The 57,671-nt window shown below is 51.0% G+C and carries 51 protein-coding genes (1 of these 51 running past the window's edge); 26 read left to right on the forward strand and 25 right to left on the reverse strand.

Annotation, left to right across the window (positions count from 1 at the left end; genetic code table 11):
• A partial coding sequence (locus tag CSQ88_RS05390; protein ID WP_143449393.1) for an IS3 family transposase occupies positions 1-91 on the forward strand: 91 nt, incomplete at its 5' end.
• Positions 92-161: 70 nt separating this feature from the next.
• On the opposite strand, the gene CSQ88_RS05395 is transcribed toward CSQ88_RS05390, so the two are convergent.
• The 4 genes from CSQ88_RS05395 to purM form a co-directional block, all read right to left on the reverse strand.
• Positions 162-1,430: an RsmB/NOP family class I SAM-dependent RNA methyltransferase gene (locus CSQ88_RS05395; protein ID WP_099397084.1), complete on the reverse strand. Its 1,269-nt coding sequence runs from the start codon at positions 1,428-1,430 to the stop codon at positions 162-164.
• 5 nt (positions 1,431-1,435) lie between these two features.
• On the reverse strand, positions 1,436-2,590 hold the full coding sequence (locus CSQ88_RS05400; RefSeq protein ID WP_099397085.1) for a DUF3108 domain-containing protein: 1,155 nt from the start codon (positions 2,588-2,590) through the stop codon (positions 1,436-1,438).
• Positions 2,590-3,225, reverse strand: coding sequence for a phosphoribosylglycinamide formyltransferase (gene purN / locus CSQ88_RS05405; RefSeq protein ID WP_099397086.1), 636 nt, complete (start codon positions 3,223-3,225; stop codon positions 2,590-2,592). Before purN ends, CSQ88_RS05400 begins: the two co-directional genes overlap by 1 nt.
• Before the next feature lie 82 nt (positions 3,226-3,307).
• Positions 3,308-4,345 (reverse strand): phosphoribosylformylglycinamidine cyclo-ligase, encoded by a 1,038-nt coding sequence (gene purM, locus CSQ88_RS05410; protein WP_099397087.1) that lies wholly within the window; start codon positions 4,343-4,345, stop codon positions 3,308-3,310.
• A 184-nt stretch (positions 4,346-4,529) separates the two neighbouring features.
• Between purM and hda the strand changes: the two genes are divergently transcribed.
• Positions 4,530-5,207, forward strand: coding sequence for a DnaA regulatory inactivator Hda (gene hda, locus CSQ88_RS05415; RefSeq protein WP_099397088.1), 678 nt, complete (start codon positions 4,530-4,532; stop codon positions 5,205-5,207).
• Positions 5,208-5,255: 48 nt separating this feature from the next.
• Here hda and CSQ88_RS05420 read toward each other — a convergent pair whose 3' ends face one another.
• Both CSQ88_RS05420 and CSQ88_RS05425 read right to left on the reverse strand, forming a co-directional pair.
• Positions 5,256-5,900 (reverse strand): type II secretion system protein, encoded by a 645-nt coding sequence (locus CSQ88_RS05420; protein ID WP_099397089.1) that lies wholly within the window; start codon positions 5,898-5,900, stop codon positions 5,256-5,258.
• A gap of 92 nt (positions 5,901-5,992) precedes the next feature.
• Positions 5,993-6,433, reverse strand: a complete 441-nt coding sequence (locus CSQ88_RS05425; protein ID WP_099397090.1) for a DciA family protein — start codon at positions 6,431-6,433, stop codon at positions 5,993-5,995.
• Positions 6,434-6,460: 27 nt separating this feature from the next.
• Here CSQ88_RS05425 and CSQ88_RS05430 point away from each other — a divergent pair, with 27 nt between their 5' ends.
• Together CSQ88_RS05430 and secA are read left to right on the forward strand one after the other, a co-directional pair.
• Entirely contained in the window at positions 6,461-7,351 is an 891-nt protein-coding gene (locus tag CSQ88_RS05430; RefSeq protein ID WP_180273538.1) for a M23 family metallopeptidase, read from the forward strand.
• 99 nt (positions 7,352-7,450) lie between these two features.
• A complete protein-coding gene (gene secA / locus CSQ88_RS05435) occupies positions 7,451-10,189 on the forward strand; it encodes a preprotein translocase subunit SecA (protein WP_099397092.1) in 2,739 nt (912 codons plus the stop codon).
• Between the two features lie 474 nt (positions 10,190-10,663).
• On the opposite strand, the gene CSQ88_RS05440 is transcribed toward secA, so the two are convergent.
• From CSQ88_RS05440 to CSQ88_RS05495, 11 genes are all read right to left on the reverse strand, one after another.
• Positions 10,664-11,416 carry a type II secretion system protein gene (locus tag CSQ88_RS05440; RefSeq protein ID WP_099397093.1) on the reverse strand — a complete coding sequence of 251 codons (753 nt, stop codon included), beginning with the start codon at positions 11,414-11,416 and terminating at the stop codon, positions 10,664-10,666.
• A 103-nt stretch (positions 11,417-11,519) separates the two neighbouring features.
• Positions 11,520-12,989: a hypothetical protein gene (locus CSQ88_RS05445; protein ID WP_099397094.1), complete on the reverse strand. Its 1,470-nt coding sequence runs from the start codon at positions 12,987-12,989 to the stop codon at positions 11,520-11,522.
• Complete coding sequence (locus CSQ88_RS05450; RefSeq protein WP_099397095.1) at positions 12,967-13,263, reverse strand: hypothetical protein; 297 nt, start codon at positions 13,261-13,263, stop codon at positions 12,967-12,969. The genes CSQ88_RS05445 and CSQ88_RS05450 overlap by 23 nt, the downstream gene beginning before the upstream one ends.
• Complete coding sequence (locus CSQ88_RS05455) at positions 13,260-13,847, reverse strand: hypothetical protein (protein ID WP_099397096.1); 588 nt, start codon at positions 13,845-13,847, stop codon at positions 13,260-13,262. Before CSQ88_RS05455 ends, CSQ88_RS05450 begins: the two co-directional genes overlap by 4 nt.
• Positions 13,837-15,393: a hypothetical protein gene (locus tag CSQ88_RS05460; protein WP_099397097.1), complete on the reverse strand. Its 1,557-nt coding sequence runs from the start codon at positions 15,391-15,393 to the stop codon at positions 13,837-13,839. The genes CSQ88_RS05455 and CSQ88_RS05460 overlap by 11 nt, the downstream gene beginning before the upstream one ends.
• Positions 15,390-16,586 carry a type II secretion system F family protein gene (locus tag CSQ88_RS05465; RefSeq protein WP_099397098.1) on the reverse strand — a complete coding sequence of 399 codons (1,197 nt, stop codon included), beginning with the start codon at positions 16,584-16,586 and terminating at the stop codon, positions 15,390-15,392. The genes CSQ88_RS05460 and CSQ88_RS05465 overlap by 4 nt, the downstream gene beginning before the upstream one ends.
• 42 nt (positions 16,587-16,628) lie before the next feature.
• Positions 16,629-17,123, reverse strand: coding sequence for a hypothetical protein (locus CSQ88_RS05470; RefSeq protein ID WP_099397099.1), 495 nt, complete (start codon positions 17,121-17,123; stop codon positions 16,629-16,631).
• A gap of 26 nt (positions 17,124-17,149) precedes the next feature.
• On the reverse strand, positions 17,150-18,856 hold the full coding sequence (locus CSQ88_RS05475) for a GspE/PulE family protein (RefSeq protein ID WP_099397100.1): 1,707 nt from the start codon (positions 18,854-18,856) through the stop codon (positions 17,150-17,152).
• A gap of 91 nt (positions 18,857-18,947) precedes the next feature.
• Positions 18,948-20,420, reverse strand: coding sequence for a tetratricopeptide repeat protein (locus tag CSQ88_RS22925; protein WP_180273539.1), 1,473 nt, complete (start codon positions 20,418-20,420; stop codon positions 18,948-18,950).
• Entirely contained in the window at positions 20,417-22,246 is a 1,830-nt protein-coding gene (mshL, locus tag CSQ88_RS05490; protein WP_180273540.1) for a pilus (MSHA type) biogenesis protein MshL, read from the reverse strand. The genes CSQ88_RS22925 and mshL overlap by 4 nt, the downstream gene beginning before the upstream one ends.
• A gap of 149 nt (positions 22,247-22,395) precedes the next feature.
• Positions 22,396-23,706 (reverse strand): ExeA family protein, encoded by a 1,311-nt coding sequence (locus CSQ88_RS05495; protein ID WP_099397104.1) that lies wholly within the window; start codon positions 23,704-23,706, stop codon positions 22,396-22,398.
• A gap of 428 nt (positions 23,707-24,134) precedes the next feature.
• Between CSQ88_RS05495 and CSQ88_RS05500 the strand changes: the two genes are divergently transcribed.
• The 16 genes from CSQ88_RS05500 (at position 24,135) to CSQ88_RS05580 (ending at position 38,071) form a co-directional block, all read left to right on the forward strand.
• A complete protein-coding gene (locus CSQ88_RS05500) occupies positions 24,135-24,944 on the forward strand; it encodes an ABC transporter ATP-binding protein (protein WP_218963004.1) in 810 nt (269 codons plus the stop codon).
• Positions 24,907-25,731: a lipid asymmetry maintenance ABC transporter permease subunit MlaE gene (gene mlaE, locus CSQ88_RS05505; protein ID WP_099397106.1), complete on the forward strand. Its 825-nt coding sequence runs from the start codon at positions 24,907-24,909 to the stop codon at positions 25,729-25,731. The genes CSQ88_RS05500 and mlaE overlap by 38 nt, the downstream gene beginning before the upstream one ends.
• Before the next feature lie 64 nt (positions 25,732-25,795).
• A complete protein-coding gene (gene mlaD, locus CSQ88_RS05510; RefSeq protein WP_099397107.1) occupies positions 25,796-26,263 on the forward strand; it encodes an outer membrane lipid asymmetry maintenance protein MlaD in 468 nt (155 codons plus the stop codon).
• 29 nt (positions 26,264-26,292) lie between these two features.
• Positions 26,293-26,895, forward strand: coding sequence for a phospholipid-binding protein MlaC (locus tag CSQ88_RS05515; protein ID WP_099397108.1), 603 nt, complete (start codon positions 26,293-26,295; stop codon positions 26,893-26,895).
• Entirely contained in the window at positions 26,892-27,167 is a 276-nt protein-coding gene (locus CSQ88_RS05520) for a lipid asymmetry maintenance protein MlaB (protein WP_099397109.1), read from the forward strand. The genes CSQ88_RS05515 and CSQ88_RS05520 overlap by 4 nt, the downstream gene beginning before the upstream one ends.
• A gap of 98 nt (positions 27,168-27,265) precedes the next feature.
• Positions 27,266-28,072 (forward strand): VacJ family lipoprotein, encoded by an 807-nt coding sequence (locus CSQ88_RS05525; RefSeq protein WP_099397110.1) that lies wholly within the window; start codon positions 27,266-27,268, stop codon positions 28,070-28,072.
• Positions 28,069-28,965: an ABC transporter ATP-binding protein gene (locus CSQ88_RS05530; protein ID WP_099397111.1), complete on the forward strand. Its 897-nt coding sequence runs from the start codon at positions 28,069-28,071 to the stop codon at positions 28,963-28,965. Before CSQ88_RS05525 ends, CSQ88_RS05530 begins: the two co-directional genes overlap by 4 nt.
• A 51-nt stretch (positions 28,966-29,016) precedes the next feature.
• The gene (locus CSQ88_RS05535) at positions 29,017-29,772 is read left to right on the forward strand and encodes an ABC transporter permease (RefSeq protein WP_099397112.1); all 756 of its coding nucleotides are present in this window, start codon (positions 29,017-29,019) and stop codon (positions 29,770-29,772) included.
• Positions 29,773-29,776: 4 nt separating this feature from the next.
• Positions 29,777-30,022 (forward strand): BolA family protein, encoded by a 246-nt coding sequence (locus CSQ88_RS05540; protein ID WP_099397113.1) that lies wholly within the window; start codon positions 29,777-29,779, stop codon positions 30,020-30,022.
• Positions 30,019-30,198, forward strand: coding sequence for a hypothetical protein (locus CSQ88_RS05545; protein ID WP_099397114.1), 180 nt, complete (start codon positions 30,019-30,021; stop codon positions 30,196-30,198). Before CSQ88_RS05540 ends, CSQ88_RS05545 begins: the two co-directional genes overlap by 4 nt.
• A gap of 17 nt (positions 30,199-30,215) precedes the next feature.
• Positions 30,216-31,466 carry a UDP-N-acetylglucosamine 1-carboxyvinyltransferase gene (murA, locus tag CSQ88_RS05550; RefSeq protein ID WP_099397115.1) on the forward strand — a complete coding sequence of 417 codons (1,251 nt, stop codon included), beginning with the start codon at positions 30,216-30,218 and terminating at the stop codon, positions 31,464-31,466.
• A 162-nt stretch (positions 31,467-31,628) separates the two neighbouring features.
• Entirely contained in the window at positions 31,629-32,033 is a 405-nt protein-coding gene (locus CSQ88_RS05555; protein ID WP_099397116.1) for a DUF4870 domain-containing protein, read from the forward strand.
• A 166-nt stretch (positions 32,034-32,199) separates the two neighbouring features.
• Positions 32,200-32,850, forward strand: coding sequence for an ATP phosphoribosyltransferase (hisG, locus tag CSQ88_RS05560; RefSeq protein WP_099397164.1), 651 nt, complete (start codon positions 32,200-32,202; stop codon positions 32,848-32,850).
• 904 nt (positions 32,851-33,754) lie between these two features.
• Positions 33,755-34,090, forward strand: coding sequence for a hypothetical protein (locus CSQ88_RS05565; RefSeq protein ID WP_099397117.1), 336 nt, complete (start codon positions 33,755-33,757; stop codon positions 34,088-34,090).
• 317 nt (positions 34,091-34,407) lie between these two features.
• The gene (mgtA, locus tag CSQ88_RS05575; protein WP_099397119.1) at positions 34,408-37,074 is read left to right on the forward strand and encodes a magnesium-translocating P-type ATPase; all 2,667 of its coding nucleotides are present in this window, start codon (positions 34,408-34,410) and stop codon (positions 37,072-37,074) included.
• Positions 37,075-37,465: 391 nt separating this feature from the next.
• Entirely contained in the window at positions 37,466-38,071 is a 606-nt protein-coding gene (locus CSQ88_RS05580) for a PEP-CTERM sorting domain-containing protein (protein WP_099397120.1), read from the forward strand.
• Positions 38,072-38,136: 65 nt separating this feature from the next.
• Here the strand turns inward: CSQ88_RS05580 and CSQ88_RS05585 are convergent, their stop codons facing one another.
• Positions 38,137-38,730: a response regulator transcription factor gene (locus CSQ88_RS05585; RefSeq protein WP_099397121.1), complete on the reverse strand. Its 594-nt coding sequence runs from the start codon at positions 38,728-38,730 to the stop codon at positions 38,137-38,139.
• Entirely contained in the window at positions 38,727-40,619 is a 1,893-nt protein-coding gene (locus CSQ88_RS05590) for an ATP-binding protein (RefSeq protein ID WP_180273541.1), read from the reverse strand. The genes CSQ88_RS05585 and CSQ88_RS05590 overlap by 4 nt, the downstream gene beginning before the upstream one ends.
• Before the next feature lie 132 nt (positions 40,620-40,751).
• Here CSQ88_RS05590 and CSQ88_RS05595 point away from each other — a divergent pair, with 132 nt between their 5' ends.
• From CSQ88_RS05595 to CSQ88_RS05625, 5 genes are all read left to right on the forward strand, one after another.
• The gene (locus CSQ88_RS05595; RefSeq protein ID WP_180273542.1) at positions 40,752-41,747 is read left to right on the forward strand and encodes a TRAP transporter substrate-binding protein; all 996 of its coding nucleotides are present in this window, start codon (positions 40,752-40,754) and stop codon (positions 41,745-41,747) included.
• An 879-nt stretch (positions 41,748-42,626) separates the two neighbouring features.
• Entirely contained in the window at positions 42,627-43,229 is a 603-nt protein-coding gene (locus tag CSQ88_RS05610; RefSeq protein ID WP_099397125.1) for a TRAP transporter small permease, read from the forward strand.
• Complete coding sequence (locus tag CSQ88_RS05615; RefSeq protein ID WP_099397126.1) at positions 43,226-44,599, forward strand: TRAP transporter large permease; 1,374 nt, start codon at positions 43,226-43,228, stop codon at positions 44,597-44,599. Before CSQ88_RS05610 ends, CSQ88_RS05615 begins: the two co-directional genes overlap by 4 nt.
• Positions 44,600-44,797: 198 nt before the next feature.
• A complete protein-coding gene (hisD, locus tag CSQ88_RS05620; RefSeq protein WP_180273543.1) occupies positions 44,798-46,093 on the forward strand; it encodes a histidinol dehydrogenase in 1,296 nt (431 codons plus the stop codon).
• Between the two features lie 576 nt (positions 46,094-46,669).
• The gene (locus tag CSQ88_RS05625; protein WP_099397127.1) at positions 46,670-47,452 is read left to right on the forward strand and encodes a LuxR C-terminal-related transcriptional regulator; all 783 of its coding nucleotides are present in this window, start codon (positions 46,670-46,672) and stop codon (positions 47,450-47,452) included.
• 96 nt (positions 47,453-47,548) lie between these two features.
• Here CSQ88_RS05625 and CSQ88_RS05630 read toward each other — a convergent pair whose 3' ends face one another.
• The 6 genes from CSQ88_RS05630 to CSQ88_RS05655 form a co-directional block, all read right to left on the reverse strand.
• Positions 47,549-49,759 (reverse strand): carbohydrate-binding protein, encoded by a 2,211-nt coding sequence (locus CSQ88_RS05630; RefSeq protein ID WP_099397128.1) that lies wholly within the window; start codon positions 49,757-49,759, stop codon positions 47,549-47,551.
• Between the two features lie 236 nt (positions 49,760-49,995).
• Positions 49,996-51,609, reverse strand: a complete 1,614-nt coding sequence (locus CSQ88_RS05635; RefSeq protein ID WP_099397129.1) for a glycoside hydrolase family 3 protein — start codon at positions 51,607-51,609, stop codon at positions 49,996-49,998.
• A 231-nt stretch (positions 51,610-51,840) separates the two neighbouring features.
• Positions 51,841-52,821, reverse strand: a complete 981-nt coding sequence (locus tag CSQ88_RS05640) for an ABC transporter permease (protein ID WP_099397130.1) — start codon at positions 52,819-52,821, stop codon at positions 51,841-51,843.
• 126 nt (positions 52,822-52,947) lie between these two features.
• Positions 52,948-54,429, reverse strand: a complete 1,482-nt coding sequence (locus CSQ88_RS05645; protein WP_099397131.1) for a sugar ABC transporter ATP-binding protein — start codon at positions 54,427-54,429, stop codon at positions 52,948-52,950.
• A 152-nt stretch (positions 54,430-54,581) separates the two neighbouring features.
• A complete protein-coding gene (locus CSQ88_RS05650) occupies positions 54,582-55,643 on the reverse strand; it encodes a substrate-binding domain-containing protein (RefSeq protein WP_099397132.1) in 1,062 nt (353 codons plus the stop codon).
• Between the two features lie 281 nt (positions 55,644-55,924).
• Positions 55,925-57,199, reverse strand: a complete 1,275-nt coding sequence (locus CSQ88_RS05655) for an ABC transporter substrate-binding protein (RefSeq protein WP_180273544.1) — start codon at positions 57,197-57,199, stop codon at positions 55,925-55,927.
• Between the two features lie 378 nt (positions 57,200-57,577).
• Between CSQ88_RS05655 and CSQ88_RS05660 the strand changes: the two genes are divergently transcribed.
• Positions 57,578-57,671 carry the start of a TfoX/Sxy family protein gene (locus tag CSQ88_RS05660; protein WP_099397134.1) on the forward strand. The gene runs 239 nt beyond the window's last position, so the window shows 94 of its 333 coding nt (coding positions 1-94); the start codon lies at positions 57,578-57,580; the stop codon falls past the right edge of the window.

Here is a 57,671-nt window from a genome sequence, read left to right on the forward strand (position 1 = left end):
TTACATCCATTACTATAACCACGACCGAATCAAACTGAAGTTAAAAGGGCTGAGTCCTGTGCAATACAGAACCCAGCCCTTGAGCGCCTAGCTTTTATACTGTCCAACTAATTGGGGTCAGTTCACAACGTGATGGGCTTTTTTTCTTAACGCGGAAGCAATTAATCTCTTTGCATTACCGCTGCAAAGAAAGCATCAGCCTGATGCAGATGCGGAGATAATTTGAAGTAAGGGCCGGTCAGCGGGATTTCTACCTGCTCGGCTTTCAGCAGCTCTGCCGCATCCAGCAGTTTGAAATCAGGATTAGCTGCAAGGAAAGCTTCAACAATGGCTTCGTTTTCAGATGGCAAGAAGCTGCAAGTGGCGTAAACCAGGCGGCCTGCGGATTTTACCAGGCGTGAGGCGGAGGCGAGAATGCTGGCTTGCATGGTGTTCAATTCGGCCACGCTTTGCGGGTTCTGACGGAATTTCAGATCCGGATTGCGGCGTACGGTGCCCATGCCGGAGCAGGGCGCATCGACCAGAACAGCGTCGATTTTGCCGACCAGACGCTTCACTTTCTGATCATTTTCGCTGGAAATCAGCTGTGCATTCACGTTGGAAAGGCCGGAGCGGGCCAGACGAGGCTTGAAGTTATTCAGGCGCTTTTCTGACACATCAAAGGCGTACAAACGGCCACTGGAATTCATCATTGCACCCAAGAGCAGGGTTTTACCGCCCGCACCCGCGCAGAAATCCACCACCATCTGGCCGCGCTTTGCGCCGGTAAGCAGGCCCAGAAGCTGGCTGCCTTCGTCTTGTACTTCCACACGGCCTTCGGTAAAGGCGCGGTATTTATTAATGGCTGGCTTGCCAGTTACGCGCAGGCCCCATGGGGAGTAAGGCGTTGGGATGGTGTCGATTCCGCCCACGTCTTTCAGCTCGGCAGCTACCTGCTCACGCTTGGCTTTTAAGCTGTTTACACGCAGATCCAGTGCGGCAGCGCCTTGCAGGCCAGCGCCCAGCGCAAGAATATCGGCGTCTATCATGCCGCCAGCGATCAGATCATTCACGACCCATTCCGGCAGATCGGCACGCACATATACCGGGGCTTCGGCGAGTTTTTTGCTTTTACAGAGGGCAAAATTGTCTTTTTCTGTATCCGGGAACCAGTCGCCACATTCACGCAGATTGCGGCGCTCTACCACTACCAGGTAAGCAGTAAGCAGGCTGCGCGCATTGGCCGGGCCACCTAAAACCCATTCCAGGCGAATTTTATTGCGCAAAATGCCATACACGCATTCAGCAATCATATGGCGATCCTGCCCGCCCAGATTGGGATTGCTGCGAAAGAAACGCGACATGGTGGCATCAGACGGGGCGGCAAACACCAGCATTTCGGACAGAACAGAAATAGCGGCGTGGTAACGGGTATTATTTAAAGCAATCATGTCTTTTATCTTCGCATCATGCGGTTGGAGTTGGAGTTATGGCTATTGCTTGGAGGCTCCAGCACCATTTCCCCATTAATTTTTATATCATTAGCCCAGATATCGAAGCTGCCTTCGCTACCCAGTGATAAGGTCATTCGTACTGGCATATTGTGCCACTGTGGTGCCAGCCAAAAATCAAAAGTACGGTCTTCAAAACGACCCCGCAGCAAAATGGCTTCGATTTGCCTGTCACCTAATCGCAGGCTGGCCTGGCCGCTGATTTCAAACGGTACGTCTTTATAAATCTTACGGCCGCTGGCTACGGTAAAAGTAAAATCTTTCATCCGCGAGCCCTGTAAGGCAAGTTGAAACGCAGCAGAGAAAATATCCTGATCACCCGCTTTTAAAGCTTCAACCTTGCTGCTGCCACCATCTTTAATGGTGACTTGCATATCATCCCAGTTAAACAGCGCCTCATTAATCAGCTTTTCGTCACGATAATCTGCAAAGCGATGCGGGATTACCCCTTTTTGCCCTACTTCACCATCACTGATAAAAGTGCGTGATTTGCTAAATAATGCGCCACGAAGCTTTAGCGAATAATGGCCATTTTCTGCCTTCCAGCTCATACGGATAGGGAAGATCCCATAAGCATAGGTAATTTCTACCGCTGCGGGATAAGTTTGCTCCGCCACTAAAGGGCTTTCTTTGAGCGGAGGCAATTCTTCTTCAACCACTGCCGAGGCAATCACCACCACAGGTTTAACACTGCTTGCGGCCGAAGCCTGCGGCACTTCTTTTACAACTTCGCTGGCTGCCACTGCCACGCTGCTTGCAATTCGCTCTGCAGCAGCAGGGCTGCTTGCAACCATCCTGACCGGAGATTTTTTGGCCGCCAGCACCACAGGTTTCTCTGCGGTTTTTTTATGCAGCACAGGCCCATGGTGTAAATAGACGACTTGATGATCCGCAGGTTTTACCCCTTTCAAACCAGCAGGGCGGGCATCGTCTGCCTGCGCGATATCGCTCAGTTTTTGCGTGACTTTTTTCAGTTCACTTTCGGTGTAAGGTTGCTGCGTTAGCCAGGCATAAATTTGCTCATTAAATATAGAGCCCAGATGCAACAGCAGGGACAGCAGAGCCGCAATCCCCAGCAGCAAGCCCGGCCAGCGCAACATTAAAGCACCGGTGGCGCGATCAAAACGGCCGCAGGTGCGGGGCTATCCACGTGCACCCTGCCATTGATCAGCTTCAGGCAGTCTTCTACAAACCAGCGTACTGCCTGCGGGTAAATCAAATGCTCTTGCTCAAGCATTCTTGAGGATAAACTGGCTACTGTATCGTCATCCAGCACGGCCAGCGCGGCCTGCAAAATAATAGGGCCATGATCCAGCTCGGCTGTCACAAAATGTACAGTGCAACCCGCAATTTTTACGCCATCAGCCAAAGCCCGTTCATGTGTATGCAGGCCAGTGTAAGCAGGCAGCAGGGACGGATGAATATTGATCAGGCGGCCAGCATAGTGATTGACAAAGCCCGCCGTCAGAATACGCATAAAGCCCGCCAGCACGATTAAATCTGGTGCATAGCCATCAATTAGCGCCGTCAGTGCGGCATCAAAGGCCTCGCGGCCAGCATACAGCTTATGATCAAGCACGGCGGTGGCAATGCCACGCTCTGCAGCCCAGGCAAGGCCTGCAGCATCGGGGCGGTTTGCAATCACGGCGCAGATATTTGCGCCCGCAATTTGCGCGTCCACAATGGCCTGCATATTGCTGCCACGGCCGGAAATCAGGATAACGATATTTTTCATAAGTCTCAAAAGAGAAAGGGCGAGGTAAGTGCCCCTCGCCCAGTATCTGCTCAGGCAGGCACGAGTGCCGGCCCTGCAACCATTACATGACCTGAGTCTGGTGCTCATCACCCACACGGGCACGGATCGCGCCCAGGGTGTAAACGGTTTCACCTTCTGCCTGCAGCAGGGCAATCGCTGCATCGGCCTGATCTGCCGCCACAATCAACACCATACCCACGCCACAGTTAAAGGTGCGGTACATTTCCTGCGCGTCCACATTGCCTTCTTTTTGCAGCCACTGGAATAACTTAGGCATGGTCCAGGATTTTGCATCGATGGCCGCAACGACGTTAGCTGGCAATACACGCGGCACGTTTTCGCTGATGCCGCCGCCGGTAATATGCGCCATACCCTTGACCGGCAAAGCTTGCATAAGTTTCAACAATGGCTTCACGTAGATGCGTGTTGCAGCCATCACTACATCAGCCAGGCTCTTGCCGCCGTCAAACTCTGCAGCGTAATCAGCTTCTGCGCGGTGCATAATTTTACGAATTAAGCTGTAGCCATTGGAGTGAGCACCGTTAGATGCCAGACCAAGCACCACATCACCCGGCGCAATATCGTCGCCGGTAATGATTTTGCTTTTTTCGACCACGCCGACTGCAAAGCCAGCCAGATCGTATTCACCCACCGGGTACATGCCTGGCATTTCTGCAGTTTCACCACCGATCAGCGCGCAGCCTGCCTGCTCGCAGCCATTGGCAATGCCGCGGATTACTTCAGTTGCATTTGGCACATCGAGCTTGCCACAAGCGAAGTAATCGAGGAAGAATAATGGCTCGGCACCTTGCACCAAGATATCATTCACACTCATCGCAACCAGATCAATCCCCACGGTATCGTGACGATTCAGCTCAAAAGCGAGCTTCAGTTTAGTGCCCACACCATCGGTACCGGACACTAAAACAGGCTCTTGGTATTTTTTACTGATTTCGACTAAACCGCCGAAACCGCCAATACCACTCAGCACCTCCGGGCGCATGGTACGCTTAGCGTAGGGCTTAATATTTTCAACCAACTGATCGCCGGCATCGATATCGACACCCGCATCGCGGTAGCTCAAGCTTTGATTGGTCATGCAAGGCCTCGTGAAACTGGCAGCGCCACTAGGGGCTTCTGCGCTAGAATGGCGAACATTCGTTATATTAGTGCAGGTGAATGCCCCTTTTAGGAACCGCACCTGCCGCAAAGCCAGACATTTTATCGCATCTTGTGAAAAAACACCCGCACGCTTGTCATCGACCTCTTGGAGCCCCTCCCGCATGAAGCAACTCGTGCTGGATCTGCAACTGCCAGCCCTGCCCTCTTTTGAGGATTTTATCCGTGGCGAAAACGCCGAGCTGCTTTATCAGCTTGGTTGTTGGAGCCTTGGTGAGGGAGACGTGCGCTTTCTCTATTTTTGGGGAGAACGCGGCAGTGGCAAGAGCCACTTACTCGCCGCCGCGCGCGCCATGCTGCCCGCCGGCACTCAAATATTTTTTACCGATGCCGCCCACGATGCCCTGCCCGCATCGCTGCCCAAAGAGGCAGCACTGATCGTAGACAACGTTGATGCACTTAGCCGCGACGAGCAGATTCGCCTGTTTGATCACTTTAATACGCTCAAAGATGGCGGAGGCCTGCTGCTGGCTGCCGGCCCTAAGCCACCGATGCTGCTGCTGCTCAGGCCAGACTTAAGCACGCGCCTTGGCTGGGGACTTGTGTATCAGCTCAAACCGCTATCTGACACCGACAAAGCCGCTGCCCTGAAGCGCCGCGCCTATGCACTGGGTTTTGAGCTGGGGGATGATTTGGCTGATTACCTGCTGCGCCATGCATCAAGAGATTTGCCGACTTTGTATCAGCATCTGGATGCGGCCAATGATTTATCTCTGACTGAAAAAAGACCTGTGACGGTTTCTTTGCTAAGGGAAGTGTTGCGCGGGGATTGGACGGAGTAAGCCTGAGTTTGGCGACAAACTCAGGCGACCTGACGCGTTAATTGCTCACTATGGCAGCAAGCGCAAACCCACACTAGCCTTACCCTGAAGCCCCCAACAATCCGTTGCGGCCGTATAAGCCAAACCACTTCTAACGGTAGTTCTTGCTGCTGCAGCAAGATTTCCGTTTGCTCCATCATCAATCAATCTATCCAATGCACATACATAACGAGCATCAGCAACAGTAGCCAAAGGGGGGTTAAGACCACCCGCGGTAAAAGTAAGATAATTTGTTCCTCCAGGAGGAAATGTCGCCAGTGTTGATGACGATATATTCCATTGAACACCAAAAGGCGATGTCACATCAGAAGCACTTAACATTCCAGCATTTTGCAACTGAATGAGTGCCGCATCGACTTCCTGCGCTGTATCTAAAATTCCATTTTTAGCACCTGCACAAGGCGTAAAAGCCCCCAAAGCAACTACCCCGCATCCATCGCCCGGATAAGCGCCATAACGCTCAAAATAAATATTAAACGCCGCCTGCACCTTATTGTATTGAGCGGCAATGCTCTTCACCTTCGCCCCGTCAATCAAATCCTTGCCCTTAAAAGCCATCCCAAGGATCAGACCAATAATCACCAGCACAATGGCCAGCTCCACCAGAGTAAAACCACCTTGTTTAGCCTGACACCCCGCCTGATTCAAACTCATTGCCCAGCTCCTTCGTCGATTTAGCCTCTCAGAGAATAGGGCCTGAACATCAGCAAAAGCATGTTATTACAAGGCCTTACAAGGTTTATAGACTAAATCTGGTCTTTAGTTGCATGGCGATTTAAGAGAGAATCAATGGCCTGCCTTAATGGCCCCTCTTCAAGGGTGTCAGCCAGCTGCGAGAAAGCAACACATGCCCCCTCTTTCAGATGTAAGTCTTTGCTTCGCATGGCATTTGTGGATTGCAAGCCGACTTGCACCTTGGGCTGAACTACGGTAGCTTTCCATCCGCCGGCTTGCAGTGCAGCAAGAATCTGAGGCGCATTCAGGCGTACTCTGGATGCCGCAGCACTGCCACTTACACCAATTAATAAAGTATCGCCGGACCAGGCCACTCCAAGACAATGCGCTGCCATCGCTGGCGGCAATACAGAGCGCACCAGCGTTAATACTCTCGCCAGATCATCAACCTGATGCATCAGACTGGCGAGCTGTCTGTCGTGCCCGACTTGCTGCAAAGTGGTTTTTTTCATGGCTGATGGCCTGTTATGGATAATGAAATGAATGTCATTGTGATGTCTGATCGCCTGGGCAAAACACTTACCCTTGATACACGGCAAGTGATCGTTCTGGGCCTGATTGCGGCCCTGCTGATTGCTTCAGTCAGTGTTGCTGTTACAAGCAGCTTTAAGCAATCCCCTGCACTGTGGCGGCTGATGCCCCATAATAATGCCCGCCAGACCGAAATTGATGCTCTTGCCATCCGGGTGGGGGAGCTGCAGGCTAAATTATTACGCCTTGATGGTCTTGCCAGCCAGGTTGGCAATAAAACCGGAATTGATATTAAGCCCTTTTTATCCAGCCAGCCTGTGCCCCAGGGCGGTTTGCAACACAAGGGCACGGCACTGAGCACCGAAACGCTGGCCAATGAAATTGACGCGGCCAGCCAGAATCTGAACGCCAGGCTGGATCAGCTATCCTTAGCAGAAAGCGTGTTACTGAGGCCTAAGGCGTGGCAACTGCCTTCAAAAGCCCCTCTCAATGCAGGCTTACAATCGTCAAGCTTTGGTAAGCGGATTGATCCGTTTAATGGCAATCAGGTATTTCATGAAGGCATCGATTTTGTAGGCGATAGTGGCACACCCATTATGGCGGCAGCCAGCGGCAAAGTCAGCTTTGCGGCCTTCCACCCCCAATATGGTAATATGGTTGACTTAGATCACGGTAATGGCATCACAAGCCGCTATGCTCACGCATCTAAGCTTGCAGTAAAAGTGGGGGATCAGGTTAATGCGGGTCAGACAATAGCCTTACTTGGATCCACAGGCCGCTCGACAGGTCCACACTTGCACTTTGAAATAAGATATAAAGGGATTGCACAAAATCCCTTACGATTTATTGGCCCTGCCACGAATGAAATTAATATTGCTGCGACAAAATCCGGCGATTGATCTTGAATTTTAATTGAAACGGCAGCATATACGGCGGATGAGGATGCTTATCCGCCGTTGTCACAATAACCGGGCTTAGCCCATTGCTGGTAGCTTTAGATGATTGCAAATTTGCTCAAAAAAGTTTTCGGAAGTCGTAATGACCGCCTGCTCAAACAATACGGCACCATCGTAAAGCAGATCAACGCCCTCGAAGCGGGCATTGCCGCTCTTTCCGACGATGACTTGCGCGCTAAAACGGCAGAGTTCCGCAGCCGCGTCGCCAAGGGTGAAACACTTGATCAAATTCTGCCAGAGGCCTTTGCTGTTTGCCGCGAAGGCTCTAAGCGCAGCTTAGGCATGCGCCACTTTGACGTGCAGCTGATGGGCGGCTTAGCGCTGCACCAGGGCAAGATCTCTGAAATGCGCACGGGTGAAGGTAAAACACTGGTTGCCACGCTGCCTGCTTACCTGAATGCACTCTCCGGCAATGGCGTACACGTTATTACCGTGAATGATTATCTGGCCAGCCGCGACGCGGGCATTATGAGCAAGCTCTATAATTTCCTGGGCCTGACTTGTGGTGTGAATCTGGGCCAGATGCAGCATGACGAAAAACAAGCTGCTTACGCCTGCGATATTACTTACGGCACCAATAACGAATTCGGCTTTGATTATCTGCGCGACAATATGGTGTTCACTGTGGGTGAGCGCGTGCAGGGCAAGCTGAACTACGCAATTGTCGACGAAGTGGATTCGATTCTGATCGATGAAGCACGCACACCGCTGATTATCTCTGGCCCGGCCGAAGACAGCATCGAGCTTTACCAGCTGGTTAACGATATTCCAGGCCAGTTGACCCGCCAGAGCGAAGAAGAATCAGAAGGCGATTTCTGGGTTGATGAAAAAGCGCACTCGGTACTGCTTTCAGAAGCAGGCCACGAAAAAGTGGAAGCCATCCTCACCAAAAAAGGCCTGTTAAAAGAAGGCGACAGCCTGTACTCGGCTGGCAATATCAGCCTGGTGCACCATCTGTATGCAGCGATGCGCGCCCATGCCCTGTTTCAGCGTGATCAGCATTATGTGGTGACTGACGAAGGCGAGATTGTCATCGTTGATGAATTTACCGGCCGTTTAATGTCGGGCCGCCGCTGGTCTGAAGGCCTGCACCAGGCCGTTGAAGCCAAGGAAGGCGTGGAAATCAACCAGGAGAACCAGACTCTTGCCACGATTACTCTGCAAAACTACTTCCGCATGTATACCAAGCTCTCTGGTATGACCGGTACGGCCGATACTGAAGCTTACGAATTCCAGCAAATTTACGGTCTGGAAACCGTAATCGTGCCAACCAACCGCGATATGGTGCGGGATGACAGGCAGGACCAGGTTTACAAAACCGACCGCGAAAAATACAACGCCATCATTACCGATATCAAAGGCTGCCAGGAACGCAAACAGCCGGTGCTGGTAGGTACAACATCGATTGAGCAATCTGAATTACTCTCCGAAATGCTGACAAAAGACGGCTTTAAGCACAATGTGCTGAATGCCAAACAGCATGCGCGTGAGGCCGATATCGTGGCCCAGGCCGGTGCGCCTGGCGTGATTACCATTGCCACCAATATGGCCGGTCGCGGTACAGATATCGTGCTTGGCGGTAATATCGAGCGCGAAATCAAGGCCATTGAAGCAGATACAGAATTAAGCGAGGCCGATAAAGCCGCCAAAATCACCGCAATGAAAGCAGAATGGAAAATCGTCCATGATGCCGTTGTTGCAGCGGGTGGCTTGCATATTATTGGTACCGAGCGCCACGAATCACGCCGTATCGATAACCAGCTGCGCGGCCGCTCTGGCCGTCAGGGTGACCCGGGCTCCAGCCGTTTCTACCTGTCGCTGGAAGACTCGCTGCTGCGTATTTTTGCCGGTGATCGCGTAGCGATGGTGATGGATCGCTTAAAAATGCCTGAAGGCGAGCCAATTGAAGCGGGTATGGTTTCCCGCGCGATTGAATCCGCTCAGCGCAAGGTTGAAGGCCGCAACTTCGATATTCGTAAGCAATTGCTGGAATACGATGATGTGTCCAACGAGCAGCGCAAAGCAATTTACGGCCAGCGTAATGAAATTCTGGAAAGCGCCGAAGTCAGCGAAACCATCGGCGCGATGCGCGACAGCATGGTTTCTGATCTCTTCGACACCTATATCCCTGCTGATTCAATGGAAGAACAATGGGATGTTGCGGGCTTAGAGCGTGCACTGGGCGAGTTTAATATCGATCTGGCCATTGCTGACTGGATCAAAAACGACACCACGCTGACCATTGAAGCCATGAAAGAGCGTGTGCAGGTTGCTGCCGCTGAAAGCTACAATAAAAAGGTTGAAACTGCGGGCGAGGAAACTTTCCGTCAGTTTGAACGCTCGGTTCTCCTGCAACACGTTGATCAAAGCTGGCGCGAACACCTGTCGTCCTTAGATCATCTGCGTCAGGGTATTCATTTGCGCGGCTATGCACAAAAGAATCCTAAGCAGGAATACAAGCGTGAAGCATTTGAGTTGTTCTCTCAGCTGTTAGAAAACATCAAGCGCGAAGTAATTCAGATTGTGATGACCGTACAAGTACGCTCACAAGAAGATGTTGATGCCGTTCGCCCGCAAGAATTGCCAGCTTCAGCATTGCAATTTAATCATCAAGAGCTGGAAGCTTTACTGGCAAGCGGTGATGAAGAGCAAATCAAAGCAGCGCTGATGCAAGCGATGGAAGGCGGTGCGAAAGTACAGTTCTCCGGCGTAGGCCGCAACGACGCCTGCCCTTGCGGCTCTGGCAAGAAATTCAAGCACTGCCACGGGCAAATTGCTTAATTGCCTGTAGCAATAAAAAACCCCCGAAGCATGCTTCGGGGGTTTTTTATTGCTAGAAATGTAGGGCGGGTGCAACCCGCCATTTTTATGATGCTCCATGATAAATATCGGCGGGTTGCACCCCATACGCGCTAACCAAATTGTTTTTCATTAGCGAACAGAGAAAACGTATTGACCACGCTCTTTGCACGGGGCTTAAAAGTCCCCTTGAAGCCGCGACACGAGGAACAAGCGGGCGGGGTTTCTTTGATCCCTGTTTGAGCGAAGCGAGTTCCGCAGCCGCCGCTCGATTGTCCACAGATGAGGGGCTTTTGTGATTTTGAGGTTGCGGCTTTAGTTCTTTTCTTGGCCATTCAAGAAAAGAACGCCCCTGCGGTGGCTAACCGCTCAAAATCAATGTGCCGAAGGCACTAAAAAGGTTTTTTTGACTTTGCTTAGCACAAATGAAATGCAACACCCAGGCAAGTCAATTCCTCAAGGCAGCTTACCCGCCGCCAGCATTCTTGCCGCCAGAATAGACGGGCTGATCCAATCGGTGATGTCGTCGTACTCTTCATCAGCGGGCGTTGCGGGGTCATCCTCTGCCCTGAGTTTGCTCACAAAAATCACATCGTTATTGGTGTTTTCCTGCTCATCAGCAGAGCCTGCCACGCCATTGGGCGGGCCGTGGCGGTAGTGCATTACCACGACGGCAATGACATTTGAAGCGAGAGGTGTAGCGGCCCCCGATGTCGGGTAAATCAAAATATCTCCTGATGAGCAAAGCATAAAGCTCATGCCTGCCGGAGCCACACTGCCCAAGGGGCAGCTGCCTGCCACGCCCAGTGTTTGATTACTATCTGTCACCACAGGCGGCAGTGATGCAGGGCCGTTATCGGCAAAACCCAGCGTTAGCCGGTAAGTAAATGGCTTATTAAACGGATCAGTTGAACGCGGCAAACCCAGAGTTGCGCCTGGAATGCTGCCCTGGGCCCGGTTGCACGTGCCATTTGCCGCGCGATCCTCTGTAAAAGTCGTCAGAGCCGGATCAGCCGGGCAGGGTAAATAACCATGCTGCACAGCAAACCCCAGCAAAGACTCTTTAATTTCAGCCATCTGAGCCCGCCCGTCACGCATTCTCTGGCTGTCTGTTTGTGCCTTAAAAGCGCCCAGGCCCCCTGCCAGCATAATGCCGATGATCACCAATACAATTGCGATTTCGGCAAGTGTAAATCCCCTCTCCTTCATGCTCTTTCCTTTAGGGACTTAAAAGCCCCTGAACCACCCGCATGCAGCTTGCCGGTGATCGCCGGAACGATGGTCATTTCAGCAGGAGTGAATCCCCGGTCCCTCATGGTCTGTCCTTTGGCGCATAGGTCCATTGGTTTGCAACACGATAATAAAGGCGATCATTACCAGCATCGGCAGGCCCAAGCTTGGCGTACTGATCAATCTGCGGCGGCACCGCATCCCATGCCCGGCGGTTAATATCGGGCGCTGCGGCATAGCTGCTTACCGGGTCCAGATAATTATTTAAGAGCGCTTTATCAGCAGCAGTTACACGAGTTTGCCCCGTTTGTGCAACCCCGGCCCCTATCATGACTGCATTCACAGCGGCTGCCGGCGTTTGCATATTTCTTAATGTAAGTGCGATGGGCGCAGGGCAGTTGGGTGTATTGGCCACAGCGTAAAAAAACATTTGCTCCCAACGATTGCGGTAGAGCCAGTCGTATTCAAGCAATACGTTTTGCCATGCCGCCTGGCTTGGCATTGTGGCGGGCCGGTTGGCCGGGTTAACCAGATACTCAGGCAAAACAGGCAACAAACCCACGCCTGTCAGTGCAATCGATTTAGGGATATGCCCGCGGCAAACAGCAGGCGAAGGCGTACAGGCATTGCTGTTGACTGCCGCCGTATCCGCGCAACCTGGGTCCGCCGGGCTGGCCGGGTTGGGTAAAGACCCCGCTCCCGCCTGCACTGCCCAAAGATTAATCAGCTGCTGGTACTCCCGGGCTGCGCGTTTTTCTAAAGGGGCCAACAACTCACTGCGCCGGATGGTAATCAGGCGGTCATTCAGTGTTGGGTTCGCATTGGCATCCAGCCGCGGCCCATTCAAAAATCGCCCTTGCGTGGCGTTGTAATTAGCATAGTTATTGGGCGCACCAAGGCATGCGCCACCCACCGTCAGCCGGTTACATTCCAGATAATTATTCGCATTTCTCTGCTGAGCAGCCGTACTGCGGTTTTGCCCGCTGAGTGCCGCTCCGGGGGCCAGAATCACTACAATCACCGGATCTGCCGCATCTGATAAAGCCTGAGCACCATTATTGGCGGCAGCATAAAACCAGGGATTTGCCCCCGCAGGCGCAGTATCGCTATTGAGCGGCGTATTTCTTCGCTCTTGAAAACCATCCGCCACCGCCATCCAGAGCGGCTCGCCCGAGCTGTCGCGCAGCTCTGCCGCCTGATAGCTTCTCCATGGAATACGGCCAATACGCGCCGCAGCGCCTGGGCAAGCTGCACCGTTCAAGCCACTCTGCCCATAAGCGGCTTCACCCAGGATATTCAGATCGGGGCAGAAGAATTCCCCTGGGCGGGTCACGGGCACAGTATTGCCGCGTTTGGATAAAGCCTCTGCCAGGAGTATTTTTTTTGCTTCTGCCAGCACATTTTGCGTTTGCTGCTCTCGATAAACCTCAAGAGCATGGCGGCTGAACCCTGCCAGTATCGCCCCGGCTATCCCCAGCCCCACTACCATTAACAGCATCAGGGCAATGGCCCCCTGCTGGCGGCGTTGCCTAAGGTGCGGCTTGATAAACATCGCGCCGTACTCCGCGGCTTAGCGTTTGTCCTACCTTAAGCCCGGCAGGCACAGAGGCCGTGCTTAGCGCGCCATTCAGCCAGCGTATTTTTTTGCCATTATGGCTAATTTCACCATCCAGCCTTAGCGCATCCAAGCCGGTGGCCGGCACTGATTGCGGTGCAGAGGCTTCTCCGCGCGCGACAGCCCGCTCTTCCGGGCTGAAAAATAAACGCCCCCACCCGGCATCAGCCAGCGGGCTGAGAATCAGATAAATCAAAATAATGTATTTCATTGACTTGCCTCAGGGGCGGCCACCGGCCCTATGCTTAACCATTCAATATCACAAACCACTTTCAAACTTGCACCGGCCTCTGTCTGGCGGGTCATCACACACTGCTCCGGTGCTGGCCAGCCGGATAAGCGCCTTAAACCTGCCAGCACCTGCGAGAACTCGTCTTCATCACCTGGCTCAAAGCTAAGCATCATTTTGCTGCCATAGAGCTGCACGGTTTCAGCCGTTGCGGTAAAGACACGCTGCGGCTCAAAACGAAACAGAATGCTGAGCCCCGGTGAGCGGCGGTTCAGCTCGGTAAGATACTCAATCCAATCCAGCCGGTGCTCGCCATTGAGTATGCCGCGCTGGCTGAGCGTCTGATAAAGCGCACGGTATTGCTGGATGTTATTCCAGGCATTCTCCTGGCCATCGGCTTGCAGGGTTAAGCGTTGCACATTACTGCGCAAAGCCTGCTGCTCATCCTGTGCCCGCCACAGATAAATGTGCGACAGCACAATCAGCAACACGCCAAGAGCAAGGGTTGCTCCACTCATAATCAGATCATGGCGGATCAGCTGCAGGGGCTGAAGATCAATTTTCATGGCGCTTTTGCTCCCAGCTCAGGCGCAGAAAAAAATCAACCCGCTGACTGTCCTGCTGCAATGGCTTTGCTTCAACGCCCGATTTAGAGCTGGTATTAAGGGGCAGCGTAACCGGCTGCACGGTCACACCGGGTAAGCCTGCCAGCCGGGCACTTAAGCGCTCCACGCTTGCCAGCGCCTGCCGGTACTGCAAATCAAAGGGCTCTACCCGGCCTTTCAGCTCCATCACCACAGGGATTGTGGCGGGCGCCGATGCATCCGCGGCCTCTGCCTGATTAGCAGGGTCAACCGGGCCACGGCCAGATTGCCAACGCAGCTCATCAAGAATCAGCTCAGGAAAATCCAGCAAAACTTGGCTCACTTGCTGCGCCTGATCTTCCATATCCGGCCAGGTCAGAAATTCCCTGGTATAAAGCTCAACCGTACCCTTCATCGCCGCCGGGTCACTGGCTTGGCTTTGCTTGAGCAGCAGATTAAAACGCCGCAAACGCTCATCAACCTGCCCGGTTTTTTTAAGCGACTGACTAATGGAAGCCTGAATCTCGCCGGCCTCCCAGATCGCCTGCCCGCTCCAGACACAGGCCAGAAATAAGCCAAGGTATGCAGCACGGCGCAGCAAAATACCGCGTTTTCGCCATGTGGCATGAATAAGATGGCGGCCCTGCCCGTAATGATTGGCTGGCGGGTGCAGCTCCAGCCAGCTGCATAAGATATGCAGCAGGGAATCTGCCTGAGGCAGGTGCAGCTTGCGTGCCAGTAAATCCAGCGGCACATCACTCAGCACAAACTGAGCGGCGTCCCCACTGCTTGCCAGGCGGGCGCGAATTGCCGGCAGGCAATCACCATCAGGCGAAAGCACTGCAAGCTGCAGCTTATTTTCACGCCCCAGCAGGCGCAGCGTGGATAAATACTGCCTGGCCCGCAGCGCCTCCACCACAATCACCTCAGCAAGGCGCTCTGTATCCTGCAGATTGCTACCCTCGGGCAGGCTGCTCACACGGCTGAATTTAAGCCCGTCTGCGGCCAGATAAGTCTGGCGCATTCCGCCGCCGGGGGTAAATGAAACCAGCAGATAATGCGTCAGCCCCAGCCCTGATCTGTGCAGCATTTCTCCAGCCAGCAGGGCTGCAGAATAAATACCCTGCAAGACCATTTTTTTTGCCAGTAAAGCATTCACAATGGCGTCCACTGGTGCCGCCAGCGTTAATGCCGACATCAGCACCTTATCCTGCTCTCCCGATTTGGCAAATGTCTGCACAAAAGCACGGCGGTAGGGCGTAGTCCGGTAGTTCTGATCCAGGCGTCTGGCCAGCAAGGCAGTGCGATCACTGCGCCCCAGATGCGGAATCGATTCCAGCTGAAAATCTTCCTCAACCACATCCACCAGCAGGCTGAAAATGGCTTCTTTCCAGGTATCCAGAAAAAGTAAGAATGCTGCAGCACCTTCATCATCCAAAGCAAAGCGCGCATGCTCCAGCAGCTGCCCCTTTTCGATATGAAAAGCGCTCAGCCGGGTATTGGATAAAAAGAGTGTGCAGTGGCTCATCGCAATTTGCTGATGGTGTCAAAAATAGGGCCAAGCACCGAGGACATAATCCAGGCCAGAATCAGGCCCAGCACCACCGTGAGCGATGGCTCAATCAAAGCCTGTACGCGCTCTATGGATTCTTTTACGTCGCGGTTATAAAAGTAGGAAACATTCATCAAGGCATGATCCAGCTGGCCGGTGCTCTCGCCAACTTTCAGCATGCGCAGCACCAGCGGCGGAAACATTTTTTCCTGATTAAAACTTGCCGTGACCCCCTGCCCCTCACGTATTTGCGCCTGAATCCGCTGCAGCGATTCGGCCACCACGCTATTGCTAACAATCCCTTCAGATATCTTGATGCAATCCAAAATAGGAATCCCGGCCGCATACATCAGGGCAAAAAAGTTAGCAAAACGCGCCAGAATAATTTTATGCAAAATAGGGCCAAATGGCTGAATGGTGAGTTTCCAGCCATCAAAGCGATGGCGAAACTTAGCGTCATGACGCAAACGCAAGCGAAACAGCACAAATAAAATAATGGGTGTGCCAAATAAAGCCCACCAGTAATAAATAAACAGATTAGATACCGCAATTAAAATACGGGTATTCAAAGGCAGGGTTTGCTGCATGGCGGCCACAAAAGAAACTAATTGCGGCACTAAATAAATCATTAAAAAAGTAATCACCCCCACCACCAGTACGCCTACAAAAGCCGGATACATCACGATTTTTTTTGTTTGCGAAACTAGCTCGTCCTGCCACTTTAATGAATCAGATAAATTAAGTAATACTTCCGGCAATTTGCCGCTCGCCTCTCCTGCACGAATCAGATTCACATAAATGGCATCAAAAACCTGAGGATGGCCTGCCAGCGCCTGTGAGAACTGCCGCCCGCCTTCAATATCTTCAATTAAATTAGCAATCACTTCGCGAAAACGCGGCTCTTCCAGGCTATCGCGCAGATCAGATAAGCCTTCCAGAATCGATACCCCTGCGCGGGTCAGCTGCTCCATATGAAAAGTAAATGTTATCAGCTCGCGCCGGCTGATCTTTTTTCCGCCCAGCCCGCCTCCTGGCGATGCGGCTTTCGCCGTGATCAGGCTCAGGCCAATCCGCTCCAGGCGCTGCTCTAAATCCGTCAGATTATTGGCTTCTGTTTTGCCCTTCTGAACTAGGCCCGCATTGTCTGCCGCACGATAAGTAAACTGCATTGGCTTTCCTCAGGAATCAAGCCGCAGAGGGCCATTTATCCCTCACTCCGACGGATTAAACCCGCGTTCCAGAAACACTCCGCCGCCCCTTGGCGATTCTTTTTCATAAAGAATTTTTTCCAGCTTCAGCAGGCAATAAGCGTTCAGGGTGAGGTTATGCTTGGCGGCCTGGGCAATCAGCTGCGCCTTGGTCATTTTGTCTATTCGCAGAGTCAGTGTTGTAGCGTCCGCCTCGCTGCTGGATGCAAAAATCTTTTCCTTACGCCACGGGCAGTATTTTTCTACCCACTCCTCTGCCTGCTCCAGCGTAATGGGCGTGAGCACATCGGTAGGTATACGTTTTTCAGTATCCATATGAGGATGAGGGATATTGTGCTCAACCAAAAAATACTGATCACGCTTGGTGCGATAAAGCTCGATCAAATGTGGCACATCATGCTCGTCTTTTGATTCGGTATGCATATGGCAATTTAATGCGGTGCGCGTGTTGTAGGTTTTGCCATCCACCACGCGCGAAATATGTTCGCGTACATACATTGCAATCCTCCTTTTTACTGGGGCACTTAAACCACCCTGTCGGTTAAATCAATCACACGGGAAATCTCTGCCAGCGAAGTCAGCCCATCCAGCACATGCCGGCATGCATCATCGGCCATGGTTCTAAAGCCCTGGGCTTCCGCCGCTTTTTTGATTTCCAGGCGCGTGGCATGCCGGGCAATCAGCTCATCCAGCTCGGCACTCATTTTTAAGACTTCCATTACCGTTAAACGGCCCTTATAGCCCTGGTGATCACACTTGGGGCAGCCGCTGGCACGGTACAGCGTAATCGGCTCCCCTTCAGGCGCGATGCCCAATAATCGCCGCTCAAAAGCATCCGGCTCGTAAGGCTCACGGCAGAGCGGGCAGAGTTTGCGGGCAAGGCGCTGGGCGATAATGCCGATAATATTGCCTGCCAATACATCGGGCAGCACGCCGATATCCAAGAGGCGCGGAATCGAGCCGATGGCAGAGTTAGTGTGCAGGGTTGAGTAAACCTGGTGGCCGGTCATGGCGGCGCGAAACGCCATATCGGCGGTATCGCGATCACGGATTTCGCCCAGCAGGATGATGTCCGGGTCTTGCCGCATCATTGAGCGTATGCCGTTTACAAAATCCATTTTGGCGGCTTCATTCACCGAAGTTTGCCGCAGCATGGGAATCGGATATTCCACCGGATCTTCCAGCGTCATGATATTGACGGCTTCGGTGTTCACGCTGCTTAAAATCGAATAGAGGGTGGTGGTTTTACCCGATCCGGTGGGGCCGGTCACCAGAATAATCCCCTCCGGCCGGGCAATCATCAGCTGCAATAAATAAAGGTTTTCTTTGCTCAGGCCCAGCTTATCCAACTTAACCAGGCCTTTTTGCCGGTCTAAAATCCGCAGCACAATATTCTCGCCCCAGGTGGTGGGCTGAGCCGCCACCCGAAAATCCAGCGGCCTGCCTGCCAGGGTAAGCGAGATGCGGCCATCTTGCGGCGAGCGGGTTTCGGCGATATTCATATTGCTCATCACCTTCAGCCGCACCACCATCGCCGGCCAATAGGTTTTATGCAGGGCGCGAATTTGCCGCAGCACGCCGTCTATACGGTAGCGAATCCGCACAAAAGACGATTCAGGCTCAAAGTGAATATCCGATGCGCCGCGCGTGCAGGCATCGGCCAGCAGCGCATCAATCAGGCGCACCACCGGCTGGTTGTATTCCGCCTCGGCGTGCTGCAGGCTGGCGTAATCAATCACCCCGGTTTCTATTTCATTCAAAATGCCGTCGATAGACAGCTCAAAACCATAGTATTGATCGATGGCGTGGACTAAATCAGATTCCGCTGCCAGCAGCGTTTCAAGCTCGTATTTGTCTTTGAGCAGAATGCGAACCTGATCCAGCGCAACCAGGTTATTCGGATTAGACATCGCCAGCGTCAGCTTATTCCTCTCCGTATCCAGCGACACCGGCAGCAGCATATGCCGCTTGGCCACGTCTTTGGGCACCAGCTTAATCGCCTGCGTGTCAGCCAAAATCTTGGATAAATCAACACTGACCTGCCCAAGGTTTTCTGACAATGCATCGCGCAAAATGCCTTCAGACACAAAGCCCAGCGACACCATCAGCTTGCCCAGTGGCACGCCGCTGCGCCGCTGCTCAAACAGGGTGATGCGCAGCTGATCTTCTGACAGCAGGCCTTTGGAAACCAGCAGCTCGCCCAGCGGAAGCTTTCTGACCGGCGCGTTCATAAGCGCTCCAGGGCATGCAAACCTGCTTCGGCAAGCGGGTAAACCACCGAATCTGATCCGCCGCCTGGCGCTAACTTTGTGGCGGCCATCATCATTGCGGCTCCAAAGCTTTCAATCTTGCTTCGGCAATTGCCCGGTCAAAAGTACCTTTGCCTGCTAAGGCCTGCCGGTAATACCTTGCTGCAGATTTATTTTCTTGTAAGTGCTCCAGGCTGATAGCCAGATTAAATGCGTAATCTGCATTGCCTGCATCCAGTGACAGGGCCTGAAAATAAGCACCCTGTGCCTCGCTCCAGCGATTTTGCCCCGCGTAAAGATTAGCTAGGGCAAATGCGGCATCGGCCTGCTGAGCCGAGAGCTGGCGCAGGCCTGCTTCCGAGCTTTCATTCGCAGGGGTGAGCGAATACAAAGCCGACTGCGCTACTTCATCTCTTGGATACAGCGATAATATTTGCCGGTAAAACTGAGCGGCCTCTGCCCCTGCGCCCCGCTTCATCGCCAGGGCGGCCATTCCCAGCAAGGCATCACGATTTCGGGCATCCTGCTGCAGCATGCGGCGGTAGCCCTCTTCAGCCGCCCGATAATCGCCCTGCTGAAACGAGCGGTATGCCATCGCCAGCGGCAGCGGAACGGCAGCCTCATTATTTTGGGTTTCAAAACGAATGCCCGCGCCATTGGGTGCGCCGGAACGCTCCTCCACTCTGGCCGCATCCCCTTTGTAGCGGGCAGGAACAGGCAAGGGGGGCGAAGTCAGCACGGCCACCACGGCACTGGCTGCCCGCACAGGCACCGGAGTGACTGGTACCGGGCTGGCGGCGGCAGGTGCTGCCGGGGCCGCCTCTGCTGATGCTGATGCTGATGCTGATGCTGATGCTGGTGCTGGTGCTGGTGCTGCTGGTGCTGCTGGTGCTGGTGCTGGTGCTGGTGCTGCAACAGCAGACACGGTCAGGGCCTGATACTGCCACCAGAAATAGCCGCCCATTCCCCCCACAATCACCACGCCCCCAAGTACCAGCCAAGGCAGCGTTTTAGAACGCTGCTGCAGCTTAAGCACGGGCGGCGGCAGAGCAATGGGGGCAGGAGGAGGAGGCGTCATTGTCACAGTAGCCGCTGGCTCTTGCGGAGCGGCAGGCGGAGGTGTGCTTTTCAGCCAGGTAAGATCTTCTTCAGCCTCTGGCGTATTAAGCGGCGCTGGCGGTAAATTAGCCGCATCCCCGGCTGAATTAACCTGATCGGTTTGATCGGTTTGATTGGCTTGACCGGCTGGAGCCGGTTCGGCGGGCGGAAGAGGCGGTACCAAATCATCTAATGGCAGCGGTACAAACTCCCATGGAGCATCGGCAGGAGGGGCTAAGGGCTCTGCAACTTCCAGAGATAATGAAGTAGTTTCTTCCTCCTGCTCATCTGGCGCTGGCTCCTCAGCCACATCACTTAGCTGCAGGGGGGCTTTCAGATCAGCAGCCTGATCAGTTGCAGCGTTTTCATCACCAGCTGCCAAGGCTGCCGCCTCACGCAGCCGTTTGGCTTCCTCCGCTTTTTTTAAGGCCTGCAGCAATAAGCTCATGGTTTAGTCCCCAAAGGAACACCTCCGGACTGAAATGCCGATAAATCATGATCTGCTTCTTTCTTAAAAAACTGATCGTCAGGTAAAAACTGCTGGTAATTACCTAAATCGCTGCTATCCCTGATTAAAACAGGGCGTAAAAAAACCACTAATTCAATTTTTCTGACTTTATCATTGCGATAGCTGAATAAATCGCCCACATAGGGCATTCGCGATAAACCCGGCACCCCCTGCCTGTCGTTATTTAATGAATCCTGAATTAACCCGCCCAAAATAGCCACTTGCCCGCTGGCTACTTTTAAAGTGGAATCAAATTCCCTGACCTGCAATATCGGCACAAGACTTTTAATTTGTGTATTGTTAGCTGCCGCCAGAATAGCCACAGCTGGATCTTCAATAAATGAATTAATATTGGTAATGGTTGGCCTTACATTCAGTGCAACATGGCCATCTTCAGAGATCTGTGGCGTAACCTGCATTACCAAACCAATAGGCACTGTATGCAGCTCGCTGTCGTAAGTGGCCTGAGTGGTGACTTTCCCATCGGTTACAACGGGTGGTGTTACTTTAATTGTAAAATATACCTGCTCTTCCACAACCTTCATTACGGCGGTCTGATTATTTAATGCCATGATTTTGGGGCTGGATAAAACACGGGTACGGCCAAATTGCTCCAGCATTTTAATAGTGAAGTTAAATGTGCCGCTTAAAATACCCCCCGTTTTGGTATATGAAAGAATACTTAAAGGGGCAGTACCCAGATTATTAGCCAGAGATTTCTGTTGAAAATTTAACTGATTATCTGTTTCGCCAATCCGGCTCCAGTCCACCCCCGCCTGATACTGATCAGATAATAAAACCTCTACAATCGTGGCCTCAATCAGCACCTGACGCAAAGCACCGCTTTGCACTGCATTTAAATACTCGGCTACTTTTGCGTGTTCTTTCTGGCTGGCCCTTATTGTAACAACACCTGTTTCCGGATTAAGAATAACGAGTCTGCTGCTATCTGCCGGCGGGCTGGTTTTATTAATGGGCTGCGATTCACCTGATTTTATTTTTTCTGTTTCTGCATTGGTTTTATTAGCCTGAGCTATATCTTTGGCCGCTTTGGCTGCTTCTGCAGCTGTTTTAACGACTTCTTTTTTATCAGCAGAGACATTGCTTTTAACAGCCTGCGCGCTTTGATCCTGCACAATAGCCCCCAGCTGCGCCCCGCCAGTTTTCGCATCAGCCGATATACCCAGCAGCTCTTTTAAATTTAAATCGATCTGTTTCCACAGATGATGATCGGCCAGCATATCAATTTGCGTATTAGAGCTATTACCAGACCCGCCACCACTGCCACTGCTTACCGAATTAGCCAGCGTAACGTTAGATTTAACGTTTCTGGATAAATTAAAATAATTCATTCTGTAGGTTTTAAGATAAGGCAAATCCGGCGTAACGGTTAATACGCCGTTTTCTAATTCCCAGCGCAAATCAACTTGTTTACTCATCCGCTCTAATATTTGCGGCAGCGTCTGATTGATGGCATTTAATGTAACATTGCCACTTACTCCGGCATGCACATCCACATTTATTCTGGCATCCCGGCCAAGAGCAAATAAAATTTCATTTACAGGCACCTGATGCACCACGACGCTATAGGTAGCCGTTTTAGCAGCAGGCTGCGGTTTAGGTAAAACAGGCATTGCACTGACCGGTTTTGGAATCTCAGAAGAAACGGCTTTAGCTTCTAAATGGCGGCCAGTTTCCATCTCCAGGCCCGATTGACCGGCGCAGGCACTGAGCAAGAAAACCAGAATTAAAATTTGCCACCGCATTATTGAGCACTCATACAGAAACATCTGCTGTTTGATAGCCGGGTCAATACATCATCAGGCCAGCCATTTAAGTTCGGCATGAAATAATTTATAGAATGGAATAATTAATAATTCCTGATTAATAGCTTATCTCTGCTATTTATTCACGCTTACAAATTCCACAATTCGTCCCGCATCCCTCCCACTGTGCGCAAAATAGGCTTATTTTTTCTGAGTGATTCCGGCAGACTGGCCATTGCAGCTTTGGCACTGTTTTTATCAGGAAAAAGGCCATAAACCAGGCCCCAGCCTTTACTGCCCCTGACTTCAGCGGGGTAAATTAATAATTGCTCATGGGGTAATAACAAAGCGGCCTGTGCCAAGAATTTTTCTAATTCAGCCGTTTTGGATTGAGAAGTCACCAGCAGCATAACCGCCGTATCACTCGCCTCAGCCCGATTCATTTTTTGCCTGGATTCAGTCAGTTTTTGCCGCAAAGCTGCAGTAAGCGGCAAATCCGGGGCCAGGGCTTCCGGGCTGCTGGCTAATGCCAGAGGAGCCGATGCCACAATCACTTGTGCCGGTGGGTTTGCGGCTTGCATCAGGCCAGCCCACACACCTCCGGCCAGCCCTACAGACAGCACAATCCATCCCCATCCAGTGCGCTTTTTAACTGGTTTGAAAGCGCTGTCTTTCACCGCCGCGCTTACATGCTTTGCTGTAATTGAATGCTGGCTCTGGCAAAATGCAGCCATTAAAGCTTTATCCGCCAAAATATTTATCCGCCGGGTTAAACCTTCCGAAGCGCGGTAAATAGACGACAAAGCCTCGGCTTGAAATAACTCTGGCCCACGATACCCAGCCGTGCGCATCCGAAAATCGATATAAGATTCAATATCTTTTGCTTTAAGTGGCGCCAGCTGAAATACATGGGTAATCCGCTCGCGTAATTGGCGTAAATCCTGCCTGGCCAAACGCGCGTCCAGCTCGGTTTGCCCAAACAACACAATTTGCAATAATTTGTGGTGCCCGTGATCCAGATTTGAAAGCAGCCTGACAGCCTCCAGACTTTCTGTTGGCATGGCATGGGCTTCATCGATCAGAATGACCACCTGCCGCCCTGTGGCAAAGCGCTCGAGTAAGGCTGCCTGTAAATCCCTGACTCTGCCACTCGTGTATGTTGCATCGCAGACTATGCCCAGATCGTCAGCAATCATCCGCATTAATTCATCCGGCTTCATGGCTGGGTTCGCGATATAAACGCTGTCCACACTGGCGGGTAAACGCTCCATCAATACCCTGCACAGCATAGTTTTGCCACTTCCGACTTCCCCCGCCACTTTAACCAAGCCTTCTCCTGCTAGGACGGCATAAATCAAGGCATCCAGAGTAGCGCCCCGTTCAGCCCCGACAAAGAAAAACTCAGGGTGTGGCGTAATCCGGAAAGGTGGTTCGTTTAAGCCAAAGTGTTCCAGATACATTGATGATCCTGTCTATGGATGAACGCTTGCTTTCATACTAGTACGAGGATTCAGTAAAAATTAAACAAATATCTGGACGGACAGATCTTCGCATTAGCGCAGTAAAACGCCGCAGGGTGAGCGCTACAGCTGCAATACTCATCAGTCGTTAAATAAAGCGGGGATTAAATTGACAACCAGCAGGAATAAATACGATAGAAATGTTGTTTTTTCGTGTGTTTGCATGCCGTTTTTGGAGGGTTTATCAGGGCGAAAAACAAGAGAATTGGGGCTGATTTGGCGACAACAAAGGCGATACAAGACTTGCCGTGACAAGCCAGCTTTGCTGCATGGCAATAATTCCATACATTTTCATACAAAGTTAACCTACCTGATCAGGCCAGACACACCTACAATACCCCCTTTTTATGCCAAGAGTATCGTGCACCATGCCTTCCTCGCTGGTTCAGTTTGAGAATGTGAGCTTTGCTTACGGTGAACGTCCGGTGCTTACCGATGTCTCGCTGAGCATCAAGCCCGGCCAGGTGGTCGCCATCATGGGTGGATCCGGCTCGGGCAAAACCACCATCCTCAAGTTGATTGGCGGGCAAATTCAGCCCCATCTGGGCAAGCTGACCGTTGCCGGAGAGGATGTGGGCAGGATGAACGAGGCCAGTCTTTACAAAATGCGTAAAAAGCTGGGCATGTTGTTTCAGTTTGGCGCGCTTTTTACTGACTTATCTGTATTTGATAACGTGGCGTTTCCGCTCAGAGAGCGCAGCAATCTGCCCGAATCCATGATCCGTGATTTGGTGCTGATGAAACTGAACGCCGTAGGCTTACGGGGCGTCAGTGATCAGATGCCATCAGAGTTGTCCGGCGGTATGGCAAGACGCGTGGCACTGGCAAGGGCAATTGCACTTGACCCTGCTGTAATGCTTTATGACGAGCCATTTACGGGTTTAGATCCCATTTCGCTCGCCACTATCGGCCAGCTGATCCGTAATTTAAATGATGCCCTCGGCACGGCATCGGTAATTGTGACGCACGATGTTGAAGAATCGCTGTCGATTGTGGACTACGTCTATTTTCTGGCTGACGGAAAAATTGTTGCCGAAGGCACGCCAGAGCAAGTTCGTTCATCAACACACCCTTTTGTAAAACAGTTTATCAATGGGGAAACAGACGGCCCTGTGCCTTTCCACAAACCCGCTGTCCCCTATGCCAGCGATCTGGGATTGGAGCCACCCTGTGCTTAATTATTTATTTAACGCCATCTCAAAATTTGGCCGGCCGTTCAGCAACATCATCATCAAGCTGGGCTTTGCCTGCCGCTTTATGCTGGCTATCCTGCGTCATTCCCCTACCTCCTTGCTCAGATTTCAGCTTACAATGCGTGAAATATGGTTTGCGGGGGTGCTCTCTGTATTGATTATTTCGGTATCAGGCCTGTTTGTAGGCATGGTATTGGCCCTGCAAGGCTTTGATACGCTGCAGCGCTTTGGTGCAACCGAATCGCTGGGCATTTTAGTTGCACTGTCTTTGGTCAGAGAGCTGGGGCCTGTGGTGGGTGCTTTGCTGTTTGCCAGCCGTGCGGGCTCGGCCATTACCGCAGAGATCGGCTTGATGAAAGCCACAGAACAACTGGCGGCAATGGAAATGATGGCCGTTAACCCCATCGCACGCGTTGTTGCACCGCGCTTCTGGGGCGGCGTGATCTCTATGCCTCTGCTTGCGGCCATGTTCAGCGCAATGGGTATTTTTGGCGGCTATCTGATTGGGGTAAAGCTGCTTGGGCTGGATGAAGGCGCTTTTTGGTCGCAAATGCAAAGCGCTGTGGATTTCCGCCAGGATGTTATCAACGGTGTGATCAAGAGCGTGGTATTTGGTATTGCCATCTCACTCATTGCGGTATTTGAGGGGTATGATGCGCCGCCCACTGCTGAGGGCGTGTCCGGTGCAACAACCCGTACGGTTGTGACCAGCTCACTTGTCATTCTGGCGCTGGACTTTGTGCTTACCGCCTTTATGTTCAGAGGAGTTTAAGAATTTCGGGATGGCCCGGCTTATGGCCGGTGCATCCGCTATTAAGTGTCTAAGGGGTATTAAAATGAAAAGAGGCATGATTGATTTCTGGGTAGGTTTGTTTGCCGTTGCAGGCATTGCTGCCTTGCTGTTTTTATCTTTGCGCGTCAGCAGCCAGACCACTTTACCAGCTTCCGACAGCTACGAGCTTACGGCTAATTTCGACAATGTAGGCGGGCTTAAAGTGCGTGCACCCGTGAAAAGTGCCGGGGTTTTGGTTGGCCGTGTGAGTAGTATCACTCTGGATACAGAGCGTTACGTTGCACGGGTGAAGCTGGACATGGATAGCCGCTATCATTTCAGCAAAGATGCTTCTGCAGAAATCCTCACCTCAGGTCTCTTAGGTGAACAATACATCGGCGTTACATCTGGCGCAGACGACAAAATGCTTCAGGCTGGAAATAGCTTCACCATTACTTCTTCAGCCATTGTGCTGGAGCAATTGATCAGCCGGGTGCTGTTTAACAAAGCAGAAACCGCTGCTGAGAAATGATCGTAAGCAATATCAATGGAGTACACAAAATGAAAAAATGGATCCTTGCCCTCTCAATGGGTTTTATCGCCACCTGCAGCCTTGCCGCACCAGTTGAATCGCCAGAATTGATCGTAAAAAATGTCAGCCGTGATGTGCTGGAAATCATCAGAAAAAACGATAGGGATCAGCTGAAAGCCAGAGACTTAGTCGACACACGGGTTGCACCGCTGGCTGACTACAACCGCATGACTATACTGGCCGTCGGGCGCAACTGGAAAACAGCAACGCCGGAACAACAGCAAGCTTTAACACGCGAATTCCGTACGATGCTGGTTCGCACTTACTTCTCTGCGCTGTCTATCTACAAAAACGCACAGGTTGATGTAAAAGGCACTCGCGCGGGCAATGACTCCAGTGAAATGGTTGTGCTGACCGAAGTCAGCCTGCCTGGCCAAAAGCCTATTCCGCTTGATTTCAGCTTTGAAAAAACCGATGCAGGCTGGAAAACTTACGACATCGCAGTTGATGGCATCAGTTTTATCAATAACAACCGCAATCAGTTTAATGCCATCATCCGTAAAGATGGCCTTGATGGCCTCATCAAGCAATTATCTGATCGTAATAACGCGCAGCGTAACGCCAGCAAATGAAAACCTTTCAGCCAGATGGTACGCTTACGCTTGAATCCGCAAGCCGCCAGCTCGCCACATTGCCCAGTCTGGGGCAAGGCGAGCAGCTGAATGTAGACTTAAGCCAAATCACAGCAGCAGATTCCAGCGCTGTTGCGCTGCTCTTACACTGGATGCGCACCGCCCAAAAGCAAGGGGCAGAATTGCAATTTTCTGGTGTGCCAGAGGGGCTGGCCGGTTTGATTCGCCTCTACGAAGTAGATGTTCTTTTACCACTGAGTAAGCAGATATAAATTTTCTGCACCGATTGCACTGAGCGCTGTTCTATAAAGCAGCGCTCAGCTGCAAATCAGCCTAGAATATCGACCTTGCTCACTTATTTACGACACACATGCGCCGTCTTTTTCCTTTTTTTGCCCTCCTGCTTGGCGCATGTGCGACGCCACAGAATAACTACGACCCTATCGAGCCTGTGAATCGCGGTATTTATGCGGTTAACAACACGATAGATAAAGCCGTGGTTAAACCTGCAGCCGAAGCACACGAAAAATACTCTCCTGGCCCTGTGAAGCAGGGTGCGAGTAATTTCTTTGACAATATCGATGATTTCTTTGCATCGTTTGGTGCCCTGCTGCAAGGCAAAGGCAGCGAAGCGGGCCACAGCATGGGCCGTGTATTGGTTAACACCACGCTGGGCATGTTTGGCTTAGTCGACTGGGCCAGCGATATGGGCCTGAAGAAAAGCGACGAAGACATCGGTCAGGCTCTGGGCAGCTGGGGAATAGGTTCCGGCCCCTATTTAATGATCCCTTTTCGTGGCCCAACCACGCTCAGAGACAGCAGCGATTTAGCTGTTCGCTTCTTTGCTGATCCATTAGATATCTGGGATGGTACCCAAGAGCTAAGTACACAAGTGATTCGCTATGGTGCATGGGGCATTGAGCAGCGCCGCCAACTGCTGCCGCTGGATCAGCTGGTTAATTCACAAGCTGACCCTTACGCCTATATACGCGATGCTTATCTGCAACGCAGATACTTCAGAGTATGGGACGGCAACCCGCCCAAGCCTCTGCAATTAGGCCCGACAGACGAAGAGCTGGATGCAATTGATGCTGCGAAAGAGCAGCGTGCAAACGCATCTGCGGCAAGCGCACCTGCCAGCCTGCCAGCAAGCGCTGTTGCCGGGGTAGCCCCTTGAGCGCAATTGTTTTTGAATCGGTAGCCAAGCAATTCGGCGATTTTCATGCACTAAAAGGCGTGAGCTTTACGGTAGAGCAGGGTGATTTTTTTGCCCTGCTGGGCCCCAACGGGGCTGGTAAAACCACGCTGATCTCTGCCCTGGCAGGCTTATCCCGGCCCACATCCGGGCATATTTCTGTGATGGGTTTTGATGTTCAGAAAGACTACCGCGAAGCCCGCCGTGCAGTAGGCATTGTTCCGCAAGAGCTGGTCTTTGATCCCTTTTTTACCGTACGCGAAACGCTGACATTCCAATCCGGCTATTTCGGCCTGCGCAATAATGGCGACTGGATTGACGAGATTCTCACCAACCTGGGCCTCACCGACAAAGCCAACACCAATATGCGGGCCTTATCCGGCGGCATGAAGCGCCGTGTGATGGTGGCGCAAGCCCTGGTGCACCGCCCGCCCGTCATCGTACTGGATGAGCCCACCGCAGGTGTGGACGTAGAGCTGCGCAAAACACTGTGGGATTTTATCCGCCGCCTTAATAGTGACGGCCACACCATTGTGCTGACGACACATTATCTGGAAGAAGCCGAAACGCTGTGCAACCGCATCGCCATGCTTAAAAAAGGCGAGCTGATTTCCCTTGAAAACAAAGACACGCTGATGAGCCGCGGTGCGGCGCGTGAATTGTTTATTAAAATCAAACCTGCCGTACTGCCAGCATCCCTTGCCCCTCTGCTGATTTGCGAACGTGACAACGGCTTTGAGCTCAAACTTGCAGACTGCAAAGATCTGGAAGCCATCCTCACCGAGCTCAGAAATAACTCGGTTCAGCTCAGAGATATCGAAGTAGGCAAGGCCGATCTGGAAACGATTTTTGTCGACATGATGTCTGGCAGCTAATTCGCCACCAGCACATCACTGCCCACACACCCTCTGCGACAAGAAGACACTATGCAAGGTTTTTACACGCTGTTTTACAAAGAAGTACTGCGCTTTTGGAAAGTTGCTTTTCAAACCGTAGCAGCGCCTGTGCTCACTGCGCTGATGTACCTGCTGATTTTTGCCCATGTGCTCGACAGCCATGTAGAGCCCTATCCCGGCGTGCAATACACCGCGTTTCTGATTCCGGGCCTTGTAATGATGTCGGTGCTGCAAAACAGCTTTGCCAATTCATCCTCCAGTCTGATTCAGTCAAAAGTAACCGGCAGCCTGATTTTTGCCCTTTTGCCACCGCTTTCACATATGGAGTTTTTCCTTGCCTATATGCTGGCAGCCATGGTGCGCGGGCTTGTTGTGGGTGCAGGTGTTTTAGTCGTCACCATGTGGTTTAACTTGCCGGCTTTTGCCCATCCGCTGTGGATTTTAGTTTTTGCGCTGACCAGCTCGGCACTGATGGCAGCCCTGGGCATCCTGGCGGGCATCTGGGCAGAAAAATATGATCAGCTGGCTGCATTTCAAAATTTTCTGATTATGCCGTTGACGTTTTTATCCGGCGTGTTCTATTCCATTCACAGCCTGCCTGCCTTCTGGCAGGGCGTATCGGCCTGGAACCCAATTTTTTATATGATTGACGGTTTTCGCTACGGCTTTTTTGGCGTAAGCGATGTATCGCCATGGCATGCTTTAGCCGTAGCAGCGCTTTCTTTAGTGATCGTTGGCAGCGCTGCCTATGCATTGATTAAATCTGGTTACAAATTAAGGCAATAACCCCATGACTCCCGAATCAGTACAAGCCTTGCTTACCGACCGCCTCAGCGCCACTGCGGTTGAAGTAACAGGCGATGGTCATCATTTTTATGCGCGTATCGCATCCCCCCGCTTTGAAGGCCTTGGTCTTCTCGCCCGTCACCGTTTAGTAAAAGACGCGGTTAAACCAGAGATTGATTCGGGCGAATTACACGCCCTGTCGCTGGAAAAAACGCTCACGCCAGCCGAATGGGCAGAGCGTGTAGTGTGAGTAAGGAAGATCGCTTCAACCTTGATGGCATAGAAAAAAACCGCGCCAAGCTGGAACAAGCCATCGTTGACGCAAAAAAACCGCCAGACCGCAGCTCGCAAAAGCTGGCTGCCTTAACCAATTTGCCATGGCTGATCGCCGGCGTTGCCGCGCTGCTTTGGTATTGCCTGAAATAACTTCAAGAGTTCGACAAATGGACAAATTAAAAATTACTGGCGGCACCCCGCTGGCTGGTGAAATCTCTATCTCTGGCGCAAAAAACGCTGCATTACCTATTTTATGTGCCAGCTTACTGACTGCGGGCACTTTACGCCTGACCAATGTTCCTCAGCTTGCTGACGTAAAAACCACGCAAAAATTGCTGCAAGGCATGGGCGTGCGCGTCATGACCGATAACGTACACGAGTACGAAATCACCGCCAATGAAGTTACTACCCTCATCGCCCCTTACGAGCTGGTTAAAACCATGCGCGCATCGATTCTGGTGCTCGGGCCTACACTGGCCCGCTTTGGCGAAGCTCAGGTTTCCCTGCCAGGTGGCTGCGCCATTGGTGCCCGCCCGGTTGATCAGCATATCAAAGGCCTGCAAGCGATGGGTGCCGAGATTGTGATCGAGCACGGCTATGTAAAAGCCACTGGTAAGCTCAAAGGCGCACGCATTGTTTGCGATATGGTTACCGTAACCGGCACAGAAAACCTGCTGATGGCGGCCACTCTGGCAGACGGCATCACCATTATCGAAAACGCTGCGCGCGAACCCGAAGTCGTCGATCTGGCAGATTGCCTGATCAAAATGGGCGCAAAAATCAGCGGCCACGGCACAGATACCATTACCATCGAAGGCGTGGCCGAGCTGCACGGTGCAGAGCACGCCATCGTGCCGGATCGCATCGAAACCGGTACTTTCCTGATCGCCGCCGCCGTAGCACAGGGCAAGCTGGTATTACGCAATACCCGTGCGGATATCATGGAAGCCGTGCTGGAAAAACTGCGCGAAGCGGGTGCTTATATCGAAGCAGGCGACAACTGGATCGCCATTGATATGAAACAACGCCCTAAGGCTGTGAATATCCGTACCATGCCCTATCCTGCTTTCCCAACCGATATGCAAGCGCAATTTATGCTGCTGAACTGCGTAGCGGAAGGCACGGGCGTGATCACCGAAACCATTTTTGAAAACCGCTTTATGCACGCACCCGAGCTGATCCGCATGGGCGCTAAAATCAATACCGAAGGCAATACAGCCATTGTGACCGGTGTTGAAAAACTGGAAGGTGCTACCGTGATGGCCACCGACCTGCGCGCATCGGCATCCTTAGTGATCGCAGGCATGATTGCCAGCGGCGAAACCATTGTGGATCGTATTTATCATCTGGATCGCGGTTACGAGCATATCGAGCGCAAGCTGTCTGCTGTTGGCGCCCAAATCGAGCGGATTTCCTGAGTAAAACCGGGCTCGCATAAGCTGCCAGGGTGAGAAAACCCGCCCTGGCGGGCTTAAACGCTCAGGCTGCTTTGCAAAAATACTTTTTCCTGGCCGCTTTGCGTAAGCAGACAGATTAGGGTAAAACCTAGCCTGCACATACACCGACCCTGGGACATTACCATGCTGATTTTCAATCCCAAACCTGCCCCGGAAGAACAAGACAATAAGCCACGCCTGCCTTCACAAAATGAAAAAGGCGCAGCCGCTTTAGCCCATCTTGCAGGCGTATTCTGGCTCCCCATCCTGCCGATGGCGGTACTGGCCCTGATGATCCCCCTGATCGTGCTGCAATTTGCCCGTGTGCATTCTGACTATGTAGAGCAACACGCTATCAGCGCATGTAATTTTCAGCTGCTGATGGGCTGCCTGTACGCCCTTGCGATGCTGGCTGGCTTTATTGTGCACAGCCCGCTGCCACTTTGGTGGATTGCCATTGGCTCAGCTATTTTTGCCCTGTGGGAAGGCGCAAAAGCCATCAACGGCTGGCCATCAAAATACCCTGTCAGCCTGAAATTATTTAAGTAATCCAATAAACGCCCGCACGCCCCCCGCCACAGAGATTTAATCTCTGAAACACGGGCTGGCGTGCTGCACGGGCAAAAATATGCAGTATCTGCGGCCTGTTCTCTGGCCTTCAGCCAGAGAGGCTGATTGCAATACCATTGCCACATTAAATCTACCGGACGTATTTATGATCACCATCGCGCTATCCAAAGGTCGTATCTTCGAAGAAACGCTGCCCTTACTGGCCGCGGCTGGAATTGTCCCTTCTGAAGCGCCAGAATCCAGCCGCAAGCTGATTATTGGCACCAATATGGAAGACGTCCGGCTGATTATCGTGCGCGCCACCGATGTGCCCACCTATGTGCAATACGGCGCGGCGGATCTGGGGATTGCAGGTAAAGACGTGCTGCTGGAACACGGCGGCGCTGGCCTTTATCTGCCCTTGGACTTAGATATCGCCAAATGCCGGCTGATGGTGGCCGTGCAAAATGGTTTTGATTACGAAGGCGCGGTAAAACAAGGCGCCCGTTTACGCATCGCCACCAAATACACCGAATGCGCCCGCGAACACTTTGCCAATAAGGGCGTACACGTCGATTTAATCAAGCTCTACGGCTCTATGGAGCTGGCCCCGCTGGTTGGCCTTGCCGATGCCATCGTCGACCTCGTATCCACAGGCAGTACGCTCAAAGCCAATAATCTGGTGGCCGTAGAAGACATCCGCGAAATCAGCTCCCGCCTCGTGGTAAACCAGGCCGCGCTGAAGCTTAAACACAACAAGCTGCAGCCGATTATTGATGCGTTTGCTGCAACTGTAGCGGCAAGGCAAGCGGCCTAAGCGTAGGGCGTAAAGCAGGACCAAGCCTAAATACGCTAAGCCCTTTATTTTTTCACCAGCAAACAATGAAAAAACTTAATGGCTGCGCTCTTTGCATGGGGCTTAAAAAAGTCCCCTTGAAACACGCCGTAGCGAGGAACAAGCGGGGCGGGGTTTCGGCCAGGGAGCGAGGAACGAGCCAATCCCGCCCGCCGCCGACTCGATTGTCCGCAGCGTAGGGGCCTTCGTGTTTCGTGGGGTCGCCTTCTTTGCTTACTTTCTTGGCGAAGCAAGAAAGTGAGTCCCCGCGGGGATTCCGCACCTAAACACTGTGCCGAAGGCACTAAAAAGATTTTTTTAACTTTGCTTAGCGCACGTGGGGTGCTACCCGCGAGCAAAGCTGAAAAAAATATGGGCTTACCTGCCCTGCGATGATTCAATACCTGTAATGCGCTCTCGGTGCGCAACGACTTCGTCGTTGTACACCCTATAAACGGTGCACCCTATAAACCAATTAGATATAAATATACCAAACCCATTAATTCCACTTTCTCATAATCAAAGCAATTCATTAATTCCACACTCAAAAATATGCCCTCCGCATTCAATTACTATTAATGTTAATTAATCAGACAATTATGGTTGACATTAATTACCTGATCAGTAAAATGCCCTGCATATTAACTATCTAAGAGGCTGTCTGTGGACAACGACGGATGTAATCGATCTGTGTTGGTAACCGCGGTATAGCAGGATAAAGTAGATTCAATCTGCCATATCCTGCTACGCAGGGTGTGGTGTCTTTGTGCCCCCACTCATCTAACCATTACATAACAATCGGCATCTGCTGCGTATTGTTATGCCTGTGGCTGGGTTTCATCCTTATTGATATCAATCGTCCTCCCTTTATTTTTCGGAGGCTGAAATGCACTTTCTAAAACGACTTATCATCGCCATACGGGGTACGCATGCCCGTGAGATTCATCAATCACAGTATTTTTTAAATATCAGCAGCTCTGAATCAACGATCAGCGATCTGCGCAAGATGCTGATTCACAAGCTAAATCTGCTTGGATTTCAGGCTCAGCAGCTAAAAATATTTCGTCAGCCCGAAGGCACATTCTGCCTGTCGGTGCTGCTTAATTTATCGGCTGACTTGCGCCAGAGCTTTATCCAGATGGCCATAGGCTTAAGCCAGCATCAGGATGTACGCCGTATTCAGTGGGGATTAAGAAGTAATAAACCCCGCTTACGCAGCTAAAGATGCCAGGTATATATTTAATTATTTAACAGGCTCTGCTTAATTAAGCAGAGCTTATAAATAAAATTATTCATTTTAAATATGAAAGGTATCTGCTCGCCTTAAACATTTTAAATTCATAATTATCATTTAAATCAAACAGGACATAAAAAAATGCCAGACGAACCGATATTGCCCGCTGAATTGCTATTAAGTTATTCAGCGGGCCAATTAAATCTATTCCTTTTATTTCAGCGCCCTGCCAGCGCGAAAGGGGATCGCTTTGCCTGAATAAATGCAATGCACCCTCCTGAGCCCTGGCGAACAGGAAAATACGTATGACCCCTATCGATCAAACCGCCAGCCAGCAACCAAAAATCAATGCTCTCAGCGACGCTGCCGCAGCTGAGCGGCTCAAAACCAACGGCCTCAACGAGGTCGCACACGACAAACCGCCTCACGCCCTCGTTCAGCTTTATCTCGCCTTTAAAAATCCCTTTGTCATGGTGCTTTTAGTACTTGCCTTTATCACCTACTTTACCGACGTGCAGTTTGCAGAAGCGGGAGAGCAAAGCTGGGTTGGGATTATGATCCTGACCACCATGGTGACTTTAAGCAGCTTATTACGCTTCTTTCAGGAATATCGCACCGGCAAATCAGCCGAAAAACTCAAATCCCTCGTCAGTAATACCGCAACGGTGCTGCGTAAACCTGCCAAAGGCCAGACCCGCAAGCTGGAAGTACCCATGAGCCAGGTCGTCGTCGGCGATATTGTCTGCCTGCAAGCGGGGGATATGATTCCGGCAGATATCGAGCTTTTAGAATCACGAGATTTATTTGTCAGCCAGGCCGTATTAAGTGGTGAAGCGCTGCCGGTCGAGAAATACGACACGCTGGGTGACGTGGCTGAGAAATCCGCCCAAACGGCATCAAGCGAAGATGTGGTAGACAGAACAGAAAAATCGGCACTAGCCAGCATCAGTGATGAAAGCCTGCTTGATCGCAGTAATATCTGCTTTATGGGTACCAATGTGGTGAGTGGCATTGCCACCGCCCGGGTAATTGCCACTGGCAACCATACTTACTTTGGCTCCTTGGCTAAAAATGTACTCAGCCATAAGCGTGTAGAAACCAGTTTTGATCGCGGCGTAAGCAGCGTTTCATGGCTGCTGATTCGCTTTATGCTGGTGATGGTACCGCTGGTGTTCCTGATTAATGGCCTGACCAAGGGTGATTGGTTATCTGCGCTGACCTTTGCCATGGCCGTTGCCGTGGGTTTAACGCCAGAAATGCTGCCGATGATTGTTTCGGCCAACCTAGCCAAAGGCGCAATCGCCATGGCGAGACGCAAAGTGGTGGTCAAGCGGCTTAATTCGGTACAAAACTTCGGCGCAATGGACGTGTTATGTACCGATAAAACCGGCACGCTGACACAGGATAAAATCATTCTGGAACAGCATTTTAATTGCGATGGCGAGCTGGATGAGGGGATTTTGCATCTGGCCTGGCTCAATAGCGTGCATCAGAGCGGTATGAAGAATCTGATGGATATTGCAGTGATCGAGCGGGCTGCCGAGCTAAATAACCTGCCACTTGGCTACACCAAAATCGACGAACTACCCTTTGATTTTATCCGCCGCCGCCTGACCGTTGTGCTGGAAAATCGCAAAGCTCAGCAGTTGATGATATCAAAAGGTGCGGTAGAAGAAATGCTCGCCGTATCCACCCATTTCCAGGATGGCGATGCCGTTCGCGAGCTGACACTGGCAGAGAAAATCCGCATCTTAAAACAAACGCAGGACTATAACGCTCAGGGTTTCCGCGTGTTGCTGGTTGCCAGTAAAGCCATCAGCTGCAATCAGAATCAGTACAAAGTGTCCGATGAAAAAGATCTGGTGGTGCGTGGATTTTTAACCTTTCTTGACCCGCCTAAAGCATCCGCTGCCCCAGCGATTAAAGCGCTGCAAGAATATGGCGTGGCCGTCAAAGTGCTGACGGGCGACAATCCAATTGTCACCAGCAAAGTCTGCCGTGATGTTGGCCTCAACCCCGGCACTCCGCTCTTAGGACCGGAAATCGAGCTCATGGACGATATCGAGCTGTGCCAGGCAGTAAGGGAATGCACGGTCTTTGCCAAGCTCACACCCATGCATAAATCACGCGTGGTGAAAGCCTTGCAAGCCAATGGCCACACTGTGGGCTTTTTGGGCGACGGGATTAACGATGCGCCCGCGCTGCGCGATGCCGATGTAGGGATTTCAGTTGATAGCGGGGCCGATATCGCCAAAGAAACTGCCGATATTATTCTGCTGGATAAAGACTTAATGGTGCTGGAAGAAGGCGTCATTAAAGGGCGGGAAACCTTCGGCAATATTCTGAAATATCTGAATATCACGGCCAGCTCTAATTTCGGCAATGTGTTCTCGGTGCTGGTCGCCTCGGCCTGGCTGCCCTGGGAGCCGATGCTGGCCATGCATTTGCTGATCCAAAACCTGATTTACGACATCTCCCAGCTGGTCTTGCCTTGGGACAAAATGGATAAGGAGTTCCTGAAAAAACCACGCAAATGGGAAGCCGGTAATATCCGCCGCTTTATGGTTTGGCTGGGCCCAACTTCATCGGTGTTTGATATCACCACCTACATCCTGATGTGGACGGTATTTGGTGCCGGAGCCGCGTATTACGCCGACGGCGGTGGCCAAAGCATTATGAATTCAGGCTGGTTTATTGTTGGCTTAGTATCGCAAACCTTGGTGGTGCATATGCTGCGCACCCGCAAGATTCCGTTTATCCAAAGCCGCGCCTCGCTCCCGGTGATGATCTCAACCGTGATTGCCGTTGCTATCGGCTGCTGGCTGCCTTTCTCGCCACTGGCTGAATCCATCGGCTTTGTTTCGCTCGATTCATCCTACTGGTACTGGCTGGCCGCAACGATGCTGGGCTATATGATGCTGGCACAACTGGTAAAAACCATCTACATCCGCCGTTATGGGGTGTGGTTTTAAAAATGTAAGCATTTCAGTTTAATCACTTCACGGCTTTAAAGGCATCCCCTTTGAAGCCGTTTTTTTTACCACTCAAAACAAGGCGCATTTTTACGAATGCAGCTCAAAAATTTAATCGAAGTTTTAAGCACTTGTTGTAAAAAAACAAAGAGATAACAAAGATTCAATCCTTTGAAACTGGCGCATTTATTAGCTTTTACAGGTGTTTTCGACTTTATATATGAAAATTCTATAACATAATATGCTTATACCCTGACGCCATTGCAATGAATTTAGAAAGCTTTATGTATATTTACCAAGCCAGCATGGAAAATAAATCATAAAAACCATGGGCTTGCACTATTTCTAATGACGTTTTATTTGATCAACACTAAAACAGGGGTAGTTATTCATGAAGCTTAAAACCATTGCACATTCAATTCTTTTTGCCAGCCTAATCGCCTTCTCATCCAGCTCATTTGCAGCCATTATCGATGTCGACTTTAATACCTACGCAGCAGGCACTCTCATTTCGGATCAAATAGCGGGTGTGACTTTTTCCGTGCTGGGTGGCCCAGGTCCATCTGGTGCTGCTGCCATTGATACACTCAATGAATCAACCAAGGGATTAAGCAATAGTACAACTGGCAAATATCCAACTGGCTCGATTTTGGATTTGAAATTTACCGGCCTGGCTAATCTGGTGAACTTCACTTTCAATAATTATGGAGATGAAAGTACTGGCCGTGGAGCGACCTTTTATACGGCCTACGATGCTTTGGGCTCGGTACTGGAAAGCGGCAATGTAGGAGGAGGAGGCTCATTCTCCCTTGCAGCCACTGGCATTGCTGATTTGCGCTTTAACAATAATACCAATGGTACTGAAAACTGGATTTTTACTTTAAACACATTAAAAGCAAATGTCTCACCTGTTCCAGAGCCAGAAACCTATGCACTGATGGGCTTAGGTTTAGTAGGTTTATTTGCTGCACGCCGCCGTAAAGCAGTGAGCGCTTAATCCTTGCTCTAAGCAAAAAATCCAGCAATCTTCGCTGGATTTTTTGCCTTATACCCCGCCCCCAATTAATTCCCCTTCAACAACTGCGATAAATCCAGCGCCGAGCGCACGCCCATTTTGGCGAATACATTGGCGCGGTGGACTTCTACCGTGCGGATGGCAATTTGCATTTCGTCGGCAATTTGCTTGTTAAGCCTGCCCTGCAAAATCCAATCCATCACCTCGCGCTCGCGGGGTGTAATTGAGGCGAGGCGTTTTTCTAATAACTGCTGATTACCGCGTACAGAATGGCGGCCAACCGCCACCTCCAGCGCATCATTAATCCGCTCCAGCAATTTCTTCTCACTGCATGGCTTTTCTAAAAAATCAAAAGCGCCCTGCTGAATCGCCTGTACCGCCATTGGGATATCGCCGTGCCCTGATAAGAACAGCACAATCAGCTCGCTGCCCAGCTCGTACATCTGCCTGAATACTTCCGGCCCGCTCAGGCCCGGCATACGAACATCGAGCAGCACCACGCCTTCGCTACTGGCATCGATGGCGGCTAAAAATTCTTCGCCCCCCTCAAAGGCATACACCGTATAGCCATGGGAAAGCAATAACAGGCCGAGCGAATCTCTCACGGCAATATCATCATCAACCAAATAAACAGTTTTCATCGTGGAAGGCTCATATAAAAACAGGTGCCGCCCTGTGGGTGGGCTTCAAACCATAGTTTGCCACGATGCTGTTCTAAAATAGAGCGGCAAATATTCAGCCCGATACCCATTCCCAGCGATTTGGTGGTGAAAAATGCATCAAATAAGCGGCTGGCAACCTCTGGCGCAATGCCAGATCCCCGGTCGCAGACCGATAAACAGACCGATGTCTCATCGCAGTACGTAGCCAGCCACACATCGCGGCGGCTTTGCGGCTGCTCACTGCTGGCATCCAGCGCGTTTCGCAGCAAATTCAATACCACTTGCCCCAGCAAAACTTCATCCGCCGCGATCAAAGGCAGTGTGCCCCCCAAATTAAAATGTAAACGCACACCCTGGCTGCGCGCACTGGTATCGATTAGCTCAAAAGCATTGCTGGCAATGGCGTTGATATCACAAGGCTCGCAATGCGGGGTGCGTTTTTGTACAAACTCGCGGATACGCTTTACCACGGCGGCGGCACGATGTGCCTGACCTGCAATTTTGCTAAGCGTTGAATCCAGCAACTCATGGTTATTCTGATTGGCAAACTGGCGGGCTGCGCTGGCGTAATTGCTCATCGCCATCAAAGGCTGGTTTAACTCATGCGCCAGGGTGGACGCCATTTCACCCATGGTAATCAGCTTGCCGGTGTGGCGGAGCATTTCTTCCTGCTCGCGCTCCCTTGCTTCGGCGGCTTTTAAAGCGGTGATATCCACCACCGAGCTCATCCAGCCACGCTGCTTGCCGGTGGCATCAATCAAAGGCGTGGTGTAAACGCGGGTGGCGACCAGATGGCCATCCCGATGCCGCACCATCGATTCAAACCCATCGTGCGGCGCACGACCACTGAGCACGATCTCGTTTTGTGCCTGATGCCCGGCGATATCTTCCTGATTCCAATAAGGATAAGGCGGCAGCGCACCTATCAGCTCTTCGGCGCTATAGCCCACCATGCCGCAAAAGGCGGGGTTTACATAGACAATGCGGCCATCCATATCGCGGGCGCGCATCCCTACCGAGAGCGAGTCTTCCATGGCGGTGCGAAAAGCGTGCTCTTCCCTGAGCGCGTTTTCTGCCAGTAATCTCGCCTGCATCTGGCGGCGCAAACGCCACCAGCTAAACAGCACAATCAAGGCCAGCCCCAGCACACTGGCAATCAGCAGTTTCTGTACAAGCCCGGTTGGATGGCGGTAGGCCGTGATACGCAGCAGCAAACCGCTGCTGACTAAATCGAAAGGAAGCTGATAGCTAAGATTAGTGTCATCCGCCTCTATTTTGGATTTGCTGGCGACTTCCCTGCCATCCGCATCAATCATCTCCAGCCGGTATTTATAAGCAAACCACCACGGCACCTGTTGCTGTAAGAGTTTTGGCAGGGCAATGGATGCCACCAGCTCTAAATCATGCTCGGCCAGAATCAGCGCAATCATTCCCTTAGGGTAAAGCGGCACGGTGTAACTGGGCCGCCCTATCCCCTGCGCCAAAGCAATCGGCTCACGGGTCACTTCTGCCGATAAATGCTGACCATAGCTAAAACTCTGGTTTTTAGTACGCAGCTGAATACCAGTAATCGCCGCATTTGCGCCAATTATCAAACGCGCACGACTTCGAAACTCAGTCTCGCTTAAGCTGCCATCGCGGGATTGCTCTAAGAGCGCGGCCAGGCGCTCTTCAGATTGCCCCAGCACAAAGCGCAAATTCTGCTCTACCCACAGCACATCATTAATCAGCACCAGCCGTGCTTCTTCACTCTCGCCGTGGCGCAAATAGGCAAATAAGCCCAATACCGTGGCCAAAAACAAGACCAAGGCCAACCTTGGCAGAAACCAGGGATGTGCACTAAGGCGAAGTGAAAGATTAGTAAGCAAACGCATACTCCAATGTTAGCACAGCGCAATTCCAGACTTACTGTGGTTTACCACAGTCGTGACAACCACAATTGAAAGCGCATTCTGACTGATCAACAATCATCTATACATTCAACAGCTTTGGAGATTGTAATGCGTACTTTACTAGCAGCCATTCTGGCTCTTACTGTCACTTCTTCCTTCGCGGCCGAAGCGCCGATCGTGATCAAGTTCAGCCACGTTGTTGCCGTGGACACCCCTAAGGGCAAAGCTGCTGAATACTTTAAAAAAATCGCCGAAGAGCGCACCAAGGGCCGGGTTAAGGTAGAAGTTTATCCAAATAGCCAGCTTTACAAAGACAAAGAAGAAATGGAAGCCCTGCAGCTGGGCGCAGTACAAATGCTGGCCCCCAGCCTAGCTAAATTTGGCCCGCTAGGTGTTAAAGAATTCGAGATATTCGATCTGCCGTATATTTTTGACAGCTACGCCGAAGTCGATAAGGTCATGAAAGGCCCAATCGGAGCCAAGCTGTTTACCAAGCTGGAAAGCAAGGGTATTAAAGCGCTGGGCTTCTGGGAAAACGGCTTTAAAAACTTCTCCAGCAACAAACCCATCCGCACGCCAGACGATCTGCGCGGCATGAAAGTACGGATTCAATCTTCGAAAGTGCTGGACGAAGAAATGCGTGCCGTGGGTGCCCTGCCACAGGTTATGGCCTTTTCTGAGGTTTACCAGGCACTACAAACCGGTGTAGTAGACGGCACCGAGCTGGAGCCATCCAACCTTTACACCAGCAAAGCCTTTGAAGTACAAAAGCACCTCACCCTCACCAACCACGGCTTCCTTGGCTATGCCGTAATCGTCAACAAAACCTTCTGGGAAGGCCTGCCTGCCGACATTCGCGCCACGCTCACCACGGCAATGAATGACTCATCCAATTACGCCAACCAGATTGCCAAGCAAGAGACCGACAAAGCCCTGGCCGCCATCAAAGCCAGCGGCAAAACCACCATCTACACCCCAACCGCCGCCGAGCGCGCAGCCTTTCGCAAAGCCCTCATCCCCGTCCACCAAAAAATGGCCTCCCGCTTCGGCCAGGACTTGCTGACCGAGATTTATAAAGAGACGGCTTTTAAGCCGGTTGAGTAAAGGGATTTGAAGGAAGGCAAGGTGCCTATGCGCTAACGCGTGGGCATTAAAACTTATCCCCTACAACTTCTGCTTAGGGCAAGAGCTAAGGACTGGGTTCAAATTTAACAGCCAAATATTTCGTCATTCCCGCGCAGGCGGGAATCCAGTGGCACTGCTAGATCCCCAATAAAAACACTCGGGGATGACGGTGGTTTTATTTCGGGAAATTATTTCGTGCCAGAGCCTAGGGTCTGTTGACGTTTCATTCACGGCTGCGTTGGCTGCAGTTTTGGGGCTGAACAAGGCAAAAATTGCGACATGGCACGAGTACCATTAGCGATTTTTAACGATGTGCAGCCCCAAAAATGCAGTCAACCCGAAGGGCTGAGCCGGAAAACGGCCATTCACTGCGTTATGCTCCTCGACAATAACCAGTTATTGCCTTCGTCGCATGCCTTGTGCTTGGCCGTTTTCCGGCTCAGCGCAATTGTGAATGAAACGTCAACAGACCCTAAGCAATTTGATTTTGCATTAGTAAACAACAAGACGATGACCTCGCTCGCGAGCATTGGGCTTAAATCCCCCTTGAAACACGCCGAGCGAGGAATGATTAGCTCGGGGTTTCGGTAAAGGGGTAGCGAGGCAGCGAGCGCGCAGCCTTTGCCGCCGAGCTAATTATCCGCAGTGAGGGGCCTTCGTGTTTCGTGGGGTCGCCTTCTTTCGCTTCCTTTCTTGGCGAAGCAAGAAAGGAAGGCCCCCGCGGTGGCTACCGCTCCTAAATCACCGTGCCGTAGGGCACTAAACAAACTTTTTAGAACTGCAGCGGCGGGTTTTAGCCGCCCTACGAGGGGCCACTCGCCCCTCTTACAAGCCCCCACCGTCCCTTCGGAGACTTTCATGAAAATACTCGATCACCTGGAAGAGTGGCTCATTGCCTCGCTGATGGCGGTGGCGACGCTGGTGATTTTTATCGCCGTGCTCCACCGCTACGCCTCCGGAGCCCATCTGCCCATCATCCAAAACTGGTTGCTCAGCATCAATCTTTCTTGGGCTCAAGAGCTGTGCATTATTTTATTTGTTTGGATGGCAAAATTTGGCGCGGCCTATGGGGTGCGTACCGGCATTCACGTCGGAGTCGATGTAATGATTAACCGGCTAGAGCCTAAGTATCGCACCGCCTTTGTCATGATTGGCCTGCTTGCTGGCGCATTATTTACCGGTATTGTGGCGGTGCTTGGCACGCAGTTTGTGTGGGGAAATGGCGCGCATTATGCATTTAGCCATGCTTTTGGTATGGCAATGGGCAATCTCTACGAAGGCCCAACCACCCCAGATTTAGAGTGGCCCACTTGGATGGTTTACAGCGCCATTCCACTAGGCACCAGCCTGATGTGTTTCCGGTTTTTACAAGTTGCCACCACCTTTATGCGTACCGGCGAGCTGCCTCACCACGATGTAGCCCACGTTGAAGGCTTAGAAGAAGAAGGAAAAGCAGTATGAGCACCATTCCCGCACCAGAAACGCACTGGTCAATCAAAATACCCGCCTTGGTATTTGGTTCTTTAGCAATTATCGCCATCGTTGGCGGCAAAAAAGCCGTAGTGTTCTGCCTGCTGCTGGCGCTGATGGCCACCGGCATGCCAATCTCTATTGCGCTGGGGCTAACCGTACTCACCTTCTTATTCACCATGACCAATGTGCCTATCGAATCGGTGGCGCTGAAATTGTTCACGGGGATTGAAAAGTTTGAAATTATGGCCATTCCCTTTTTTATTCTGGCCGGTAATTTCTTAACCCACGGTGGGGTTGCCCGCCGCATGATCGATTTTGCCACCAGCATGGTGGGCCACTTTCACGGTGGCTTGGGCCTTGCAGGTGTGCTGGCCTGTGCACTCTTTGCTGCGGTTTCTGGCTCCAGCCCGGCCACGGTAGTGGCGATTGGTTCCATCCTCTTGCCCGCCATGATTAAGCAGGGGTTTCCACGTCAGTTTGGTGCAGGGGTGATTACTACAGCAGGCGCTTTGGGGATTTTGATTCCGCCATCCATTGCCATGGTGATGTTCTCGGTGGCCACCAATACCTCGGTTGGCGCGCTGTTTATGGCAGGGGTTGTGCCCGGCCTGATGCTGGCGTTTTTTCTGGGGCTGACCACCTGGTGGCGCGCACGCAAATTTGGCTATCCCCGCATGCCCAAGGCCACAGCGGGCGAGCGCTGGAGCGCATTTCGCCGCTCGGTTTGGGGGCTAATGCTCATCGTACTGGTACTGGGCGGGATCTACACCGGCGTGTTTACCCCAACCGAAGCCGCGGCCATTGCCGCCGTGTACGCTTTTATCATCGCCGTGTTTGTCTACCGCGATTTACCGCTCAGCCGCGTGCCTAAAGTGCTGCTCGATTCCGCCAGCATGAGCGCCATGCTGCTCTACATCATTACCAATGCGGTCTTATTCTCATTTGTAATGACCAACGAAGGCATTCCACAAGCCATGGCCGACTGGCTACTGGGCATGGGCCTTGGCCCAATTACCTTCTTGCTGGCAGTGAATATTCTACTGCTCTTAGCAGGCAATGTGATGGAGCCATCGTCCATTATTCTGATCATGGCCCCTATCCTGTTCCCGGTGGCAGTTAAGCTGGGGATTGATCCGATTCACTTTGGGATTTTGATCACGGTGAATATGGAAGTCGGTATGTGCCATCCACCAGTAGGGCTCAATCTTTATGTGGCATCCGGCATTACCAAGATGGGGATTACCGAACTCACCATTGCCGTGTGGCCATGGCTGCTGACCATGCTGGGCTTTTTGCTGCTGGTCACTTATGTACCTGCTATCTCTCTCTGGCTGCCAAGAGCGATGGGAATGATGTAGTCCCGCCCCCAGCGGCATGGATAGCGGCAGCAGCTAAACCAATAAACTTTCTACAATCATTCACATGCGGCGTAATACGTCTGGAAAAACACCCAGACTGATTACGCCCTACTGAACTCATTTCATACCGCCTTTGATTTCATGTTAGCCAAGTCGACTTGGGTATAATCATCCCACGATAGATTTTTGGACCCTGCCATGTTGCGTCGCCTTGATTCTCGTTCTGCTGATTTTCAATCACAACTCGCCGCCCTGCTGGCTTTTGAAACCTCGCAAGATCCGGATGTGGATGCCCGGGTTGCGGCCATTCTCGACGATGTAAAAGCACGCGGCGATGCGGCGGTGGTGGAATACACCCAGCGCTTTGACGGCGTGGCAGCGCAAACCATGGCTGAGCTGGAGCTGAGCCAGGCCGAGCTGAAAGCCGCATTCGAGCGCCTGCCCGATGTGCAGAGAGAAGCGCTCGTCGCCGCAGCAGAGCGGGTACGCAAATATCACGAACACCAAAAAATGGCTTCATGGCAATACACCGATGAAGATGGCACGGTGCTGGGCCAGCAGGTCACGGCACTCGACAGAGTAGGGATTTACGTACCTGGCGGCAAGGCCAGCTATCCATCCTCTGTATTAATGAATGCCATTCCTGCCCATGTGGCCGGTGTAGCCGAAATCATCATGGTGGTGCCCACACCGCGTGGTGAGCGCAACGATCTGGTGCTGGCCGCGGCCTTCGTGGCCGGTGTAAGCCGGGCATTCTGTATTGGCGGCGCGCAAGCCGTGGGCGCGCTGGCTTTTGGCACCGAAACCGTGCCTGCTGTGGATAAAATCACCGGCCCCGGCAACGCCTATGTAGCCGCCGCCAAGCGCCGTGTATTTGGTGTGGTAGGCATCGATATGGTGGCTGGCCCATCAGAGATTTTAGTGATTTGCGATGGCACAACAGACCCGGATTGGATTGCGATGGATTTATTCAGCCAGGCCGAGCACGATGAAATCGCCCAAGCGATTCTGCTTTGCCCGGATGAAGACTTCATCCAGCAAGTCGCCGCCAGCATCGAAAAACTCCTCCCCACCATGCCACGCATGGATATTATTCGCGCGTCCCTCACCGGCCGAGGCGCTTTAATCAAGGTAAAAGATCTGCACGAAGCCTGCGAAATTGCCAATTATATTGCGCCGGAACATCTGGAATTATCCATCGCTACCCCAGAAGTCTACCTGGCTGAGCTGCGTCACGCGGGTGCGATCTTTATGGGCAAGTTCACCAGCGAGTCTTTAGGCGATTATTGCGCCGGACCAAACCACGTCCTCCCCACCGCCCGCACCGCCCGCTTCGCCAGCCCGCTGGGCGTTTACGACTTCCAAAAACGCACGAGCATCATCCAGGTTTCAGAAGCCGGCAGCCAAAAACTAGGCCGCATCGCCAGTACCCTCGCCCACGGAGAAGGCCTCACCGCCCATGCACGATCGGCGGAGTATCGTTTGAAGGATTGATCAGTGCGCAAGCTACGGCGAGAAACCCGCCGTAGCTTGAGGCTTAAAACCCAAATTTTGAAACACTTCGGCACCAGAGAACGCGGAGTTTCACGGAGAAAAGAGGACTTTAAATGAAGTCCTTTTCTTTGGTTTTAAGTAGTTTCAAAATGAATAATCTGAATTTTAATCACCACTCATAGCACAGGGCTTCAATATCCCCTTGAAACACGCCGTAGCGAGGAACAAGCGGGGCGGGGTTTCGGCAAGGGAGCGAGGAACGAGCCAATCCCGCCCGCCGCCGACTCGATTGTCCGCAGCGCAGGGGCTTTCGTGTTTCGTGGGGCGGCCTTCTTTGCTTCCTTTCTTGGCCGTTCAAGAAAGGGAGTCCCCCGCGGGGATGCCGCACCAAAATCAACGTGCCGAAGGCACTAAAAAGATCTTTTCGATTTACTCGACGCTGATGAAATACAGCCCACCACACAAAAACTCAACCCATCCCCCCGCAACGCAACATTCAATCCCCCCATACCACAACAGCTAAGCTAAAATGAATCTCACCAATGTCCTAAGCCTTAATCACTTTCAAGCTAAAGAATGACCTCTGACCAGACTAAACAATTAATTGAACAACTTGAAATGAAAATCAGCTCATTTCAATATGTGCTCGCCTATCGCAATATCTTTGTGATTAGCTTTTTCAGCTCAGGTGAGATTCTGGATCATAATTATCCTTCGCATGAAACCGCTACCCAACTTGATCATTTCAGTTTTCTGATCGGACAGGATAATCTGGCCGCGATTAAAGCGCTGATTAAAACCTCGGTTAGCGGAGCAGACGGCTGGAAGTTTTTTAACCGCGATTTAAAGCTGCATTTATTTCGCGTTAACCAAACCTTATGGCATATCGAGGTTGGCTCTTTAGAAGAAGAAAACGACGCTCATTATCCTAATCCGGATTTCGCTAAGTTTTACAGCCTAACTGAAACACTGACCGAATTCAGAGAATGGCAAGATAGCGGCGAAATTGATGAAGTACTAGAGCGTATCCGCAGCCAGCATCTGCCACAAATCAGACAGGTAAAAGCTACGATCTCAGACCCTATTTTAATTATGTGCCTCGATTTAATCGAAGGCATTGTGGCTTCCGCTGTCAATGATAATGGCGATATTGATACCAGCCTGTATGCCCTGCTCACGCCCTCCGAAGTGCAAGTCGCCAAGTTTATTAAAGTAGGCATGTCGACTAAAGAAATTGCACAGAGCTTAAGCGTGGCCTCTAAAACAGTTGAAAATCATAGAAATAGTTTAAGAAGCAAATTGGGCATTACCAATAAAGGCATTAATCTGCGCAATTATTTAATTAGCTTATCCACTTAATCAATTTCCAGTATGAGTAATCTCATTACATTTTCGTAAAAAAAGCCCTGCCATCAAAATGGCAGGGCTTTTTACTTACTGGTCAGCAGCTATGGCTTATTGGCAAGCAGCGCCTTTAGTCCATACATCGTTTGTGCCTGGCTCATTGCCTTGTGTCCACCATTTATTGGTGTACTCAAAGCCTTTGTGTGAAACCTTGGTACCACCAGCGGCATAAACTGTTGTTGCAGACCATGCAGCTGCAGCGCAAGTATTTGAGCTGCCTTGTTCAAAACTAACGGCAACACTGCGTGGGCCAGTTACATTTACCAGGGTAAATGAGCTGCTGATGGCTTGTGCTGCGCCATCTACAGTAATGCTCTTAATTTTGTAGCCAGTATTCGGTGTGATAGTGAAAACCTGATTGGTTTTTTCACGCACTTGCACCACGCCAGATGGTGCAATCACACCGCCAGTGCCAGCCGAAGCCGTTACCGGGAAGTAAACTGCAGTTGATGGATCATCAATCTTCATATCGCTGTAATTGCCGGTTACGCCGTAGAAATTCTTAGCCGACAGATCAGAGATCTTAGTATTGAGTAAACGCAGCGCCTTCGTATCCCCGCCATTAGAAGCCGGATTTAAAGTCAGCACCACATCGGCCCCCTCTTGCTTCAGAGCTAAAGCGCTAAAGTTGTAAGCAAATGCAGCTAAATTAACCGTGGTATTGGCAGCTTTAAAGTAATCCACGCTTTTTGCCTTGCCCCAGCCCCATGTGGTTGGGTTCAGCAGTACGGTGAACTCCAGCGAAGAATAGCTGCCGCTCATATTGCTGAACATATCTGAGGATACTTGTGCAGCTGTTACGCCAGGCAATTCGATCCATGAGTATATGCCACCGTCCGCAGCTTGGGTACCAATAAACAAACTGCCGTTGTCCTGGAATATTTTCAGGTGCTTAAAGCCAAGGCCAGAAGTACCCTGAATCTGATCCAGAGCCGGGTTAAAACCAGTTGCGGTTTGCTTGCCCGACCATGCCAGCTTGTACACAGCAGAAACAACAATCACTGCTGATGGATTAGCCTTTACAGCGGCAGCGGAAACTTTTTCAAGCAAAACAGACTGCCCGGCAAACTGCAGCAATGCACCACCTGCGCTGTCTGTTACCGCTAAAGAAGCCAGCGGGTTAGAGCCAGTCCAGTTGCGTAATACAATTTTATCTTTACCCACTACAAAATCTTTTACTGTGGTTGTGCCGCCAGGGAACTGGCTGAGATAAATCGTGTTTTTGCCGCCACCGGTATAAACCGTGTCATTACCCTGCCCTGCAGATAAAACCTCATCCAGCGGGCCGCCACTAATGGTGTCATCGTTTGGCGTATCAATTTGCGTATCGTAATTACCAAATTTATCGATATATGTTGTTACGCAAGTACCTTGCTCATCGCAGGCTACTTTATTGGTGATCAATAAATCAGCCGCCCCCCAGGCACCGCCTAAGTGAGCTGCAGCCAATAAACCGGACATAGTGGCTTTAATGGTAATTGGATTGCCATTTTCATCTTTACCTGGCCAAGATTTAGCCAAGGCCTGTGCCCAGGTGATATTGGCAGCGGCCAGCTTTTCTGACATCACGCCATAGTTAAAGCGCATGGCATCACGAATCACATACTCTTGCTTGGCTGGATTTTTTAAATCAGCAAAGCTGTTCACGCCATTACGGCCAGAGAAAGTGCCTTCCCAGCGATTATTATGTGTACCACGTACTTTATTACCGCCAGAACCAGGAATTTCAATTGTGGCTTCAGTAACACCATTTGCCCATGTTGAATCAGGCGCGAAAATATAGAATTTATCCAGATTTTCTGTCGCTGAAACATACTTCACCGGAGAGTAATAACCGGTATCAATCATTAATGCTTCGCCAAGCTGATAACCAATAAAACCCCATGCATTTAAAGAGCTGTATTGCATAGTTTTAAACATTGCAGCCTGATCTGCTGCATTTGGATTGTAAATAGTATTAAGACCCAGCTTAGTAAAGTACTGATTAACTGTTGTAGGCTCAATAATCAAACTACCGGTAGACGGATCACGCACCGGCACGCCAGGAGTAACAACTTTGGCATAGCGCAGAATCGGTGAATTAAAATTCTGTTTATAAAAATCAGCTTTAGCCGGATCAATACCGGATTCAAAAGCACGCATATTATCAAGGAAGTCCTGGAAAGATCCCTTAGTTGCAGCAGGCGCGGCAATCGCAGCCATAGGCATAGAAACTAATAAACCAGCTAAAATGGTTAAGCGGTGTTTCATTGAATTTTTCATTCGTCTCTCTCAATTGTTTAGGATAAATGCCGTTTAAAAAGCAAATTCTTTTATATTTTTTGAAAAATCTAATACGCAAATCCAAAACCAGGTCTATTTAATTTCTACACCTCCTTTTATTAAAAATTAAAAATCAAACCAAAGCCGCACTTATCAATCAGCCATTCCCGCAGCCCTTTTTCATCCAGCATAAAAAAGCCGGATCTGCGCGGGAATAGCATTACTGAATCAAACAATCAAACGCTCAGGCAAACCTGCGCCGCAGCCCGCGCGCTGCATTCACGGCTGCCATAAGCGCAAACATGGCCAGCCAGTTCAGGCACAGACTCATAGGCATTACGCAAACCGATCACCACCAATTGCTCGCCGAATTTGGCGGCAAGTTCAGCTACCAGTGCTTTTGATGCCGCTTGCTTAAAATCTTCACCAGGCAGCGGGTAGTTTTCGATAACGGCCAGAACCAGCTGATCCGCCGCAACTTTTACCTCAGCAAGCCATGTTTTAGCCTCGGTGTAATCCAGAATACTCAGCCTCTCTTCAGGCAGAAGGGTGCTGATTTCTGCAGCAAAATAATCAAAAGCAGGCGTCGCCTGATTCGGGCCAATACCGCGCGGATTCACCAGATTGGCGTAATCGGCCAATGGCGTGGTTTGCAAAACGAATACGTGTTTATCCGCCTGAACCGGCAGATTACGTGCCGGGTCGGCCAGGATTTGTACAGCAGATTGGGCGGCAGCCTGCTCTACCTTGCGATTGGCCACCTGATTAAACTCACGGAACAGCGGCATACCCACCAAACGCGCCAGCTTAAAGGCCACAACGCGCTCTACAATCTGATTCAGCTCGGCTTCCGGCATACGGCCGTCTTCTACCGCGCTGACAATGGCACCAATCATGGCCAGCTGGTTTTCAAGGTAGTTATCGTTGTGATCGTAGTGCTCTTCAGAGAGCATCATCATGTCGATACCGGCTTTAAACGCAATAATGGCAGCTTCTACCGGCGGGAAATTACGGCGAATCGCGCCCATATTCATGCTGTCGGAAATCACAATGCCTTTGAAGCCCAGCTTCTCACGCAAGACATCCTGCAAAATGGCCCTCGATAAAGTAGCCGGATAAACCGGATCGATCTGCGGGTAGCAGATATGCGAAGTCATCATCAGCTCTACCCGCGCATCAATCGCAGCTTTAAACGGGGCAAGGTCTTCCACCATCAGCGTGGCCAGCGATTTATCGACCACAGGGATTTCACGGTGCGTGTCACCCGTAGTATCACCATGGCCGGGGAAATGCTTGGCGCAAACTACAATTCCACCATCGTGAGCGCCATGCACCGCCGCCCCCACTTGTACCGCCACCTGTGCAGGCACTTCACCAAAGGCACGGGTATCAATAATCGGTGAATTAGGTTTCAAATTAACGTCAGCGCATGGGCCAAGCACACAATTAAACCCGGCCGAGCGCATTTCAATACCGAATACGCTATACATTTGCGCACTGAGGGCTGGATTATCGGCACTGCCCAAGGCCAGATTGCCCGGCCCGGTTGTGGATTCAGGAGTAAGCACACTCCATGCACCTTCCTGATCCACGCCCAAGAGCATAGGTACGGCATCTGCCCGCTGATTCACAATGGCGGCCATGGCCTGGGTGAGCTGACGTGCCTCGGCAAAAGTAGCAGCATTGTCCTGGCTCAGATAACAACCACCTAAGTTGTAGCGCTCGATCAAAGGGCGGGCGGCTTCGGCATCTTTGCCAGGGAAGGCCAGAATAAACAATTGCCCCACTTTTTCTTCCAAAGACCAGCCGCTTATTTTTTGTGCAGCCTGGCTGCGAAACGATTCAAACATACTAAAACTCCATTTTTAAGCAATAAGGGGCCACAGGCCGTGTAAAACACGGTCTGGCTATAAATAATGGTTGGCTAAGTCTTAAAAGGACCTGCTTCTGTAAACCCAGAGCACAGAAATCTATTGGTTTTCTCTGTGGAACTCCGTGTCCTCTGTGTTCTCTGTGGTTCAAGATTTGGGTTTTTACGAGATCACGCGTGGGCACAAGGGCGTGCCCACCCTACATATGCTTTAGCGCTTTTTCTTACGTAAATTGCCCATGGTTAGCGTGACGGCGAAGATGATGATCAGGCCACGGAAAATCATTTGCTGATCCACATTCAGGCCCATCAGCACCAGCCCGTTATTCACCATGCCCATAATCAGCGCGCCGATAATGGAGCCCATCACCGTGCCCTTGCCGCCAAACAGGCTGGTGCCACCAATAATCACCGCAGCCACCACCATCATCAAATCATTTTCACCCAGGGTGTAGCGGGCACTTTGCAGGCGGCCTGCATATAAAACACCAGCTAGTGCAGCAAGTGCAGCGTTTAATACCAACACATACAGCTTGATGCGATTAACGTTAATCCCCGAATACATCGCAGCGATTTTATTGCCGCCGCTGGCCAGCACTTCTTTACCAAAAGCGGTACGGCGCAATAAAACATGGCCCAGTACGGCAATCAGCACCATCCAGATAAACAGCACCGAAACCGGGCCAATATCGCCAGAACCAAACACAAATACAAAAGTTTCGTTCTCTACCGGAATCGATTGCAGGGCGGTAATCCAGCGCGTCACCCCTGTGATAATCCCCGCCATACCGAGCGTCACCAGAAAGGATGGAATACCGACTTTAGCTACAAACAAGCCATTAATCAGTCCACACAAAGAGCCTGCAAGTAAGGCTCCCAGCACCGCCCAGCCCATGCCATAAGGCATCAGCATGGCCGCGGTTACAGCAGACAGCGCCACAATTGCACCAAAAGACAGATCAATTTCTGCGGCAGATAAAACAAACGTCATGCCCACGGCCATGATGGAAATCATGGCGGTCTGGCGGGCAATATTCATGAGATTACCCGCTTCTAAAAAGCCTTTGTCGTGCAGGGTAATTGAGAAAAATATAAAAATACCGATGAAAACCAGATAAATAACCGAGCTTTTCCAGTCTGTCTGGCGGGCAGGCACAACTGCTGCGTCCGCTTTATTTGCCGTGATGTCCATACCATCCCTCTTAGATTTAGGAATTAGATTTTTTCTGATTTGCACATGAGCATGTTGGGTTACGCCGATTTATCCGCCTAAAACCGCGAATATACCGCCTAACCCAACCTACGTGATTACTGATCCCTACTGCACCGCAGCCAGCAAACGCTCTTCTGTCTGGCCTTCTTGAATCAGCCCGGCAATCCGTCCTTTATTCACGATATATGTGCTGTCGCAAAAGCTGGCGATTTCGCTGTATTCGCTGGAAACAAAAATCACGGCATTTCCCTGCGCCGCGTATTCATTCACGATGCGCATAATTTCGTACTTGGAGCTCAGATCAATACCAAAAGTAGGATCATCCAGTAGCATGACACGGGCATTGGTGCTCATACATTTGCCAATGACTACTTTTTGCTGATTGCCACCTGATAAAAATCTCACCACCTGATCCGGCCCGCTGGTTTTAATATGCAGACGTTTGATCAGGCTTTCGACTAATTCCCTGCCACGCCCCTCATCCAGCAGTAAGGGAGACGACAATTTATCAAACAAAGACATTAGCATATTGTCAGCAACACTAAAATCTAAAACCAAGCCCTGGCTGCGCCTGTCTTCTGGCACAAGATTAATACCCAGCTTAATCGCGTCATTCGGGTTTTTAATTTTCACGCTCTGACCAGAGAGTAAAATCTGCCCAGATTCGATGGCATCGAGGCCAAAAATCGCTTCTAAGATCTCGGTACGGCCACTGCCAAGCAAGCCCGCCAGGCCAACCACCTGCCCCGGGTACACCTTGAAAGACACGTCTTCCAGTACCGAAGTCACTACATTACGCAGCTCCAGCAGCGGTGTTTGCTCAGTATCCACGGCCACGCGCTGCCAGTTTTCATTGGCATTACGATGGTGGCCCAGCATATCAGCAACCAATTCTTCGATATTGGTGGTGATCACCGGGCTGCTGCGTACCAGAAAGCCATCACGCAGCACGCTGACCGAATCACAAATCTTAAAAATATCGCGCAAATAATGGGTGATATAGATAATCGAAACGCCTTGCGACTTCAGCGTGTTCACCACGGTAAACAGCTTTTCAATTTCTTTATCAGATAAAGACGCGGTAGGCTCATCCAGAATCAAAACCCTGGCGTTTTGCGAAATGGCTTTGGCAATTTCGATAAACTGCTGCTGCCCCATCGTCAGCTCACCCACACTCTGCCATGGGTCCAGAGCAATGCCCATTTTTTCCAGCACCGCCAGAGTGGCCTGCTCCATGGCGCGGTGATCAACTAGGCCGCCCCTGCCCAGCCAATTGCCCATAAAGATGTTTTCGGCCACGCTCATGGTCGCAACGAGGCTCAGATCCTGATAAACCATCACGATTCCGGCCTCCCGTGCATCGCGCGGAGACTGGAAATCAACTGGCTGACCAAACAAAGACAGCTCGCCCGCATCGCGCTGATAATAGCCATTAAGCAGCTTCATCAGCGTTGATTTACCTGCACCGTTCTGGCCAACTATCGCATGCACCTCACCCTGCCTGAGGGTGAAATCAATGCCTTTTAATACGGCATTGCCATCAAACGCTTTAGTCAGCCCTCGTGCTTGAATTGCAGCTTCATTCATTGAGATGAAATCCCTATTGCCTGGCGGGTTTTACCCGTCTTACAAGGCTGCACAAAAACCCCTGAAACACAGAGCGCACTCACAGCACACCACCTGCTGTAAACCATCCGCTCTGTGTTTAGATAATCAAGGTTTGTATCAGCCGCTCTGTATTATTTTTTTGCTGCCAGCGCTTTCACAACGGCATCAGGCGGCTGGCGGAATAATGCTTTATTCCACTGTGCAGCCAGATTGCCTGAAGTCACCTTGATGGCGTCAACGGTCACAAAAGCGGGGGTAGGTTTATTGATCAGGGACATCGCGCCCATAGTGGCCAGGGTTTTACCCATATCGTAAGGCAGATCGCTCACAATCCCAGCCACATTGCCGCCCTTCACCATATCCAGCGCATTGGCCGCGCCCAAATCCATAGTGATCACTTTGACGTCTTTACGGCCAGCGGTGCGTACTGCCGCAGTCACGCCTTCGGCAATCGCATCCCATGGTGCGTAAATGGCTTTTACAGATGGGTTTTGCGTTAGAATCGCCGAAGCAATCACTTCGCCGTCATTTGGATTAGCAATGCCTTTATCGGCTACCACTTTGATATTTGGATAACGCGCCAGCACCGCCTTCACTGCGCTGTCACGCTGATTGGTGACATAGTAATTCGCCGCATGATGCATCACGGCCACATCACCCTTGCTGCCAATACTGTCTGCCATCAGCTCGGCAGCGGCCTTACCCATCCCGAATAAATCATCAGTCACAATGCCTGCGTAATCTTTACCAGCCTTAAAGCCCTGCGGTGCATTGCTGATAAACACCAGCTTCACGCCCTGCTGAGTCGCTTGCTTGAACGCTACAGCGCCTGACACGGGATCAATTACCAGTGAAATAATAATATTGGGTTTCAGCGCCAGAACGGTTTCGAGATCAGTACGCTGTTTTTTAGGATCCATTTCTGCATCGGTAACAGCCACAACTTTAATACCCAATTCATCAAATACTTTCCTGGCGCCCGCAATCAAAGCAGTCGAAAAATCCGACGTGGTATGCATCAGAATCGCCGCTTTGTAATCCTTACCCTTCAGCTGGGCCACATCCTGAGCTGCCAGTTTTACCTGGGTGTAAGACGTTGGCGTTTCACCATTTGGCCCTACGGTATGATCCACGGCCGCAAAGGCATTGGTACAGAACAGGGCAAGCAGCAGACCTTTTAAACTAGCACGCATTTTTCAACCTCTTGATGTGGGTATTCATGGGTGTAGTATAGGTGTTTTGTAGGTGTCGTCAATCAATTGGCATGAAAAACACAATATTTTGTTGGTATTCGTTCCCAGACTACATTTTCTTTTTTGAGTGGTAAACAAAGCACGTCATTGAATCTTTTATTCCAGAATTTAAACCCGCCACCTTAGACAAAAACAATATATAAAAAAATTCCCCTGCCGGAGCAGGGGAATAAAATGCCGATTACCCGGCAGAGGAAAACTACAGGGGAAACTTTATTAAATTACTTTGCTGCAATACGATCATTCCATTTTTTAGCCGCTGCATCCAAAGCCGCTTTTGCTGACTTACGGCCTTCAATCGCAGCTTGCACTTCGTCATTGAACTCTTTGCTCATCGTTGTTGCATCTGGCATCAGCGCTGCTGGCAATGTCAGCGTACGTGCAGCACCCATCGATTTAGCAACCGTTGCACGTGCAACAGCTACCGGATCGCCACCCTCTGCACCTGAGGAGAAGAAGTCGCTTTCAGCGGCTTTACGGGCAGACGGGAAGGTTGTGCCAGTCGCTTTAGAGAAGCCTAATTGCTGCTCGCTGTTGGTCAGGAACAAGCCCAGTTTTGCAGCAGCTTCCGGGTTTTTGTAACCTTTAGGCTGTACAAAAGACATCAACCAGGAACCCAGTACCAATTTACCTTCGTCCTGAGGGAAGGCCATAATGGCTGTTTTTTCGTAAGCTACTTTACTGCTGTCAGCCAGTTTGCCTAATGCGGTTGGTGCAGTTGTCATCATCGCAAGTTTACCTGCGCTGTAACCCGCAATTTCTTGCTCAAATTCAAGACGGAAGCTGTCTTTTGGCAATACGCCTTTCTTGTACATATCGGCAAATGTTTCAACTGCCTTGATGTGCTTAGGGCTGTTAAATACAGCTTTGCCATTAGCAAAAATTGGCAGGCCCATGTATTGGAACCAAGGGATCATGCCGCCGTCGCCGCTCTTTGTTGCCAGCTTAGGCGAGAATGCAGCCACGCCGGTTTTAGCCGTAATGGTGCGGGCAGTGGCTACAAATTCTGCAAAGTTTTTTGGATTTGATTTAATGCCGCTCTTTGCCAACAATTCTTTGTTATAAGCAATAACCGATGCAGCATTGTAGAAAGGATAGCCATAGATCTTGCCGTTAACGGTCAGATCTTGCAAAGCGCCAGCCTGGTATTCTGCTTTGTTTTTGCCGATCAGTGCATCCAGTGGTTGCAGCAAATCTTTCTGAGCAAATTCATGCGTCCACGGCGTATTAAAGTTAACCAGCGCCGGAGGATTACCCGCAGCAATGGCAGAAATCAGCTTAGGCTGAATCTGATCCCAGTTCATATCAACCCAAACGGCTTCCAGCTCTGGATTTGCTTTATTGAAGCGCTGAACAGCATCGTTCCAGTATGGAGCAAACTTAGTAACGTTAAATGTCCAGAATTCAACTTTCGTTGTATCTGCGGCATGAGCAAATGTGGAAGACAACATTGCTGCAAGTAGTAATGGACGGACTAACTTAAAGCGCTTTGACATGACTCTCTCTCCGGACTTATGAAGTGGGTTTTCAAACCCCACCATTTTTGGAATACGACGTTTTTTTACTCGACTGACAATCAGACATTTATTAAAAAACATCTATTTCAATTTTTTATTTAGTAAAAAATTGAATTTAAAAGCACTCAAGCAGCAAGCTGAATATATCGCGAGATAATGTATCTCAATCACTGAAAACGGCGCATATAAAGCACTTTGCTTAGGTGATTGAAAGCAAAATGTAGGCATTTTGTAGGTGCAAGTCAAGACATAGGCATATTCGTTGTATTTTTGGCATAAACCGAGCATCTACGCGGATGTAGCTTCAGCGCCACAAACTACATAAAGTGCTTTTAATTCAAATAACTGAGATAAAAAATGCCAAAAAAAAATGAATTTGTAGAATTCCTGCTGGAACAACTGGCTCCGCTGGGCTCATTGCGGGCGAAAGCCATGTTTGGCGGCCACGGGA

The sequence above is a fragment of the Iodobacter sp. BJB302 genome, assembly GCF_002735645.1.
Classification (GTDB): Bacteria; Pseudomonadota; Gammaproteobacteria; order Burkholderiales; family Chitinibacteraceae; genus Iodobacter.

What these genes read in the sequence shown, in the direction of transcription:
- CSQ88_RS05595 (WP_180273542.1), top strand. Translation starts at nt 40,752, where the DNA reads ATGCGTACTTTACTAGCAGCCATTCTGGCTCTTACTGTCACTTCTTCC.
- mlaD (WP_099397107.1), top strand. Translation starts at nt 25,796, where the DNA reads ATGAAAAGAGGCATGATTGATTTCTGGGTAGGTTTGTTTGCCGTTGCA.
- CSQ88_RS05475 (WP_099397100.1), bottom strand. Translation starts at nt 18,856, where the DNA reads ATGAACGCGCCGGTCAGAAAGCTTCCGCTGGGCGAGCTGCTGGTTTCC.
- CSQ88_RS05580 (WP_099397120.1), top strand. Translation starts at nt 37,466, where the DNA reads ATGAAGCTTAAAACCATTGCACATTCAATTCTTTTTGCCAGCCTAATC.
- CSQ88_RS05425 (WP_099397090.1), bottom strand. Translation starts at nt 6,433, where the DNA reads ATGAAAAAAACCACTTTGCAGCAAGTCGGGCACGACAGACAGCTCGCC.
- CSQ88_RS05655 (WP_180273544.1), bottom strand. Translation starts at nt 57,199, where the DNA reads ATGTCAAAGCGCTTTAAGTTAGTCCGTCCATTACTACTTGCAGCAATG.
- secA (WP_099397092.1), top strand. Translation starts at nt 7,451, where the DNA reads ATGATTGCAAATTTGCTCAAAAAAGTTTTCGGAAGTCGTAATGACCGC.
- CSQ88_RS05395 (WP_099397084.1), bottom strand. Translation starts at nt 1,430, where the DNA reads ATGATTGCTTTAAATAATACCCGTTACCACGCCGCTATTTCTGTTCTG.
- CSQ88_RS05430 (WP_180273538.1), top strand. Translation starts at nt 6,461, where the DNA reads ATGAATGTCATTGTGATGTCTGATCGCCTGGGCAAAACACTTACCCTT.
- hisG (WP_099397164.1), top strand. Translation starts at nt 32,200, where the DNA reads ATGATCACCATCGCGCTATCCAAAGGTCGTATCTTCGAAGAAACGCTG.
- mgtA (WP_099397119.1), top strand. Translation starts at nt 34,408, where the DNA reads ATGACCCCTATCGATCAAACCGCCAGCCAGCAACCAAAAATCAATGCT.
- CSQ88_RS05565 (WP_099397117.1), top strand. Translation starts at nt 33,755, where the DNA reads ATGCACTTTCTAAAACGACTTATCATCGCCATACGGGGTACGCATGCC.
- CSQ88_RS05540 (WP_099397113.1), top strand. Translation starts at nt 29,777, where the DNA reads ATGACTCCCGAATCAGTACAAGCCTTGCTTACCGACCGCCTCAGCGCC.
- CSQ88_RS05465 (WP_099397098.1), bottom strand. Translation starts at nt 16,586, where the DNA reads ATGCAGTTTACTTATCGTGCGGCAGACAATGCGGGCCTAGTTCAGAAG.
- murA (WP_099397115.1), top strand. Translation starts at nt 30,216, where the DNA reads ATGGACAAATTAAAAATTACTGGCGGCACCCCGCTGGCTGGTGAAATC.
- CSQ88_RS05610 (WP_099397125.1), top strand. Translation starts at nt 42,627, where the DNA reads ATGAAAATACTCGATCACCTGGAAGAGTGGCTCATTGCCTCGCTGATG.
- CSQ88_RS05515 (WP_099397108.1), top strand. Translation starts at nt 26,293, where the DNA reads ATGAAAAAATGGATCCTTGCCCTCTCAATGGGTTTTATCGCCACCTGC.
- CSQ88_RS22925 (WP_180273539.1), bottom strand. Translation starts at nt 20,420, where the DNA reads ATGAGCTTATTGCTGCAGGCCTTAAAAAAAGCGGAGGAAGCCAAACGG.
- CSQ88_RS05445 (WP_099397094.1), bottom strand. Translation starts at nt 12,989, where the DNA reads ATGTTTATCAAGCCGCACCTTAGGCAACGCCGCCAGCAGGGGGCCATT.
- CSQ88_RS05630 (WP_099397128.1), bottom strand. Translation starts at nt 49,759, where the DNA reads ATGAAAAATTCAATGAAACACCGCTTAACCATTTTAGCTGGTTTATTA.
- CSQ88_RS05555 (WP_099397116.1), top strand. Translation starts at nt 31,629, where the DNA reads ATGCTGATTTTCAATCCCAAACCTGCCCCGGAAGAACAAGACAATAAG.
- purM (WP_099397087.1), bottom strand. Translation starts at nt 4,345, where the DNA reads ATGACCAATCAAAGCTTGAGCTACCGCGATGCGGGTGTCGATATCGAT.
- CSQ88_RS05495 (WP_099397104.1), bottom strand. Translation starts at nt 23,706, where the DNA reads ATGTATCTGGAACACTTTGGCTTAAACGAACCACCTTTCCGGATTACG.
- mshL (WP_180273540.1), bottom strand. Translation starts at nt 22,246, where the DNA reads ATGCGGTGGCAAATTTTAATTCTGGTTTTCTTGCTCAGTGCCTGCGCC.
- CSQ88_RS05450 (WP_099397095.1), bottom strand. Translation starts at nt 13,263, where the DNA reads ATGAAATACATTATTTTGATTTATCTGATTCTCAGCCCGCTGGCTGAT.
- CSQ88_RS05400 (WP_099397085.1), bottom strand. Translation starts at nt 2,590, where the DNA reads ATGTTGCGCTGGCCGGGCTTGCTGCTGGGGATTGCGGCTCTGCTGTCC.
- CSQ88_RS05455 (WP_099397096.1), bottom strand. Translation starts at nt 13,847, where the DNA reads ATGAAAATTGATCTTCAGCCCCTGCAGCTGATCCGCCATGATCTGATT.
- CSQ88_RS05420 (WP_099397089.1), bottom strand. Translation starts at nt 5,900, where the DNA reads ATGAGTTTGAATCAGGCGGGGTGTCAGGCTAAACAAGGTGGTTTTACT.
- CSQ88_RS05535 (WP_099397112.1), top strand. Translation starts at nt 29,017, where the DNA reads ATGCAAGGTTTTTACACGCTGTTTTACAAAGAAGTACTGCGCTTTTGG.
- CSQ88_RS05650 (WP_099397132.1), bottom strand. Translation starts at nt 55,643, where the DNA reads ATGCGTGCTAGTTTAAAAGGTCTGCTGCTTGCCCTGTTCTGTACCAAT.
- hda (WP_099397088.1), top strand. Translation starts at nt 4,530, where the DNA reads ATGAAGCAACTCGTGCTGGATCTGCAACTGCCAGCCCTGCCCTCTTTT.
- CSQ88_RS05585 (WP_099397121.1), bottom strand. Translation starts at nt 38,730, where the DNA reads ATGAAAACTGTTTATTTGGTTGATGATGATATTGCCGTGAGAGATTCG.
- CSQ88_RS05625 (WP_099397127.1), top strand. Translation starts at nt 46,670, where the DNA reads ATGACCTCTGACCAGACTAAACAATTAATTGAACAACTTGAAATGAAA.
- CSQ88_RS05520 (WP_099397109.1), top strand. Translation starts at nt 26,892, where the DNA reads ATGAAAACCTTTCAGCCAGATGGTACGCTTACGCTTGAATCCGCAAGC.
- hisD (WP_180273543.1), top strand. Translation starts at nt 44,798, where the DNA reads ATGTTGCGTCGCCTTGATTCTCGTTCTGCTGATTTTCAATCACAACTC.
- CSQ88_RS05640 (WP_099397130.1), bottom strand. Translation starts at nt 52,821, where the DNA reads ATGGACATCACGGCAAATAAAGCGGACGCAGCAGTTGTGCCTGCCCGC.
- CSQ88_RS05645 (WP_099397131.1), bottom strand. Translation starts at nt 54,429, where the DNA reads ATGAATGAAGCTGCAATTCAAGCACGAGGGCTGACTAAAGCGTTTGAT.
- mlaE (WP_099397106.1), top strand. Translation starts at nt 24,907, where the DNA reads ATGCCAGCGATCTGGGATTGGAGCCACCCTGTGCTTAATTATTTATTT.
- CSQ88_RS05615 (WP_099397126.1), top strand. Translation starts at nt 43,226, where the DNA reads ATGAGCACCATTCCCGCACCAGAAACGCACTGGTCAATCAAAATACCC.
- CSQ88_RS05460 (WP_099397097.1), bottom strand. Translation starts at nt 15,393, where the DNA reads ATGAGCCACTGCACACTCTTTTTATCCAATACCCGGCTGAGCGCTTTT.
- CSQ88_RS05635 (WP_099397129.1), bottom strand. Translation starts at nt 51,609, where the DNA reads ATGTTTGAATCGTTTCGCAGCCAGGCTGCACAAAAAATAAGCGGCTGG.
- CSQ88_RS05525 (WP_099397110.1), top strand. Translation starts at nt 27,266, where the DNA reads ATGCGCCGTCTTTTTCCTTTTTTTGCCCTCCTGCTTGGCGCATGTGCG.
- purN (WP_099397086.1), bottom strand. Translation starts at nt 3,225, where the DNA reads ATGAAAAATATCGTTATCCTGATTTCCGGCCGTGGCAGCAATATGCAG.
- CSQ88_RS05470 (WP_099397099.1), bottom strand. Translation starts at nt 17,123, where the DNA reads ATGTATGTACGCGAACATATTTCGCGCGTGGTGGATGGCAAAACCTAC.
- CSQ88_RS05500 (WP_218963004.1), top strand. Translation starts at nt 24,135, where the DNA reads ATGCCTTCCTCGCTGGTTCAGTTTGAGAATGTGAGCTTTGCTTACGGT.
- CSQ88_RS05440 (WP_099397093.1), bottom strand. Translation starts at nt 11,416, where the DNA reads ATGAAGGAGAGGGGATTTACACTTGCCGAAATCGCAATTGTATTGGTG.